This is a genomic window from Selenomonas sputigena ATCC 35185, assembly GCF_000208405.1.
Classification (GTDB): domain Bacteria; phylum Bacillota; class Negativicutes; order Selenomonadales; family Selenomonadaceae; genus Selenomonas; species Selenomonas sputigena.
The window spans coordinates 115343-171035 of record NC_015437.1 but is presented as its reverse complement, the minus strand read 5'-3'; the positions used below and the strand labels follow the sequence as shown (position 1 = coordinate 171035).

General features: G+C 59.2%; 58 protein-coding genes and 1 tRNA gene (2 of these 59 cut by a window edge). 6 read left to right on the top strand and 53 right to left on the bottom strand.

The genetic code is table 11. The annotated features are described in order from the left end of the window. From SELSP_RS00760 to SELSP_RS00695, 14 genes are all read right to left on the bottom strand, one after another. Nucleotides 1-1821: the 5' portion of a hypothetical protein gene (locus SELSP_RS00760; protein ID WP_013740506.1), read on the bottom strand. 1995 nt of this gene lie to the left of the window's left edge; only the first 1821 of its 3816 coding nucleotides appear in the window; the start codon lies at nucleotides 1819-1821; the stop codon falls past the left edge of the window. A gap of 169 nt (nucleotides 1822-1990) precedes the next feature. Beyond that, nucleotides 1991-3412: an NADH-quinone oxidoreductase subunit N gene (locus SELSP_RS00755; protein WP_006192801.1), complete on the bottom strand. Its 1422-nt coding sequence runs from the start codon at nucleotides 3410-3412 to the stop codon at nucleotides 1991-1993. A gap of 2 nt (nucleotides 3413-3414) precedes the next feature. Beyond that, entirely contained in the window at nucleotides 3415-4941 is a 1527-nt protein-coding gene (locus tag SELSP_RS00750; RefSeq protein ID WP_006192800.1) for a complex I subunit 4 family protein, read from the bottom strand. Further along, a complete protein-coding gene (gene nuoL, locus SELSP_RS00745; protein ID WP_006192799.1) occupies nucleotides 4941-6842 on the bottom strand; it encodes an NADH-quinone oxidoreductase subunit L in 1902 nt (633 codons plus the stop codon). Before nuoL ends, SELSP_RS00750 begins: the two co-directional genes overlap by 1 nt. Nucleotides 6843-6853: 11 nt before the next feature. Then, complete coding sequence (gene nuoK, locus SELSP_RS00740; protein ID WP_006192798.1) at nucleotides 6854-7165, bottom strand: NADH-quinone oxidoreductase subunit NuoK; 312 nt, start codon at nucleotides 7163-7165, stop codon at nucleotides 6854-6856. After that, nucleotides 7162-7665, bottom strand: a complete 504-nt coding sequence (locus SELSP_RS00735) for an NADH-quinone oxidoreductase subunit J family protein (RefSeq protein WP_006192797.1) — start codon at nucleotides 7663-7665, stop codon at nucleotides 7162-7164. Before SELSP_RS00735 ends, nuoK begins: the two co-directional genes overlap by 4 nt. Further along, nucleotides 7658-8062, bottom strand: coding sequence for a 4Fe-4S dicluster domain-containing protein (locus SELSP_RS00730; protein WP_006192796.1), 405 nt, complete (start codon nucleotides 8060-8062; stop codon nucleotides 7658-7660). Before SELSP_RS00730 ends, SELSP_RS00735 begins: the two co-directional genes overlap by 8 nt. Nucleotides 8063-8107: 45 nt before the next feature. Next, nucleotides 8108-9145 (bottom strand): NADH-quinone oxidoreductase subunit NuoH, encoded by a 1038-nt coding sequence (nuoH, locus tag SELSP_RS00725; protein WP_006192795.1) that lies wholly within the window; start codon nucleotides 9143-9145, stop codon nucleotides 8108-8110. A gap of 11 nt (nucleotides 9146-9156) precedes the next feature. Next, nucleotides 9157-10254: an NADH-quinone oxidoreductase subunit D gene (locus SELSP_RS00720; RefSeq protein ID WP_006192794.1), complete on the bottom strand. Its 1098-nt coding sequence runs from the start codon at nucleotides 10252-10254 to the stop codon at nucleotides 9157-9159. Beyond that, complete coding sequence (locus SELSP_RS00715; protein ID WP_006192793.1) at nucleotides 10227-10724, bottom strand: NADH-quinone oxidoreductase subunit C; 498 nt, start codon at nucleotides 10722-10724, stop codon at nucleotides 10227-10229. The genes SELSP_RS00720 and SELSP_RS00715 overlap by 28 nt, the downstream gene beginning before the upstream one ends. Then, nucleotides 10721-11230, bottom strand: a complete 510-nt coding sequence (locus tag SELSP_RS00710) for an NADH-quinone oxidoreductase subunit B (RefSeq protein WP_006192792.1) — start codon at nucleotides 11228-11230, stop codon at nucleotides 10721-10723. Before SELSP_RS00710 ends, SELSP_RS00715 begins: the two co-directional genes overlap by 4 nt. Then, on the bottom strand, nucleotides 11221-11574 hold the full coding sequence (locus SELSP_RS00705) for an NADH-quinone oxidoreductase subunit A (protein WP_006192791.1): 354 nt from the start codon (nucleotides 11572-11574) through the stop codon (nucleotides 11221-11223). The genes SELSP_RS00710 and SELSP_RS00705 overlap by 10 nt, the downstream gene beginning before the upstream one ends. Nucleotides 11575-11914: 340 nt before the next feature. Next, entirely contained in the window at nucleotides 11915-12724 is an 810-nt protein-coding gene (locus SELSP_RS00700) for an Rpn family recombination-promoting nuclease/putative transposase (RefSeq protein ID WP_013740504.1), read from the bottom strand. 119 nt (nucleotides 12725-12843) lie between these two features. Next, complete coding sequence (locus SELSP_RS00695; protein WP_013740503.1) at nucleotides 12844-13437, bottom strand: N-acetylmuramoyl-L-alanine amidase family protein; 594 nt, start codon at nucleotides 13435-13437, stop codon at nucleotides 12844-12846. A 348-nt stretch (nucleotides 13438-13785) separates the two neighbouring features. On the opposite strand from SELSP_RS00695, the gene SELSP_RS00690 reads away from it, so the two are divergent. After that, nucleotides 13786-15180, top strand: coding sequence for a methyl-accepting chemotaxis protein (locus SELSP_RS00690; protein WP_006192787.1), 1395 nt, complete (start codon nucleotides 13786-13788; stop codon nucleotides 15178-15180). A 72-nt stretch (nucleotides 15181-15252) separates the two neighbouring features. Here the strand turns inward: SELSP_RS00690 and SELSP_RS00685 are convergent, their stop codons facing one another. Continuing rightward, nucleotides 15253-16602, bottom strand: coding sequence for an MFS transporter (locus SELSP_RS00685; protein ID WP_006192786.1), 1350 nt, complete (start codon nucleotides 16600-16602; stop codon nucleotides 15253-15255). 578 nt (nucleotides 16603-17180) lie between these two features. On the opposite strand from SELSP_RS00685, the gene SELSP_RS00680 reads away from it, so the two are divergent. Continuing rightward, nucleotides 17181-17447 carry a type II toxin-antitoxin system Phd/YefM family antitoxin gene (locus SELSP_RS00680; protein ID WP_006192783.1) on the top strand — a complete coding sequence of 89 codons (267 nt, stop codon included), beginning with the start codon at nucleotides 17181-17183 and terminating at the stop codon, nucleotides 17445-17447. Then, a complete protein-coding gene (locus SELSP_RS00675; protein ID WP_006192782.1) occupies nucleotides 17444-17707 on the top strand; it encodes a Txe/YoeB family addiction module toxin in 264 nt (87 codons plus the stop codon). Before SELSP_RS00680 ends, SELSP_RS00675 begins: the two co-directional genes overlap by 4 nt. 84 nt (nucleotides 17708-17791) lie before the next feature. Here SELSP_RS00675 and SELSP_RS00670 read toward each other — a convergent pair whose 3' ends face one another. After that, complete coding sequence (locus SELSP_RS00670) at nucleotides 17792-19129, bottom strand: MATE family efflux transporter (RefSeq protein ID WP_006192781.1); 1338 nt, start codon at nucleotides 19127-19129, stop codon at nucleotides 17792-17794. Nucleotide 19130: 1 nt separating this feature from the next. After that, nucleotides 19131-19889 carry a YdcF family protein gene (locus tag SELSP_RS00665; protein WP_006192780.1) on the bottom strand — a complete coding sequence of 253 codons (759 nt, stop codon included), beginning with the start codon at nucleotides 19887-19889 and terminating at the stop codon, nucleotides 19131-19133. Nucleotides 19890-19993: 104 nt separating this feature from the next. Here SELSP_RS00665 and SELSP_RS00660 point away from each other — a divergent pair, with 104 nt between their 5' ends. Continuing rightward, the gene (locus SELSP_RS00660; protein ID WP_006192779.1) at nucleotides 19994-20338 is read left to right on the top strand and encodes a cupin domain-containing protein; all 345 of its coding nucleotides are present in this window, start codon (nucleotides 19994-19996) and stop codon (nucleotides 20336-20338) included. 114 nt (nucleotides 20339-20452) lie between these two features. Here SELSP_RS00660 and SELSP_RS00655 read toward each other — a convergent pair whose 3' ends face one another. The 4 genes from SELSP_RS00655 to SELSP_RS00640 form a co-directional block, all read right to left on the bottom strand. Beyond that, a complete protein-coding gene (locus SELSP_RS00655) occupies nucleotides 20453-21385 on the bottom strand; it encodes an NAD-dependent epimerase/dehydratase family protein (RefSeq protein ID WP_013740501.1) in 933 nt (310 codons plus the stop codon). Nucleotides 21386-21462: 77 nt separating this feature from the next. Beyond that, nucleotides 21463-22302 (bottom strand): dTDP-4-dehydrorhamnose reductase, encoded by an 840-nt coding sequence (rfbD, locus tag SELSP_RS00650; protein WP_006192777.1) that lies wholly within the window; start codon nucleotides 22300-22302, stop codon nucleotides 21463-21465. 46 nt (nucleotides 22303-22348) lie between these two features. Then, on the bottom strand, nucleotides 22349-23872 hold the full coding sequence (locus tag SELSP_RS00645) for an aminotransferase class I/II-fold pyridoxal phosphate-dependent enzyme (protein WP_006192776.1): 1524 nt from the start codon (nucleotides 23870-23872) through the stop codon (nucleotides 22349-22351). After that, nucleotides 23869-25146 carry a sensor histidine kinase gene (locus SELSP_RS00640; RefSeq protein ID WP_006192775.1) on the bottom strand — a complete coding sequence of 426 codons (1278 nt, stop codon included), beginning with the start codon at nucleotides 25144-25146 and terminating at the stop codon, nucleotides 23869-23871. Before SELSP_RS00640 ends, SELSP_RS00645 begins: the two co-directional genes overlap by 4 nt. 195 nt (nucleotides 25147-25341) lie before the next feature. Here SELSP_RS00640 and SELSP_RS00635 point away from each other — a divergent pair, with 195 nt between their 5' ends. Next, nucleotides 25342-25800, top strand: a complete 459-nt coding sequence (locus tag SELSP_RS00635) for a nitrous oxide-stimulated promoter family protein (protein WP_006192774.1) — start codon at nucleotides 25342-25344, stop codon at nucleotides 25798-25800. A 10-nt stretch (nucleotides 25801-25810) separates the two neighbouring features. Here SELSP_RS00635 and SELSP_RS11810 read toward each other — a convergent pair whose 3' ends face one another. The 8 genes from SELSP_RS11810 to bioF all read right to left on the bottom strand — a co-directional run bounded on the left by SELSP_RS11810 (nucleotide 25811) and on the right by bioF (nucleotide 34659). Next, nucleotides 25811-25951: a YvrJ family protein gene (locus SELSP_RS11810; RefSeq protein WP_006192773.1), complete on the bottom strand. Its 141-nt coding sequence runs from the start codon at nucleotides 25949-25951 to the stop codon at nucleotides 25811-25813. A 188-nt stretch (nucleotides 25952-26139) separates the two neighbouring features. Next, nucleotides 26140-26988, bottom strand: coding sequence for a fumarylacetoacetate hydrolase family protein (locus tag SELSP_RS00630; protein ID WP_006192772.1), 849 nt, complete (start codon nucleotides 26986-26988; stop codon nucleotides 26140-26142). A 247-nt stretch (nucleotides 26989-27235) separates the two neighbouring features. Beyond that, nucleotides 27236-27565 carry a hypothetical protein gene (locus tag SELSP_RS00625; RefSeq protein ID WP_006192771.1) on the bottom strand — a complete coding sequence of 110 codons (330 nt, stop codon included), beginning with the start codon at nucleotides 27563-27565 and terminating at the stop codon, nucleotides 27236-27238. Nucleotides 27566-28074: 509 nt separating this feature from the next. Then, nucleotides 28075-28737 carry a TatD family nuclease-associated radical SAM protein gene (locus SELSP_RS00620; RefSeq protein ID WP_006192769.1) on the bottom strand — a complete coding sequence of 221 codons (663 nt, stop codon included), beginning with the start codon at nucleotides 28735-28737 and terminating at the stop codon, nucleotides 28075-28077. Between the two features lie 93 nt (nucleotides 28738-28830). Next, nucleotides 28831-30342, bottom strand: a complete 1512-nt coding sequence (locus tag SELSP_RS00615) for a Na+/H+ antiporter NhaC family protein (RefSeq protein WP_006192768.1) — start codon at nucleotides 30340-30342, stop codon at nucleotides 28831-28833. Between the two features lie 734 nt (nucleotides 30343-31076). Continuing rightward, on the bottom strand, nucleotides 31077-31460 hold the full coding sequence (locus tag SELSP_RS00610) for a hypothetical protein (RefSeq protein WP_232362356.1): 384 nt from the start codon (nucleotides 31458-31460) through the stop codon (nucleotides 31077-31079). A gap of 228 nt (nucleotides 31461-31688) precedes the next feature. Continuing rightward, nucleotides 31689-32645 carry a DNA adenine methylase gene (locus SELSP_RS00605; RefSeq protein WP_006192764.1) on the bottom strand — a complete coding sequence of 319 codons (957 nt, stop codon included), beginning with the start codon at nucleotides 32643-32645 and terminating at the stop codon, nucleotides 31689-31691. Between the two features lie 97 nt (nucleotides 32646-32742). Further along, nucleotides 32743-34659 carry an 8-amino-7-oxononanoate synthase gene (gene bioF, locus SELSP_RS00600; RefSeq protein ID WP_006192763.1) on the bottom strand — a complete coding sequence of 639 codons (1917 nt, stop codon included), beginning with the start codon at nucleotides 34657-34659 and terminating at the stop codon, nucleotides 32743-32745. Between the two features lie 186 nt (nucleotides 34660-34845). On the opposite strand from bioF, the gene SELSP_RS00595 reads away from it, so the two are divergent. Then, nucleotides 34846-35343 (top strand): hypothetical protein, encoded by a 498-nt coding sequence (locus tag SELSP_RS00595; protein WP_006192761.1) that lies wholly within the window; start codon nucleotides 34846-34848, stop codon nucleotides 35341-35343. A gap of 12 nt (nucleotides 35344-35355) precedes the next feature. On the opposite strand, the gene hypE is transcribed toward SELSP_RS00595, so the two are convergent. The 24 genes from hypE to SELSP_RS00475 all read right to left on the bottom strand — a co-directional run. Further along, a complete protein-coding gene (gene hypE / locus SELSP_RS00590) occupies nucleotides 35356-36357 on the bottom strand; it encodes a hydrogenase expression/formation protein HypE (protein ID WP_006192760.1) in 1002 nt (333 codons plus the stop codon). Next, on the bottom strand, nucleotides 36347-37453 hold the full coding sequence (hypD, locus tag SELSP_RS00585; protein ID WP_006192759.1) for a hydrogenase formation protein HypD: 1107 nt from the start codon (nucleotides 37451-37453) through the stop codon (nucleotides 36347-36349). The genes hypE and hypD overlap by 11 nt, the downstream gene beginning before the upstream one ends. Nucleotides 37454-37469: 16 nt before the next feature. Next, a complete protein-coding gene (locus SELSP_RS00580) occupies nucleotides 37470-37700 on the bottom strand; it encodes a HypC/HybG/HupF family hydrogenase formation chaperone (RefSeq protein ID WP_006192758.1) in 231 nt (76 codons plus the stop codon). Further along, complete coding sequence (locus SELSP_RS00575; protein ID WP_006192757.1) at nucleotides 37700-38437, bottom strand: HyaD/HybD family hydrogenase maturation endopeptidase; 738 nt, start codon at nucleotides 38435-38437, stop codon at nucleotides 37700-37702. The genes SELSP_RS00580 and SELSP_RS00575 overlap by 1 nt, the downstream gene beginning before the upstream one ends. Then, the gene (gene hypB / locus SELSP_RS00570; protein WP_006192756.1) at nucleotides 38434-39099 is read right to left on the bottom strand and encodes a hydrogenase nickel incorporation protein HypB; all 666 of its coding nucleotides are present in this window, start codon (nucleotides 39097-39099) and stop codon (nucleotides 38434-38436) included. Before hypB ends, SELSP_RS00575 begins: the two co-directional genes overlap by 4 nt. 4 nt (nucleotides 39100-39103) lie before the next feature. Further along, a complete protein-coding gene (hypA, locus tag SELSP_RS00565) occupies nucleotides 39104-39445 on the bottom strand; it encodes a hydrogenase maturation nickel metallochaperone HypA (protein ID WP_013740499.1) in 342 nt (113 codons plus the stop codon). Between the two features lie 101 nt (nucleotides 39446-39546). After that, nucleotides 39547-39789, bottom strand: a complete 243-nt coding sequence (locus SELSP_RS00560) for a hypothetical protein (protein WP_006192754.1) — start codon at nucleotides 39787-39789, stop codon at nucleotides 39547-39549. Nucleotides 39790-39804: 15 nt separating this feature from the next. Beyond that, nucleotides 39805-40521, bottom strand: coding sequence for a Ni/Fe-hydrogenase, b-type cytochrome subunit (cybH, locus tag SELSP_RS00555; RefSeq protein WP_006192753.1), 717 nt, complete (start codon nucleotides 40519-40521; stop codon nucleotides 39805-39807). Between the two features lie 81 nt (nucleotides 40522-40602). Beyond that, a complete protein-coding gene (locus SELSP_RS00550; protein WP_006192752.1) occupies nucleotides 40603-42510 on the bottom strand; it encodes a nickel-dependent hydrogenase large subunit in 1908 nt (635 codons plus the stop codon). Next, nucleotides 42507-43613, bottom strand: a complete 1107-nt coding sequence (locus tag SELSP_RS00545) for a hydrogenase small subunit (RefSeq protein ID WP_013740498.1) — start codon at nucleotides 43611-43613, stop codon at nucleotides 42507-42509. Before SELSP_RS00545 ends, SELSP_RS00550 begins: the two co-directional genes overlap by 4 nt. 362 nt (nucleotides 43614-43975) lie before the next feature. After that, nucleotides 43976-44067 (bottom strand) — tRNA-Ser (locus tag SELSP_RS00540). A 152-nt stretch (nucleotides 44068-44219) separates the two neighbouring features. Then, nucleotides 44220-45077 (bottom strand): hypothetical protein, encoded by an 858-nt coding sequence (locus tag SELSP_RS00535; RefSeq protein ID WP_006192749.1) that lies wholly within the window; start codon nucleotides 45075-45077, stop codon nucleotides 44220-44222. Further along, nucleotides 45067-45453 carry a response regulator gene (locus SELSP_RS00530; RefSeq protein WP_006192748.1) on the bottom strand — a complete coding sequence of 129 codons (387 nt, stop codon included), beginning with the start codon at nucleotides 45451-45453 and terminating at the stop codon, nucleotides 45067-45069. The genes SELSP_RS00535 and SELSP_RS00530 overlap by 11 nt, the downstream gene beginning before the upstream one ends. 228 nt (nucleotides 45454-45681) lie before the next feature. Then, on the bottom strand, nucleotides 45682-46824 hold the full coding sequence (locus SELSP_RS00525) for a hypothetical protein (protein ID WP_006192747.1): 1143 nt from the start codon (nucleotides 46822-46824) through the stop codon (nucleotides 45682-45684). 150 nt (nucleotides 46825-46974) lie between these two features. Next, complete coding sequence (locus SELSP_RS00520; RefSeq protein ID WP_006192745.1) at nucleotides 46975-47187, bottom strand: DUF2922 domain-containing protein; 213 nt, start codon at nucleotides 47185-47187, stop codon at nucleotides 46975-46977. A gap of 69 nt (nucleotides 47188-47256) precedes the next feature. Next, nucleotides 47257-47481, bottom strand: coding sequence for a DUF1659 domain-containing protein (locus SELSP_RS00515; RefSeq protein ID WP_006192744.1), 225 nt, complete (start codon nucleotides 47479-47481; stop codon nucleotides 47257-47259). A 356-nt stretch (nucleotides 47482-47837) separates the two neighbouring features. Further along, nucleotides 47838-49223, bottom strand: a complete 1386-nt coding sequence (locus tag SELSP_RS00510) for an S-layer homology domain-containing protein (RefSeq protein WP_013740497.1) — start codon at nucleotides 49221-49223, stop codon at nucleotides 47838-47840. A gap of 163 nt (nucleotides 49224-49386) precedes the next feature. Then, nucleotides 49387-50580, bottom strand: a complete 1194-nt coding sequence (locus SELSP_RS00505) for a phosphopentomutase (protein WP_006192742.1) — start codon at nucleotides 50578-50580, stop codon at nucleotides 49387-49389. Then, nucleotides 50577-51110, bottom strand: coding sequence for a GNAT family N-acetyltransferase (locus tag SELSP_RS00500; protein WP_006192741.1), 534 nt, complete (start codon nucleotides 51108-51110; stop codon nucleotides 50577-50579). Before SELSP_RS00500 ends, SELSP_RS00505 begins: the two co-directional genes overlap by 4 nt. Nucleotides 51111-51131: 21 nt before the next feature. After that, a complete protein-coding gene (locus SELSP_RS00495) occupies nucleotides 51132-52010 on the bottom strand; it encodes an RpnC/YadD family protein (RefSeq protein WP_013740496.1) in 879 nt (292 codons plus the stop codon). Nucleotides 52011-52079: 69 nt separating this feature from the next. Next, nucleotides 52080-52832 carry a hypothetical protein gene (locus tag SELSP_RS00490; RefSeq protein ID WP_006192739.1) on the bottom strand — a complete coding sequence of 251 codons (753 nt, stop codon included), beginning with the start codon at nucleotides 52830-52832 and terminating at the stop codon, nucleotides 52080-52082. A gap of 1 nt (nucleotide 52833) precedes the next feature. Continuing rightward, a complete protein-coding gene (locus SELSP_RS00485) occupies nucleotides 52834-53907 on the bottom strand; it encodes a cysteine protease StiP family protein (RefSeq protein WP_006192738.1) in 1074 nt (357 codons plus the stop codon). Beyond that, nucleotides 53904-55019: a phosphoribosyltransferase domain-containing protein gene (locus tag SELSP_RS00480; protein WP_233275181.1), complete on the bottom strand. Its 1116-nt coding sequence runs from the start codon at nucleotides 55017-55019 to the stop codon at nucleotides 53904-53906. Before SELSP_RS00480 ends, SELSP_RS00485 begins: the two co-directional genes overlap by 4 nt. 19 nt (nucleotides 55020-55038) lie before the next feature. Next, nucleotides 55039-55693, bottom strand: partial view of an ATP-grasp domain-containing protein gene (locus tag SELSP_RS00475; protein WP_006192736.1) — the 3' portion only. It continues 362 nt past the right edge of the window; only the last 655 of its 1017 coding nucleotides appear in the window; the start codon falls outside the window, past its right edge — the gene reads right to left on this strand; its stop codon occupies nucleotides 55039-55041.

The window sequence follows — 55693 nt, the reverse complement described above, 5'->3', positions numbered from 1 at the left end:
CTCAGGACTCCACGCAAGGCACTCCAAACCCCAAAGCAATCCGCTGATATAGTTTCCACCGCCAAACAAGTCGCCCCCTTCTTGGGCAAACACCTCGCGAAATGGTGTAGTGCACAAATCGGAAAGAGACTCTTCCACTGCGTCCAGGAATGCTTTTGGTGCCGCCTCGGCAAGTAATGGCATAATAGAGTCCAGCCCGGCCCACCGCTCCCAATCAGCATCACAGAATAGGTTATGGACAACCCTTGCTGCGACACTTTCTGCTTTTCCACGAGAGCACTGACTCAGAGCCTGGGGGCGACTTCCCAATAGGGCAAGTGTTTCCGCCATTCCCTTTCTAAGGCGTGTGGAATATGTAAGTTCCTTTCCAAGAACATTAGCAGCATATCGCTCTTCTTTCGGCAGATCGAATTTCGGATCTCGTTCCCCAAGAACCAAAAGCGCGATTTTCTGAAAGCGATCCAAATCCTCATCTGCCAGCCTGTTTCCTAGTGCATTCCATGCCTCGACACGTGGAACAATCCTCCATTTTCCGTCCATCTGAGCTAGGGGCGTATCTGCCTGATACAGCATGCCTCTCAGACGTCTAAGAGCTTCTCCCTCCTCCATCCCCAGTACACTACCCAATACTTGAACATCGGCTACGTTCTTCTCACTCCATCGTCCAAGGAGATTTGCTCTTGCAATATCATCTGCACCCACCCATTTTGCGTAGCGCGGAACGGCTCCGCCTAAAAGATATCGGCGCAGGGCAGACAGTCTTCGATTTCCGATTCTTGCAAGCTCTCTGCTTCGCGCATCGGAAAAGTTCTCCTTCCTAAGAATATCTTCAATTTGATATTGTGTAGGGCTTTGCAGTTTAACGACGTTAGATTGCCCATCTGATAACGATCCGTATAGTGGTATGATGAGCCTGTGCTGTCTGTTTTCGGCAAGCACACGCAAATCCTGTCGTGCCGAATCCAAATCCAGTTCCGAACCAGCAACAAGAATATGCGGCTTTCTCAATTCAGCTATAGACCGCCACGCACTTGTATCACTGATAAAAAGGCACTGATGCGCATATTGTCTTATCTCTTCATGCTTAGTTGAAATTATATATGCAGCAACAAAATCTTCCACATCGCCTTCACTCTCAGGATGAAGGAAAAGACATTGTTCCTTGCCTGTAAAAATATCTTTAATTGCACGACATGCTTTTTCTCGTGTCGCCGTATAAACCAGCGGAGAAATTATGGGATTATCACTTCGTCCGCGAGAAAAGTTTTCCTCCCAATATTCAAGTGGAGTCGTAATCCCGCTTTCGTTTGGAATTATCCCAATTTTTCTTGCCAGCCATCGTGCAATCGCTGGAAACTCGCACAACCAATTAGCAAGTCTAACGCCGTCAATAATGCGAATTTCCTTCCAGCCTTTATCTGCATGTTGTGTAGACCACGCTCGTTGATTTTCTTCTTTCGAATCTCCCGATAAACGCGGCGTAACAAATACAAATGTCGTATTACGCCGCTCAGATTCTTCCACTTGTTCCGTTCGTTTGTTGAGATCTTCATTAGCTTTTTTCCGAAAATCTGCCCCCGTTCCAATTTCCCAATAGGAGCGACCTATAGGAATAAACTGAAGAAAGCCCTGCGCGCAGTCCACGCTGCCATCCAACCCCGATTGATTTATGCCATCACCGTATGGAATCCTACAATCATCGCCATCAGAGATCGACTGACGAATCAAAAGATAAATGAGTTCTGGGATCACGCCCCTACTGATATAAGAATTTGCATAACGCGATAAATCCTCAGCTGTTACGATTTTCGTATACTCCATACTGAAATCACCTCGTATGAAATGTATTGAAATTATAATCGAAATCAACATGAGGCGGTATATTACCATTCATGGCAATATGCCGCCTCATGACATTACTCCTCAGATTCCGCCTCAGCAAAAAGAATCGTCGTCGGCAGACCGAACGAAGAATATTTCCCGTCGTCCGTCAAAAGAACGTCGCCGCCACGAAGTTCGTGAGGTTCGCCAAAGGCTCGGGATAGACGCCGAGGGCGAGCGTCAGGGCGACGCTCACGAGGACGCAGGCGCGAAGTGCGCCCGAGATCTTTACGGGTTCTTTCGGGCCTTCGCCGAGGTACATCGCCTTGACGACGAGCAGGTAGTAGTAGACCGAGATCATCGACATGATGAAGCCGACGAAGGCGAGCCACAGGCCGCCCTGATCGACGACCGCCGTGAAGAGGTAGAGCTTCCCGGCGAAGCCCGCCGTCGGCGGGATGCCCGCCATCGAGAGCAGCGAGATCGTCATGACGGCGGCGAGGACGGGCGCAGTTCTCGCGAGTCCCGTGACGTTCGCCATGTCGGGCTTGCCGCGCTGCGCCTCGACAGCGGTCAGCACGGCGAAAGCGCCGATGTTCGCAAAGGCATAGAGCGCGAGGTAGAAGAGCAGCGCCTTCATGCCCGCCGCATCCGCCGCGACGACGCCGACGAGCATGTAGCCGACCTGCGCGATGGAAGAATATGCGAGCATGCGCTTCACGTCGTCCTGCACGATCGCCATGACATTGCCGCCGACCATTGAGACGGCGGCGAGAATGGCCAAAAGCGAGAGCCACATGCCGCCCAACGGCGGGAATACCGCCAAGACAAGGCGCAGGAGAACGGCGAAAGCCGCCGCCTTCGATCCCATGGCGAGGAGCGCGGCGACAGGCGCGGGCGCTCCCTCGTAGACGTCGGGCGCCCACATGTGGAACGGTATCATCGACAGCTTGAAGAAGATGCCGGCAAAGACGAGCGCCATGCCGACGATGCCGAGCGGCGTGAAGAGCTGCGGGCTGCTCACGACCGCCGCAAAGCGCAGGCTGCCCGCCGCGCCGTAGATGAAGCTGACGCCGAAGAAGAGGATCGCGGACGCCGCCGCGCCCAAGACGAGGTACTTGATCGCCGCCTCGCTCGAAAGCGCATCACGCTGGCGGAGTCCGACGAACACATAGAAGGAGATCGTCATAAGCTCCAGCCCGATGTAAAGCGTGAGGAAGTCGTTCGCCGAAGCCATGACGCACATGCCGAGCACGGCGAAGACGAGGATCGCGTAGAACTCCGCACGAGAGCGCAGAAGCCTTTCGACATAGTCGCTCGAAAAGAGCACGACGAGCGCCGCGCTCAAAATGAAGAGCTGCTTGAAGAAGACGGCGTAATTGTCCACGACGTAAAGCCCCGCGTAGAAGGACGCCGCCTCGCCGCCCCGATAAAAAGAAAAGCCGTAGGCGAAGAGCGCGAGAAGCGCGACGACCGAGATCGCCGCGAGACTCGTGCGCGATTCCTTCTTCGGCAGCAGCACGCCCATCGCCAAGAAGAGCAGGGCGAGCGCAAGAAGACCAAGCTCCATGCCGATTGCTGAAAAATCCATGCTCAGTCCCCCCCTAAAAAGAAGCCGATCCGGCTCAACTGGTCAAGCATTGGCTGCAAAGGCTCCGTCCCCGTCGAAATCAGCCCCAGGAGGAGATGCGGGAACACGCCGAAGCCCACGAGAGCGACGCCCAAGAGCACGAGCGGCACAAGCTCCGCGCCGCGCATGTCGCGGTACGCGTCGAACTTCTTGTCCGCCGGGCCGAAGAGCACCTTGGCGAGAAGCCGCAGCACATAGAGCGCCGTGAAGATGATGCCGGCGATGGCGAGCACCGCGAGAATCGGGAACTCGGCAAATACGCCGACGAAGATCGTGAACTCCGGCACGAAGCCGATGAGTCCCGGCAGTCCCAAGGACGCCATGCCCGCGAGCATGAAGCCCGTAGAGAGGCGCGGCATCTGGTAGGCAAGCCCCTTGAGATCGTCAACCGTGCGAAGATGCGTCTTTTCATAGATGAAGCCGATCATCGCGAAGAAGAGCGCGCTCATCACGCCGTGCGCCACCATGTTGGCAACCGCGCCCGAGACGCTGACGACATTCAGTGCCGCGAAGCCCAAGAGCACATAGCCCATGTGCGACACCGACGAGTAGCCGACGACGTACTTCAAATCCTTCTGCACGAGCGCGATGTAAGCGGCGTAGAGCACGTTGCACATCGCGAGGAACGCGATCAAGGGCGCCCAGAATTTCGCGCCCAAAGGCAGCACGAGAAGCCCGATGCGGATGAGGCCGTAGCCGCCGATCTTCTTCAGAACGCCCGCATGGATCATCGACACCGCCGTCGGTGCGCCCGCGTAGCCGTCGGGCGACCAGCTGTGGAACGGGAACATGGAAAGCAACGAGCCGAAGCCGATGAGGAGCAGGAGAAACGCGCCGATCTGGAAGCCCGGGCTGAAGTGTCCTCCTTGCGCCGCGAGCGCGAGCATCTGCATGTCGAACGTGCGGCTTCCTGCGGGGAACGCCGTGAGGTAGAGCCAGACGACGCCGACGAGCAAGAATGCCGAGCCGAGCAGCAGGTAGATCGTGAGCTTCATGCCCGCGTATTCCTTCGTCACGCGCTTCGTCGAGCCGAAGAGAATGACGAGAATGTAGATCGGAATGACGACGACCTCGTAGCACAAGAGGAAGATGAAGAGATCGTTGGCGACGAAGGTGCCTGTGACGCCTGCGATCAAGATGAGCAGCAGGATGAAGAACTCCTTCGAGCGCTCCTCGACATGCCACGAGGAAAAGACCGCCGACACGCCGATCAGCTCCGTCAAGAGGAGCAGCGGCAAGGAGATGCCGTCGACGCCGAGCGCGTAGGAAACGCCGAGATCGGTGATCCACGGCACGCGCTCCGTATACTGCATGCCGCCCGCCGCGAGGTCATAGCCGAAGTACGCCCAAACGGAAAGCGCGAACGAGAACGCCATGGCGGCAGCTGCCACGATGCGGATGGCGGAGCGCGACTCGCGGTTCAAGAAGCAAAGGAGAAGCGCCGCCGCCAAGGGCGTGAGCAGGATGACCGACAAAACGGGAAAGTCCATCAGAAGCCACCTCCCACGAAAGCTGTGCCGCCCGCACAGTAAACACCCAGAAGCGCGAGCAGGACAGCGCCGACGATGACGACCGTCGCATAGAACTGCGTCTGCCCCGTCTCAAAGAAGGAGAGAACGCCGCTCAAGAGGCGTACAAAGAGAGCGAGAAGGTTCACCAGCCCATCGACGATGTAGATGTCGATCCAGTAGAAGACCCTGCCGCAGCCGTCGACGAAAACCTTGCGAAGTCCCGCATAAATCTCGTCGATATAGTATTTGTGATAGCTGAGCGTGTAGAAAATGCCGAGCCGTTCTGCGATTGCATCGGCAGAAACGACCTTCTTCACATAGACGAGGTAGGCGATGGCGAGCGCGAGGAGCGTCAAAGCGGTCGAAATGCCGGCGACCGTCGGATCGATCGCGCCCTCGTGCGCGTGCCCGAAGTAGACCCACGAGCCGAAGCCCCACGCATGACCCAGAAAGCCGCTGACGACGGCGAGCACCGCGAGGATGAGGAGCGGCAAGCGCATCCACCAACCCGCTTCGTGCGCGTGGTACGCCGTGCCCGTGCGGCAGTCGCCGAGGAAGGCGACGAAAAGCAGCCGCGCCATGTAGAGCGCCGTCATGAAAGCTGTGACGGTCGCGAGGACGTAGAGCGGCGTCGAGACTTCCGCCGCCGCAAAGAGGATCTCATCCTTCGAGAAGAAGCCCGCGAAAGGCGGCAGACCAGAGATCGCGAGAACGCCGATCGTCATCACGGCGAACGTCCACGGCATCTTCTTCCAAAGCCCGCCCATGCGGAAGATGTCCGCCTCGTCGGCGAGCGCGTGCATGACAGCGCCCGCCGAGAGGAACAGGAGCGCCTTGAAGAAGGCGTGCGTCATGAGATGGAACATCGAGGCCGTCAGCGAGCCGACGCCGAGCGCGAGCATCATGTAGCCGAGCTGGCTGACCGTCGAATAGGCGAGGATGCGCTTGATCTCGCGCTGCGTCAAGGCGATGCTCGCGGCGAAGATCGCCGTGAAACCGCCGACCCAGGCGATCAAATCCATGAGGAAGGGCGACGCCGCGAAGATGAAATAGGAACGCGCGACGAGGTAGACGCCCGCGACGACCATCGTCGCCGCATGAATGAGCGCGGAGACGGGCGTCGGGCCTTCCATCGCGTCGGGCAGCCAGACGTGCAGCGGGAATTGGCCCGATTTTCCAATCGGCCCGATGAAGATAAGGAAGCCCGCGACGGTCAAGAATACCGTGCCGAGCGTCAAGACCTCAAGCGGCACGAGCATGCGCAGGTTCAAAAAGTCGAGCGTGCCGAAGTGAATCTGCAAGAGCAGGATGCCGAGGAGCAGACCGAAGTCGCCGACGCGCGTCGTGATGAACGCCTTCTTCGCGGCCTCCCGCGCCGATACGCGCTGATAGTAGAAACCGATCAGAAGGTACGAACAGAGTCCGACGCCCTCCCAGAAGACGTAGAGCTGCAGGAAGTTCGACGCGAGCACGAGCCCGAGCATCGACGCGACAAAGAGCGAGATGAACGAGAAGAAGCGCCCCATGCCGGGATCGTCCTTCATGTAGCCGACGGAATAGATGGCGACGCAAAGCGATACCGTCGTGACGACGAAGAGCATCATCGCCGTGATGGGATCGACGAGGACGCCCATCTCCAGGACGAGGCTGCCGACCGTCATCCAAGCGGTCTTCGCGACATACGGCGCTTCTACCGTGATCGGCGTGGAGAGAACCTCGGCGATGACACCGCCCGAGAGCGCGAAGCTCGCGGCGATTGCGGTGACGACGAGCGCCGCCGCAAGGCGCCCCAAAGCACGCAGAAAGCCCGCGAGGACGAAGGCGATTCCCGGCAGGAGCGGTATGAGCCACGCATGGTGCAGGGCGAAAGAGGAAAACATTGTGCCACCTCCTAGCCTTTCATGCGCTGCAGCGCATCGAGCGAAATCGTATGGCGGTCATGGTAGATGCGGAACGCGAGCGCAAGCCCCACGGCGATCTCCGCCGCACCGACCATCAGAGAGAAGATGGCCAGAAGCTGCCCTTCGAGCGCATCGACCGGCAGAAAGCGGTTGAAGGCGACGAGATTGAGATTCGCCGCGTTCAGCATCAGCTCGATGCTCATGAGCACGACGATGAGGTTTCTCTTTTGGATGAGCCCGAAAAGACCGATGGAAAAGAGGATTGCCGCCAGTATGAGATAATGCAGGAGACCTACGCTCATTGTCCTTCCTCCTTTGCCAAAACAATCGCGCCGACGAGAGCCGCCAGAAGGAGCGCCGCCGCCAGCTCGAACGTCATCACATACTCGCCGAGCATGAGGTCGGCGAGCTTTTCAATCGAATTGCCGGCAGGCGCTTCCATGACCTCCGCGAACGGCGTCACATAGACCGCCGAGAATACGACGGCGAAGAAGAGAGCGGCAGCGACGGGCGCGGCGAACCATCGCGCATTGTCGGGACTCGTCTCCTCGCCCGGCGTATGGCGCGTGAGCATGACGCCCAAGACGATGAGCACGGCGACGCCGCCCGCGTAGATCATGAGCTGTGCCGCGCCGAGAAAGTCCGCGCCGAGCTGGAAGTAAAGGCACGCGATGCCGATGAACGTGACGGTCAGAAGAAGCGCCGCATGGACGAGCTTCTTCGCGAGCACCACGCCGAGCGCGCCTGCGAGCGTGACGGCCGCCAAGAGATAAAAGGCGCCTGTGTTCAGGAAATCACTCATGCGGCTCGCCCCCTTCCTTCTTTTTCTCCCTTTCCTCCGCTACCGCATCGTACCGCATATCTTCCTTGAAGTACGACGCGATTGCAAAATTCTTATCCCAGGAAATCGCCTTTGGCGGGCAGACCTCGACGCATATACCGCAGTAGATGCAGCGCCCGATATCGTGCCAGTACTCCGCCATGTGGCGCTTCTTCGCCTCGTCCGTCACTATATGAAGGTCGAGCGCCTTGTTCGGGCAGTTCGTCGCGCACAGGCGGCACGAAATGCACTTTTCTGCTTCCATCGCCAGATGTCCGCCGCGAAAGCGCTCGGTCATCGGAATCTTCTCCTCGGGATAGGAAACGGTTTCCTTCTTGCCCCAGAGGTGACCCCAGGTCACGCCGAGGCCCTTGGTCAATCCTTTGCCCCACAAAGTTCCTCACTCCTTTCGCCGAAACGCTTCCTAAAACATCTGCCAGAGCATCATGCCGATGCCCGTCAAGAGGACGTTGAGCATCGCCACGGGCAGGAGGAGCTTCCAGCCGAAGGCGATCTGATGGTCGATGCGAAAGCGCGGGAACGTCCAGCCGACCCATTGGAAGATGACGACCATGACGAACGCCTTGAGGAAGAACCAGAAGATGCCCGGCAGAAAAGCCGGCCCCTGCCAGCCGCCCAAGAAGAGCGTCGTCACGAGAATCGCGATGGAAAGGAGGTTCGCGAACTCCGCGAGGAAAAAGAGCGCCCAGCGCATGCCGCTGTACTCCGTGAAGGGGCCGGCGATGATCTCCGACTCGCCCTCCAAGAGATTGAACGGCGGACGATTGCTCTCCGCGATCATGCAGATGAAGACGATGAGGAACGCGAGCGGCTGCTTGAAGATGTACCAGCAATCCGCCTGCGCCTCGACGATGCGGCTCATGTCCAAGGAGCCTGCGAGCATGACGACGCCCATGAGAGCGAAGCCGAGCGGCAGTTCATACGTCAGAAGCTGCGCGACGGCACGCATCGAGCCGATGAGTCCATACTTGCTGTTCGACGCGAAGCCGCCCATGAAGAACGGCAGAACCGCCTGCGCCGAGATGGCGAGCAGGAGGAACAGCCCGATGTTCACATCGGCGAAGACGACGCCCGCATCGAACGGATAGAAAGCGTAAAGGAGAGCCGCCGGCACGAAGACGAGGATCGGCGACAGACTCCAGACGATGCGGTCGGCGCCGTCCGGCATGATATCCTCCTTGCTGAGGAGCTTCATGGCGTCCGCCACGGGCTGCAAAAGCCCGCCCGGCCCCACGCGGTTCGGCCCCAAGCGCACCTGGATGAAGGCGCAGACCTTGCGCTCGCCGAAGGTGAAGACGAGAGCCGCATTCATGACGACCATCAAGAGAACGGCGATGCCGAGAAACGTCATGACGACCTCGGCGAGAAAAGCGTCGCCGAGCGCCCCCGTCAGGAAGATCCGCAGTTCGTTGATATAGGAATAGACGATGCCCGTTTCCATCTTTGCACCCCCTAGCAGTCGACCTCGCCCATCAGCGGGTCGAGCGTCGAATAGACGACAACGGAGTCGGCGACAAGCGTGCCGCGGCACAGGGGATCGAGCGCCTGCAGGTTCACGAAGGACGGCCGGCGGATGTGCACGCGGTAAGGCTTCGCCGTGCCGTCGCTCACGATGTAAAAGCCCAGCTCGCCGCGCGTGTTCTCGACGCGGTGGTAGACCGATCCCTTCGGCGGACGAAGATTCGGCGAGACGACCTTGCGGCACGAGCCTTCGGGCATCTCCTTCAAGGCCTGTCGGATGATCTTCGCGCTCTCGCCGATCTCCTTGAGGCGCACCTCGTAGCGATCCCAGTCGTCGCCGAGCGTGCCGACGGGTACCTCGAAGTCGAGGCGGTCGTAGACGCTGTACGGCTCGACGCGGCGGATATCGTAGGCGACGCCCGTCGCGCGCAGATTCGCACCCGAGAGCGACAAGGCTTTCGCCTCCTCTGCCGTCATGGGCGAGACGCCCTTCATACGCGCATAGAAGATCTCGTTGCCCGTGATGAGATTGTCGTATTCTTCGAGCATTTCGGGCACATAGTCGAGGAAAGCCTGCGTCTTCTCGATGAATTCTTCCGTCGCGTCGAAGGCGACGCCGCCGAGGCGGATGTAACTCGTCGACATGCGCGCGCCGCATATAAGATCAAAGAGGTCGAGCACCTTTTCGCGGTCGCGGAACGCGTAGACGAAGGCCGTCGCCGCGCCGAGATCGTTGAGAAGCGTGCCGATGAAGACGAGGTGGCTCGCGATGCGGTTCAGCTCCGCCGCGATGACGCGCAGATACTCGGCGCGAAGCGGCACGCGGATGCCCGCGAGCTTCTCCACCGCCGTACACCAAGCGAGGTTGTTGTTCATCGAAGAAACGTAATCGAGCTTGTCCGTATAGGGCAGGCACTGCGCGTAAGTGCGCGACTCCATGAGCTTTTCGATGCCGCGGTGAAGGTAGCCGAGGATCGGCTTCGCACGCTCGATGCGCTCGCCCGAAAGCTCCAGCTCGACCTGCAGCACGCCGTGCGTGCTCGGGTGCTGCGGCCCCATGTTCAGGATGTAGGTGCTTTTTTCAGCCATACGAGCTTGCCTCCCTCCATTTTCGGCACGGGCGCGACGAAATCCTTGCGCAGAGGATGCGCGGGATAGTTGTCGGGCATGAGAATCCTTCGAAGATCGGGATGACTCAAGAACTCCACGCCCATGAGGTCGTAGACCTCGCGCTCCTCGAACTCCGCCCCCGGGTACAGCGATGTCGCCGACTCGATGACGGGCGCGGCAGAGTCGAGCGCAGCCTTGACTTCAAGTTTTACATTCTCTTCCATATTATAGAGATGGTAGACCATCTCGATATGATCCTTCCAGTCGACCGCCGTGAGATTGCCGAGGCGGTCGAAGCCCTCCTTCTCCTTGAGAGCGCGCAGCACGGCAGGAAAGTCCGCCGCCGTGACGATGAACGCAGGCTCTTCCGCCTCCGCGTCAAACGTCGCTTTGGGGAAGACCTCGACGAGCTTTGCCAGCCGCTCCTTGGAAAAATACTGCGTCCTCATCGCGCCTCACCTCCCGCCCGCTTCGCAAGCTCGGGATGCTGAATCTTGTTGCGCAGCTTGATCATCGCGTCGATCAGAGCCTCGGGACGCGGCGGGCAGCCTGGCAGATAGAGGTCGACGGGCAGTACCTCGTCGAGGCACTTGACCGTCGCGTAGGAGTCCGTGAAAGGCCCGCCGTGGATATTGCAGTTGCCCATCGCGATGACGTACTTCGGCTCGGGCATCTCCTCGTAGAGACGGATGAGCGGCGGCGTCATCTTCCACGTCAAAGTTCCCGCAACGATCAGGAGATCCGCTTGGCGCGGACATGCGCGGAAAACCTCGTAGCCAAAGCGAGCGAGGTCGAAGCGCGACGCCGCCGTCGCCATCATCTCGATGGAGCAGCACGCAAGCCCCGAGGCCAGCGGCCAGATCGAGCGCGAGCGCGCCCACTTGAACACCGCATCGACCGAGGTCACGATCACATTCTCCCTGAGCGCGGCAGGGACGATGTCCACTACTTCCATGCGAGATCCCCCTTCCTCCATGCGTACCAAAGGCCAAGAGCCAAGATTCCAAGAAAGACAAACATTTCCAAAAATGCGAAAAGTCCGAGTCGGTTGAACGACACTGCCCACGGATAGAGGAATACCGTCTCAACGTCGAAGAGGAGGAACGCGAGCGCGTAGCGGAAGTAACCGACATGGTACTGCACATCGCTCGATCCGACCGTATCGACGCCACACTCATACGGCTTCTGCTTCTCCGGCGTCGGCTGCCGCGGCTGCAATATGCGCGCGGGCGCGAGAACCATGAAGGGAAACGCAATCGCCACGATGAGAAAGAGTCCAAGTCCGCCGAATTCTCCCATAGAAACTCCCCCTTTTATTAATAACTATTAGTTATGATTTAATAAGCTGCGATGATTATTAAGTATAGGATTTATGCGGAATATTGTCAAGGAAACAATGGCAAACTTTCAGGACACAGGACATAGAGAAGCCTAGCCAAGCGGTCTGCGCCTTCGGGTATGATCTCTTAGGGCTTCACGCTAAACTTTCAGGAAGTATATTCAGCCACCACACGAAGCTCTTCGGGACACGCACTCAGGCGTAATATAAATTGGAAAGAAAATAAAAAAAGGCTGTGCATACGGCGAATTCGACTATGCGCAGCCTTTTATATATCCCGAGGTATCGTATAATGTACGCTCAATCTTTGACGAGTGCGGCATACTTCGCACGCTCGTCCATAGGAATCTGCAGTACATCCATCGCCTTTTCCAGTGAAATGCCCATATTTTTCATCATATTGCGAATGGAGGAAGCCAATCCTTCGGCTTTTCCTTCCTTAAAGCCTTCTTTTCGCTCCTCCATCATCTTCATTGCAAAAGTCATGTAGCTCACCCTCTCTTCGTTCTCTTCCTTGATCCTCCGAATCTCCTCGTCGATTGCCCGCACGAGGGGATCATTGCATACGATACCGTTCACATAGTCGAGAAATGCCTTGATGCTCTCATCCACATCGTTCAGCGTACCCTTGGCGTTCAAGAATATCTTCGCTGCGTCGTCGGATAGCTCAAGTGTCTTGTCCTCTGCACAGAAATTGCGGAAAGTGTAGATGTGCCGCCCTTTGCCGAAAGGGTCGAACGGGCAGATGAAAATGATGATGGTCTTGTTCAGGTCGTCATAATCAGCGCCCGTCTCCAGAAGGTCGGCATCGATCATCGCCTGATAGTAGCGCGTGCGCTTGAAGAGGCTCTTGCCTTCCGGCATACGAACCTGCATTTCGATATTGTAGACCGTATTCGCGTCGTCGCGCACGTAAACGTCCATGCGGATGCCCTTGCCTTGATAGCGCACGTCCACAGATTTTTCTGTTTCTAAATAATGGATGTCCGCAATCTCCACGTGCAGGATGCTCTGCAGCAGGCTCAGACATATACGCTTGACGCCCATGATGAGCTTGAACATGTAGTCGTCCTGAATCGTCAGCTCTTCCCACGGCTTGATACGATACATCGGCTTCATCTCCCGATCTATTCTCTATATTTTATATTATACCATGAGACTCGCATACAAAAAAGAGCCGCCGCACAGAATCCTGTGCAGCGGCTCCGCTGCTGCCGTGTGTCCTGTCCTCACTCGGAGATCGCGGATGCCGCGCTCTCCTCTGCCTGCATTTCCGTCTCGTAGTCCGTGACGCCCCGCGCGATGGCGCGTGCGAAGACGTCGGCTTTTTCTATGAGCAGCTTTGCTTCGGGCAGATAGTCGATGAACGCCATCTCGACGAGTACGGCGGGCATCGCGGTCGCGTGGAGCACGATGAGTTCGGGGCGCTCCTTGACGCCGCGATCCGCTGTGCCGAGCGACGTCGTGATCTGCCAGCCGATGGCGCGCGCGAGTCTTTCCGCCCTCGTGCCGCGCTCATAGATGAGCGTCTCCGTGCCGTGCGCCTCGCCGTCCGCCGCGTTGCAGTGCAGGCTGATGAAGATGTCAGCGCACCACTTGTTCGCCTCGTCCGTCACGGCGGCATTCCAGCGCTCAAGATGGCGGCTCTCCCAAGCGAGATTGTCGCTCTGCATGAGGAATACCTCGATGCCGACAAGCTCCAGATAGAGCTTCACGCGCTCGCCGATGTCGGCGGCGACGTCGCATTCTCGAAGCCCCAGCTCCTCATTGACGGCGCCGCTGTCGTACAGAGGGTCGTGCCCCGGATTCAAAAATACACGCATTTTCCCACTCCTTTTCTCATGGCATCTTTCAGCGCTTTTATCCGACGAAAGTTTCTTCTTGCGTCTCGCGGGCATACATGCAGTAGAAAAGAAGGATATATCTCCCTCCTGCGTAAAAAGTTTCTTAGGCCTTTTCTTCGTATATAAGATGTAGGATAGTCCTATATATTCTTCCCTAAAGAACCTTTTCCAAAAATTGTTTTTTAACGATAGAGCAAGAAAGGAGAAGAATTGTGGCACGAGTCTTTGCTTATGGAACGCTGGCAGTTCCAATGCGACGGCTTGCATCCATCAGCGCTTCCCGAAGGAACCCATCCGAGAAAATCGGAAGAGAAAGGTTGGTGTATCATGGGCTTCTTTCAGAAAGAGAAAGCCGCAGCCATGCCCGCCGCTGCACAATCACAAGGAGCGGCGGACGACATTCGGAGATTGGAGCAATATCTGAAGACGCTTGCCTCGGGCAAGCTCGAAACCCCGCCGCCCCAGGTGAGGGACGCCTCCCTGCAGCCCTTGGCGGCAGCTCTGCAGGCTTTCGCCGCACAGCAGGAACAGCAGGCGCACGACATCACGCTGATGCTGAACGACAGCCTCGCAAGCCAGATCCATGCCTCCATCATGCTCAACAAGCTGTTCTTCAACTTGACAGACATCGCGAGCGGCGTGCAGGAAGTCATGAGCGTCATACGCACTCTGGCGGAATCGATCAACGACATCGCCTCCATGTCGACCAACATCGCCGAGCAGACGAATTCGGGACAGACTACGATGAACGCGGCGGGCGCGACGATCATGGAGATGTCTGCCGGCAACAAGGTCGTCGGCGAGAGCATCGGCCTCATGGTGCAGCGCATGGAGACGCTGACAAGTTCGACGGCGAACATCCATACGCTCGTGGCGACGGTCAACGGCATTTCCGAGCAGACAAATCTGCTCGCCCTCAACGCCTCCATCGAGGCGGCGCGCGCAGGCGAGCACGGGCGCGGCTTCGCCGTCGTCGCCGAGGAAGTCCGAAAGCTCGCCGTGCAGTCGAAGGAGTCGGTCGAGGAGATTCGCGCCCAGCTCACGTCCATCCAAAACGAGGTCAAGAACCTCGGCGGGCAATTCGACTCGATGGACGAAACCTTCACGAAGAACTCGGAAAACATCGAGGCGACGGAGCAGCAGGCAGGCGCAATCCGCGACACCTTCACGGACATCAGTACGGCGATGGAAAAACTCGCGCCGTTCGCAGAACAGCAGTCGGCTTCTTTCGAGGAGATGACGGCATCGCTGAGTCAGGCGGTCGACAATATGCACACGGCGAAAAACGAGTCCAAGGAATGCAACACAGGGCTCTTCCATGTGCTCATGGAATCGAGCGCCGTGCGCACGAACTTCCTCAAGAACGGGCTCTCACTCACCTCGAATGAGCTCCTAGACCTCGCCAGGACCGACCATCTGATCTGGTTTGCACGCATCAACCAGATGCTCCTCGGCAACCTGCAGCTCAACTCCGCCGACGTCATCAACCATGAGACCTGCCGCCTCGGTCATTGGTACTCGGGCGAAGGGCGCACGAAGTACGGCGGCACGCCTGTATTTGAAAATCTCGATGCCGCGCACGCGCGATTCCACCAGCTCTGCGCCGAAGCCATCGACGCCTACAACAACCACAACGAATACAAGGTGCGAAGCCTCCTGCCGGAAATCGAGAGCGTTTCCGAAGAAGTCCTAGGCGCCTTGGATCATTTGAAGACCACGTGACCGCATACAGAAAGAGCCGCCCTCTGGAAGCATTCTCGCTTCCAGAGGGCGGCTCTGCTGTTTTCCTGTAGTTTACGCTTCGTCTGGTTTTGCGTTCCAGACGAGGAGCGCGAGGAGCGTCGAGAGAAGCGCTGCACCGACCCAAAATTCCGTGGCGTAGCCGAAATCGTAAATCTTCTCGCCGCCGACGGTCGTGATCGTCATGAGCTTGCCCGTGACGAACTCCTGAATCGCCGCGCCCGCGTAAGACAGGAGACCGATCATGCCCATCGCCGCGCCCGTGACGCGCTTCGGCACGATGTCGACTGCCATGAGTCCGCCCATGTAGCAGACGAGCGCACCCATCGTGAAGCCGTAGAAGGTCATGCAGAAGAGATCCATGTAGAACGACTGCGGTGCCCAGACGAAGCCCGCGATCGAAGCCGTGTAGAGAAGGCCGTAGATGAGCGCCGGCATGTTGCGCTTCGAGTGGAAGAAGCGGTCGGAGATCCAGCCGCAGAGAAGTGCGCCGAAGATGCCCGCGACCTGCATGTACGCCATGACGCCCGCCGCGCCCATGATGTCGTAGCCCTTATGACTCGTCAGATAAACGACGCCCCAGCTCTCGACCGCATAGCGTGCGATGTAAACGCAAAGAGACGAAAGACCGAGAATCCAGACCGCGGGGTTCTTGACGACGGCGTTCCACTGCATCGAGCCGACGGAGCGCGTCTTTTCCTCATCGACCTGCGCCTGCGTCTTCTCGCCGTAGAGAACAGCGCCATTCGGCAGGCCGCGCGTCTCGGGACGGTCGCTCATGCCGAGGTAGATGAAGATGGTGCCGACGAGCGAGATGAGGCCGGCCGCGATGAAGCCCATCGACCAGCTGTAGGCACTGACGATGGCCGCGATCGCAAAGTAGGCGAACGATGAGCCGAGGTTGTGGCTCGTGAACCAGACGCCGTAAAGTGTGCCGCGCATACGGTTACTGAACCATTGGTTCAAGGAGACAATCGACGGCCCTGCGCCGTAGGACTGGAACCAGCCGTTGATGCCCCAGAGCACGGCGAGCGGCACGAACGAGTTCACGAGACCCATCGCCGCCATCGTCACGGACGACATGAAGAGACCGAAAGCGAAGAACCGCTTGTTGTTCATGCGGTCGGCGAGGAAGCTGTTCGTGAACTTGCCAAGACCGTACGTTACGAAGAAGATCGAACCGATGATGCCGACCTGCGTGGGATCGACCGCGCCCGACGCCAGGAGCGGCTTCTTGATGACGGAATAGCTCTGACGGATGATGTAGTAGAAGGCGTAGCCGATCGTGATGGAAGCGAAGACGCGCCAACGCAGGCTGTAGAAGATGCTCTTCGCCTTCTCCGCATCCTGCATGGGCGGCGCATCCGGCGCCGTGAGGAAAAGTTTGTTGATAAAAGCAAGCATGGGATATTCTCCTTTCCCAGAATCGAAATACTCTTGCTTATTATTATTTCATATAGAGAAAAGGAAAAGTAGCGGAAAAAGTCTGATTTTCTTGTAGGAATTCTGCCGACATACTTTTGAGGCAATCCTGTCGCGCTGCACGCGGAAAAGGGAGCGATGCAGATCTTATAGCTCCTATGCGTAATACGATTACGAAATTTGACAAAAAGACTAAATCTTGTTATCCTATATGTACAAAATAACGAACAGTTTTTTACCATGAAAATCCAAGAAGTCAAGCCTGAAGGGCGCAGACTGATTGGCTCTTTCATGTAAGGGCGGCGCACAATGTCCACGAAGTGGACGTTTGTGCGTGTAGTTTACCATGAAAATCCAAGAAGTCAAGCCCGAAGGGCACAGACCGATTGGCTAGGCTTCTGTAAGGCATGAGGACATGTATACAGCGTGCCGCTTTGATAATCCATCGCAGGAAACGGACACAAAAGCGCCTATGCCGCTTCGCGTGACGGCTGAACATCTGTCCTGAAAGTGTATATATAATTACGTACATAAATTACCTATCAGAAAGGCGAATCATCATGAACATCACAATCGCAAAGCAGGCAGACATCCGCGCGAACATGAAAAAATACTTCGATCTTGCTTACGATGGAGAAACCATCATTGTACCGCGAAAGGAAAACCGCAATATCGTCATCGTGTCCGAGCAAGAGTACAAACGCATGGAAAAGGCGCGGCGCAACGCCGAATACCTCGCCATGCTTGAGCAAAGCGACCGACAGCTGCGCGAAGGCAGAGTCGTCGTAAAGACGATGGAGGAGTTGGAGGCTATGGCCAATTCATGAGTCGCATTACGTTCACAGAAAAGGGCTTTCAGCAATACATCGCCTGGCAAACCATGGACAAAAAAATGCTCAAGCGAATCAATGAACTTCTAAAAAGCATCGACCGAGACGGTGCCATGAACGGCATTGGCAAACCCGAAAAGCTGAAGCATCGAGACGGCGAATACAGCCGCAGAATCGACGATGCCAATCGCCTTGTCTATGAAATCGACGAAAGCGGCATCATTGTGAAGGCTTGCAAAGGACACTATGAAGAATAAAACGAGGGAAGGCGGCATAGCAAATGCGATGCCGCCTTCCCTTGTTTATCTACTATGAAACCTCTGCAGGCGCAGCCGCTCGGCTCACCTGACTTCCTTCGGCAAACGTCGAACCGTCATGAAATACGCGATGGCGAGCGGTACGCATGAGCCGAGCCATGCCATGGGATTGCCTAGGCAGGCGCCGAGGAAGCCGAGGGCGTCGACGAGCACGATGCCCGCCGTCGCGCGCATGATGAGCTCCATGACGCCGGCGACGGTCGGCACGATGGACTGTCCGAGTCCCTGCAGCGTATAGCGGAAGATGAAGAGCAGCGACAAGCTCCAGTACGTCAGGCCGTTGACGAGAAAATACGTCTGCCCGAGCCGGATCGCTTCCGCTTCGCCTGCGCCGACGAAAAGCTCCATCAGATACGGCCCTGCCGCAATGACGAATGCACCCGCCGCGAGGCTGAAGCCGACGGACATTCGACAGCACGCCTGCACGCCCGTGCGGATGCGGCTGAACTTGCCCGCGCCGTAATTCTGCGCCGTATACGCCGCCATCGCCGCGCCGAACGACATCATCGGCATCATGGCGATCGTATCGACCTTCTGCGCCGCCGCATAGGCGGCGACAGCGACGGGACCCAGCCCGTTCAAAGCGACCTGCAGGATCACAGCTCCAAAAGCGATGATCGTCGCCTGAAAGCCCATGGGCAGGCCGATGGCGAGATGCGTGCGCAAAAAGCTCCACGAGAGCCGCCAATCTTCGCGCCGCACATGAAGCTCAGGCACGCGCCTCGCGATGTAGACGAAAAAGATCCCCGTTGCAAGAGCCCACGAAACTACGGTCGCGTATGCCGCGCCCGGAATGCCCCAGCCGAATGCGAGCAGAAAAAGCACTTCAAGTGCAATGTTGATGGCGATGCCGACACCGAGGATGACGGTCGGCATCTTGCTGTCGCCTAGGGCGCGCAGGATATTCGCCGCCATCAATGCGGCGGTGGCGAAGACCGCTCCGCCGCAGATAATCGAAAAAAACGCCGTCGCATTGTCCAATAACTCGGACGGCGTGTTCATGAATTCAAGCAGCGGGCGGCAGAAGAAGAATCCGACGATGCTCAAGAGGACGGCGATTGAGAAGGAAAGTACAGCGCACGCCGCCGCGCTTTTTCTGACGCCTGCGGCGTCCTTCGCGCCGTAGCGCTGCCCCGTACAGATGGCCAGCCCCGAGGTCAGACCGATGACGAAGCCGAGCATCAGAAACATCAGGCTGCCCGTGCAGCCGACGGCAGCCAGCGCTTCGATCCCGAGGAAGCGCCCGACGAGCAGCGTGTCGATGAAGGCGTAGAGCTGCTGCATGATATTGCCCGCGATGAGCGGCAATGTGAAGAAGAGGAGAAGCTTCGCGGGGCTTCCCTCGGTCATATCTTTTGCCATCTCATTTCCCCAAGCAGTATGTAACGGCGGTGCGCAGACATTCCTGCAGCACGACGGCATTCGTATGCAGCGCGTCCGCCGAAGGCGCGAGCTTCACAACATGAAAGATCGGATGATGGCTGACCATGTAATCCGTCGGGTACGGCACGACCTCGATGCCGAGTTTCTCGTAGTTCAGGACGGAACGCTTCATGTGGAAGGCGCTCGTGACGAGGATCGGGCGCACGAGGCCGTGCTCCTTGAGAATCTTCGCCGTATAGGCCGCATTCTGCACCGTGTTCTGGCTCGCGCCCTCGACGAGGATGCGGCTCTCGGGGATGCCGAGGGAAACGAGCGTGCGCTTGGCGAGCAGCGCTTCCTTGCCGCTCTCCTGGAACACCTGCCCGCCCGATACGAGGATCGGCAGGTCGAGCTTCTGCGCGAGCCGCACGGCGGTCAGAAGGCGCGTCGACGGACTTGCCGTCAGCGCACCCTCGCCGTCGACGTCGGGCGCATCGGAGAAAGCGCCGCCGCCGAGCATGATGACGACGTCGCCCTCAGGCTTCGCGGGCGGCATGTAGGCATCTTCGAGCGCACCCATGAGCACGTCGGCGACGAGATATGTCGACAGGAGGTAGAATACTGCGGTAATGAGCACGATCGCCTTCGCCGCGAAGCGCTCGCCCCTCTTCCATGCGAAAAAAGCAAGGAAGAGAAAGGCGAGAAAAAAGATACCGGGCGGCAGAAAGAAACTCGCCCCGAATTTCAGAAACTGGATCATCGAACAATTTCCCTTTCCTGGAAAAGAGGATTCCGCGAAGAATCCGCGAATAAAAGCAATAGGTATAAAGAAGTAGAATAAAACAGTGAAAAGGAGCGAACCACATGGCAATTCTGCAAGGAAACATCGAAGTGCGCAAGAACGCCGCAGGCGGCAAGGGAGAGGTCAGCCTCGAGCACCTCTTGAGCAAGGAGCAGATGGGCGACAAGTGCTCGACCTTCGCGCGCGTCACGATCAAGCCCGGCTCGTCGCTCGGCTACCATCAGCACAAGGGAAACAGCGAGACGTACTTCATCCTGCAGGGCAAGGGCGTCTACAACGACAACGGCACGGAGGTCGAAGTCGGCCCCGGCACGACGACCTTCTGTCCCGATGGCGAGTATCACGGCCTGTCGAACGAAAACGGCACGGAAGACCTCGTGTTCATGGCGCTGATCATCAACAGCTGAATATACTTCCAGGGAAGCGCTGATATATTCAGCCGCCCAGCTTCACATGTCTGCGCGACTTCATTTCATCCGCGCTCTCGAAAAAAAGAACCTGCCAAGGCAGGTTCTTTTTTTCTAGCCCTCGCACTTGCCGCAGAAGTACTCGTATGTGCGCCGAAGCCCCTCGGCGAGCGTAGTGGCAGGCTGCCAGTCGAGGCCGCGGCGGGCGCGGCTGTTCGAGAGCATGGACTTGTAGATGTCTCCCTCGCGCTCCGCGCCGTACTTCGGGACGATCTCGCGCCCGCAGATCTCAGCGAGGAGCGACACGAGCTCGCGAAGGCTCGTCTCCGTCTGCGTCGAAAGGTTGTAGGCGGCATTCACTTCCTCGGTACGAAGCGCCGCCAAGATGCCCTCGGCGATGTCGCCCGCATAGACGAAGTCGCGCGTCTGCTCGCCGTCGCCGTAAATCGTGATGTCACGCCCCTCGGCCACCGCCTTGGCGAAGATGCTGATGACGCCGCCCTCGCCGCCGTCGCCCTGACGCTCGCCGTAGACGTTCGCAAAGCGCAGGACGACATACTCCATGCCGTAAATCTTACGATACATCTCAAGGTACTTCTCCACCGAGAGCTTCGACAGGCCGTAGAACGACATCGGCTCCGTCGGCTGCGCTTCGCGCACGGGCAGGTCGTCCTCCTTCACGTCGCCATAGGCGGCGGCAGTCGAAGCGAAGATGACGCGCTTGACGTTCGCCGCGCGCGCCGCTTCCAGAACCTGCACCGTTCCCATGAGGTTTTCGCGCGTATCAAGAAGCGGATTTTTGATCGACGTGTCGACCATCGTCTGCGCGGCAAGATGGACGATGGCGTCGAAAGCCCCCGCCGCCACGACCTTCGGCAGATCCTCATCCAAGATGTCCATCTCGACGAGCTTCGCTTCGGGCGGCAAATTCTCGGCAAGCCCCGTCGACAAATTGTCGAGCGCCGTCACTTTCTCGCCCTTCGCGAGAAGATGACGCACGAGATGCGAGCCGATGAAGCCCGCGCCGCCAGTCACCAGTATATTCAAATGCAGCACCTCCTAAACAAAATGCAGCCATGCCGCATGACTCAGCGAACCCATTATAGCCCACTCATGCGGATGCGTCAAATCAGCTCGACATACCGCGCGACGGCGTCGCGCCAATCGGGCAGGCGCGAGAAGCCCGCATCATCGAGACATTTCTTCGACAGGCGCGAATTCTTGGGTCGCTTCGCCTTCGTCGGATACTCCTCCGTCTTGATCGCCTTCACGCGCGTCTTCTTTCCCGCACAGCGAAGAGCCTCCGCCGCAAGTTCCGCCCACGAACATGTGCCCTCGTTCGTCGCATGGTAGACGCCGTACTTCTCCGTCACAATCATATCGGCGAGCAGGCGCGCGAGGTCGCGCGTATATGTCGGCGAGCCGATCTGGTCGCCGACGACGGAAAGCTCCTCGTGCGTTTCGGTAAGGCGCAGCATCGTCTTGATGAAGTTCTTGCCGTTTTCGCCGAAGACCCACGAGATGCGCACGATGAAGAGTTCTTCGAGCGCTTCTCGCGCCGCCTCTTCGCCGAGAAGTTTCGACTCGCCGTAGACGTTGCACGGCGCCTTCTCATCCTCCGGCTCGTAGAAGTCCTCGCCCGTGCCCGGAAATACATAGTCCGTGCTGATGTAGAGGAACTTCGCGCCAATCTCCTTCGCAAGATGCGCGAGTTCCCCCGTCGCCGCCGCATTCACCTCGCGGCAAAGCTCCGGCTCGTCCTCTGCCTTGTCCACTGCCGTATACGCCGCGCAGTGGATGATCGCCGTCGGCCGATGCGCCTCGACGAAGCGGCGCATGGCCGCGAAGTCCGTCAAGGAGAAGTCACTCCTCGATGCGCCCTTCGCCTCGATGCCGCGCGCGAGAAGCTCGCGCATGACGTCGAAGCCCAGCTGTCCGCTCACGCCCGTGACAAGCACCTTCATAGAAATCCCCTTTCCTTATAGCGAGCACGCCTAGCTCGCGGCACACTCATTCCTCCTGCTCCGCATCGTCCGCGACCACGCGCAGCGTCCGAAGCGATGCGTCCGCCGCGCCCGTAACTTTGAGCCCCGCCGCCGCCATCGCCTCGATGTAGCGGCAGACCTCCGCCGTAAAGACCTCGCCCGTGCAGATCACAGGGATGCCCGGCGGATAGAAGGCGATGGTTTCCGCCGCGATGCGCCCCGCCGCCTCGCGCAGGCGGCAAGGGACAGAGCGGCGATAGAACGCCTCGCGCGGTGGGATTGCCACGGGAGGCGCGGCGGGAAGGCGCACGGCGACCTGCGCTTTCCCGCCATCGGGCACCGCGATCGCTGCCGCAGCGGCAGTCGCCGCTTGCGCCGTCCGGCGCTGCGCCAAAGAGCGCAATGCCGCTAAAAGCCTTCCCGCGCTTTCTTCCGTATCGGCATAGGTGAGGAGGAAGAGCACGTTTTGTGCGTCAAAGAGCTCCGCCTCGATCTTGTGCTCATGGCGCAGGATATGCGCGGCCTCTGCACCCGTCAGGCCGAGTCCCGTAACCGTCACCGTGAGCTTCAGCGGGTCGAGCGCGAATGCTCCCGCGCCTCCCATGCGCTCTTCGCCAAAAGAGAAGAGTCCGGGCGTCGCATTCACCTCGCGCCTAAGTTTCCGTGCGAGCCCCACGGCGCGAGCGAGATGTGCCGCGCCCACTTCTGCCATCTGCAGGCGGGCGATGTCGAGGGACGCCAGCAGCAGGTAGTTCGGGCTCGTCGATGTCAGTAGGCTCATCGCCCGCTGCACGCGCTCTTTTTCGATGCGCCCTTCGCGAAGCAGCAGAAGCGACGCCTGCGTCATCGCGCCGAGGAGCTTGTGCGTGCTCTGCGCGACGAGATCGGCGCCCGCCGCGATCGCCGACTCCGGCAAATCGTCAGAGAACGCGAGATGCGCGCCGTGCGCCTCGTCGACGAGGAGCGCCATGCCCGCCTCGTGCACGATCTCGGCGATGGCACGCACGTCGGAGGCGACGCCGTAATACGTCGGCGAAACGAGCAGCAGCGCCTTCGCCTCAGGATGCAGGCGGCACGCCTCGCGCACAGCCTCCGTACTAAGCCCGTGCGCTATGCCAAGCGCCTCGTCAACGACCGGCTCGATGTAGACGGGACGCGCGTCGGCAAGCACGAGGCCGCCGAAAACAGAGCGATGCACGTTGCGCGGCACAAGCACGGTATCGCCCGGCGAGAGCGCGGCCACGAACATCGCATGGATCGCGCCCGTCGTGCCGTTGACGGCGAAAAAGGCCGCATCCGCTCCATAGAGCGCGGCGGCGAGATCCTGCGCCTCCTCGATGCAGCCCGTCGGCTCGTGCAGATCGTCAAGCTCCTCCATCAGAGAAACCTCTTCTCGAAGGCCTGCTTCCGTCACAAGTTCGCGCAAGAGCGCATGCGCCCCCAGTCCCTGCTTGTGTCCGGGCGTATGAAAGGCGAGAGCGCCCTCTTCCCCGTACGCGCACATGGCGGCGGCGAGCGGCGCGCGTCTTTGTCTTTCGTCCGCCGTCACTTCTTCGCAGCCTTTTCGGGCGCAAGCACGTTCGGGCGGAACGGCATGCGCAGATGGATGCACGTTCCTTTGCCGATCTCCGAGATGATGTTGAGTTCCGCGCCGATGATGGCGGCGCGCTCCCTCATGCCGAGGAGTCCGTACTGGCCGTAAGCGTTCCTCAATATGGGATCGTTGACGTCGCGATCGTCGTCAAACTGCTCTTCCCCGCTCGGCACGGCGTCCTCTTCTGCATCGGGATCGAAGCCCCTGCCCTCGTCCTTGACCGTGATGGCGAGCGCCGAAGCCGTGTAGAGAATGCGCACCTCCGCCTTCTTGACGCCCGCATGGCGGCTGACGTTGTTCAAAGATTCCTGCACGATGCGGAAGATGCTGACCTCGGCATACTTCGCGAGCTTCTGCTCCTCGCCCTCCACGGCGATGGAAGCATCAAGCATGCCGCGCTCGCGCATCTTGCTGATCAGCTGGCGCAGCGCCGGCTCAAGGCCGAGATCGTCGAGCGACATCGGGCGCATGTCGAAGATGATCTGGCGCATGTCCGTCAGACAGCCGCGAATATGCTGGCGAAGCTCCTGCAGACCACGCTTCGCCTCTTCCGGATCGCGGTCGACCATGCGCTCGATAATCGACGCCTGAAAGATGAGATTCGCGATGTCCTGCGCCGGGCCGTCGTGCAGCTCACGCGAAACGCGCAAGCGCTCCTCCTCCTGCGCCTTGATGATCTGCGCGCCGATGAACTTGCTCTTCTGCGCCTCCTCGATCTGCCAGACGACGCCGTTGATCTGATCGCTCAGATAGCTCAAGACCGAGCCGATGCAGATCGCCAGATGCTCCGCCGTCTTCAAGATCTCCTTCAAACCGTGCAGGCGAAGCTCCAAGGCGTCGCGCTGCGCACGAAGCTGGCTCTCCTTTTCCCGCGCCACGCTCAGCTCGATCTGAATGTCCTTGACCGACTCGTAATGCTCGCGTATGCGCTCCTCGGAATAATTGTTGAAATCGCTGCTCGTCTCAGCGAGCTTCTTCTTCTCCCGCTGCTCGATTGCCGAAAGCTCATCGACCTTCTCGATCGTCTGGCGCGTGAGTTCGCGCAGATCCTCAAGCGTGCGCCGGCTCGACTCGACCTCGCCGCGCGCCGCCTCATAGATGCCAAAGATCTGCGTCTTATTCGTCTCGATCGTGCTGACCGTACTCTTCAGAATATTATCCAGCGACTTGGCGCTGAGCTTGTCGATCTGAGTGCGAGGAAACTCCGATCCGCTCTTCTCCTGCTCCATAAAAATCGCCGCCCCCTTTTCCCACTAAAGATATTCATTTCATTATATACCAGACGCGGCCTCATATTCAAGGAGTTTGATGCAAACATCAGCGCATAGAGCACAAATCGCTTGATTTTCCACCCTGTTGCCGTTAAACTAAGAAGAAGCGCTTTTCTATTCACCTACTATACAAAATCGCGAGGGAGATCAGATATGAGCATTTTTTCCAGATTCCTGCCCAAGAAGAAGCAGCCGGAAATCAAGAACAATATTCCAAAGGAAAAGGCGAACATCAAGAAGACGTTCGGCGTTTACTGTCACAAGGAGCACGGCACGGAGGGCGACAAGCTGTGCCCCAAGTGCACGGCGCTCCTTGCCACCGTGCTGATGAAGATGAACCGCTGTCCCTACGGCATCACGAAGCCGATCTGCGACCGCTGCGAAAGCCCGTGCTTCTCGAAGAGTCAGAACATCGAATTCCGCAAGATCATGACGGCGAACCAGAAGAGCATGCTGCTACGCCACCCGATCATGACGATCAAGCACAAGCTCGCGAGCATGGGCGTCGACTACGCGCTCAAGGAACGCGCGAAAAAGGAGCAGCAAAAAGTCGAGGCGAAGGAGAAGGCGGCGAAGCGCCGCGAGGAAGCGCGCAGCAAAAAAAAGAAGTGAGGATCTCCCCTCACTTCTTCGCGATGATGCCCGAAAGCTCCCGCACGCTGTCGTTCAATGCTCCGAGCTTCCCCTCGATGCGCACGAGCAAAAAAGCCGTGACCGCCATCGGGAAGCCGTAGCTGCCGAACGCCGCCAGAAGATCGTTCATCTCATCACCCCCTCGCACGCATACATGCGGCGAGGGGGCTTTTTCATATCACTGCAGATGCGCGAATCCGCATCATTGACAAGCGATTGCAGATTGCGAAGTTCACTGACACGCCCGCGTTCCCAAGCGAGCGCATGCCGCCTCTCGCCTCTCGCTTGGGAGGACGCAAGGATAAAACGGCGCTCCTTCTAAGCGATTCGATTCCGAAGCTCGCCGATGCCCTCGATCTTCACGACGACCTCGTCGCCCGCCTTGAGCCAGCGCCGCTCCTTCTCGGGCAGACCGAAGATCACGCCGTGCGGCGTGCCCGTGAAGATGACATCGCCGGGATCGAGCGTCATGCACTTCGAGATATAGCGGACGATGGCAGCGGGCGAGAAGATCATGTCCGATGTCCGCCCGTCCTGGCGCATCTCGCCGTTGACGAACGTCCGAACGGCGAGATGCGAGACATCGATCTCAGCGGCGGGCACGATATAGGGGCCGAGCGGCGCGAAGCCGTCGGGCGTCTTGCCGAGCAGCCACTGCGAGGTGCGGCGCTGCAAGTCCCGCGCCGTGAAGTCGTTGCCCGCCGTATAGCCGAAGATGGCGGCAGCTGCCTCTTCCTCGGATGCATCCTTGACCTTTTTCCCAACGATGACGACAAGCTCCGCCTCGTAGTCAAGCTCCTTCGCGCCCGTGGGCAGGAGCACCTCGCCGCCTGAAGCGTTGAGCGCGTTATTGAACTTGCTGAAGAGCGCCGGATATTTGGGCGCCCCGAAGGGAACCTCCGCACGGTGGCTCGCGTAGTTCAGCCCGACGCAGAGAATCTTGCCCGGCGCCGTCACGGCGGGTGCAAAGCGCAGACCGTGCGCCAAAGGCTTCGCGTGCTGCAGGACGCTTTCGATCTGCGGCCGGATCTTCTCCCAATCGGCAAAGATTTCCTGCCAACCCCAGCTATAGCCGACGGCGCTGACATCGACAGTCTTCTCTCCGTCGCTCGCACCGATATGCACGGCGCCGTCCTCGGCATAGAAATTCAAGAGTTTCACGATCATTTCCCCTTTCCTGCTTCCTATATACGACAGACTTCTTCCCGTTCCTGCAAAAAATATTTTAGAAAATTCAAAACCGATATTGTATTTTGTCTCCTCGCATGATATAATGAAGCCGTAAAGAGGAGAAAGGACGGGCAACGCCAGCGACGAGGACAAGCCTGCATGCAGGTCGGACTCCGCGGGCAGGGCAAGTGCCGGTCAGCCGAAACAGGCTCTTCTCAATATGGTTACACGAAAGGTGTGAGGTTTATTGAGGAATAAGCTTTTCCTTCTCCACCTGAAGGTTTCCGGCTAGGAAGTGCACACTTTGCATACGAATCCCGCAGCGGCGGACTGACGAACGGGCAGCGGCCCGGCAGTTCCGAAGGCATTGCGGAAAAAGGCACAACGTCGGAAACAGCGCGGAGAAGACCGTGGCAACTTTCACCTTGTCGATGCGTACGCGAGGGTCATTCAGTAGATTGCGCAGTCCCCAGATCGGAACCGAGATACCTGCCGAGCCCGGGATTTTGAACGATGACAAGTGATGCATCAAGCTGTGATATTCCATCACAACCGTTCGATCGAACCGCTTCATACAGCATGGAGGCTTCATCGCGGAGCGCCATGCAAGACAATTGAATACGAAGGAAAAAGGGTATATGACGATCAAAAGATAAACCCGCCGAGAGAAGTCCCGTGAGACTCCTGCGGCGGGTTTATTGCTGTTTCAATAAGCCCCATGGAAGAAAACGAAAAATTTATGTGATGGAAAACGCCGTAACCTTGCTTATTGTGCTATAATATATATGGTGTTGCTCAAGCGGTAGGCGGTCGATTCTCAGCCCCCGAATGGGGGTGTTGCCCATGGAACTGTACGATTTTTTGTCGTTGGTTTTCCTCGTGACGATTTGCGTCGTTGCGTTAAAGGCATAAGAATAGCCGCCCGCAGTTCCCTAAGCTAAAGGCGGCTAATCTTATTTAGTAGTTTTATTGCGGGGCTGACCGTTTACCAGCAGCACCTTTTCTATATTTATTATACGACACCATGCGAAATTCGTCAAATCGTCTGCACCGGAAAACATATACCGCACCACCCGGCCTTCGTCAGCTTCCCTCATACGTGCGCACGCGCAAATCAAGCCCCCGCGCCTCACACAGTGCGCGGCACTTTGCGATTTCTTCCGCGCCCTCGACCTTCTCGACGATCGTCAGGACGACATGCCCCGCATAAGCCTTCATCTTCTCAGCGAAAGCGAGCATCGCTTCGAAGGATTCGATGCCGAACTCGCTTCTCGTCAGCGCCAGATAGCGCTCGGCATTCGACGCGTTGAGGCTGATGGAAACGGTATCAAGGATGCCGCCCGCGAAGTCCGCCGCCGTGTCACGGCCGTAAACGAGATCCGAGAGGCCGTTCGTATTGACGCGCGTCGGCAAGGCGGGATGCTGCTCCTTGACGAAGCGCAGCAGTTCGATGAGGTCGGCAAGGCGCATCGTCGGCTCGCCGAAGCCGCAGAAGACGACTTCCTTCACATAGTCCCAAGGCGCAGCGAGGAGAGCCGCTTTGAGCTCTTCGACCGTCGGCTCTTTGCCGCCGAGCCACAGGCTCATGTCCTCGGGCATATCCTTCATCGTGCGCAGGCAGAAGGTGCACGCGCACGGACATTCGTTCGTGATATTGACGTAAAGGCCGCGCTTCTCTTCGGGGCGGCGCTTGAGACTTTCTTCGGGCAAGAGGTACTTGCCGTGATCGACCATGTAGACAAGCATAGATATTTTCCTTTCCAAAAGTGTGGATGAATTCCACTCCGTAAAGCAAACAGCTGCCGCAAACGTACGGCAGCTGTTTGCTTTGCAGCTTTCTCAGTCCGCGCTGCGGTCTTTGAGCGGCACGGGGACTTTCCAGTAGACAACGGCCATGACGACGGCGAGGATCGCCAACGCGACAGCGAGTCCCAGCCAGCCGTTCATCGTGAGGCCGTCGACGATGTAGCCAACGACACAGACACTGACGACGACGAGCACATAGGGAATCTGCGTCGATACATGGTCGATATGGTGGCACTGTGCGCCCGCAGATGCGAGAATCGTCGTATCGGAAATCGGCGACGCATGATCGCCTGCGACAGCGCCCGAGAGGATCGCCGCGACGCAAAGCGCGAGCACGGGGCTGTCCGTGCCAACGATGGCGATGGCGATCGGAATCAAGATGCCGAACGTGCCCCACGACGTTCCCGTAGCGAAGGCGAGGCCTGCGCCGACGAGGAAGAAGATGACGGGCAGGAACGTGATGACGCCCGCATTGGCGCTGACGAGCTGGCCGACGTAGCCGCCGAGATCGAGGTACTTGTCGCTGCAGATGCCCGAGAGCGTCCACGCGAGGCACAGGATGAAGAGCGCGGGCGACATCGCCTTGAAGCCGAGGATGAAGCTCGTGCAGAAATCATTGAAGGAAACGACACGGCGCGGCAGGTAGAGGAGTCCCGTGAAGACGAAGGCGATGAAGGAGCCGAGCACGAGCGACTTCGACGAATCGCAGTTCGCGAAAGCCTCGGCGACGCTCAGCCCGTCGTGGATGCCGCCCGTGTAGAGCATGCCGTAGATGCACGCGGCGATGAGCACTGCTAAGGGAAGCAGGAGATCGTAGATCTTGCCCCTGCCCTCGATCTTCTCCTCCTTGACATCGGCGTACTCGGGCGGAACATAGAACTCTCGCTCATTCTTGCGGATCGAGGCGCCCATCTCGGAAAAATCTTTCTCCGACCACACGAGGAAGCACATGAAAATGAGCGTCAGCCATGCGTAGAGATTGATCGGAATCGTCTGCAGGAAGAGGCCGAACCCGTCGATGCTGCTGCCTTCAGGCAGCGACGAGCCGACGGCTGCCGCCCAGCTCGATATGGGCGCGAGGATGCACACGGGCGCCGCCGTCGCATCGATGATGTAGGCGAGCTTCGTGCGCGCGATCTTGAACTTGTCCGTCACGGGGCGCATGACCGTGCCGACCGTCAGGCAGTTGAAGTAGTCGTCGATGAAGATGACGATGCCGAGGAGCGCCGTGATCGCGAGCGCACTGCGCCTGCCCTGAATCGTGCGCACCGCCCAGTCGCCGTAAGCCTTCGTCGCGCCCGAGCGCGTGATGGCGGCGACGAGGATGCCGAGGATGACAAGAAAGACGAGGATGTTGACATTTGCCCCGACCTTCGCCTCCATGACTGCGAACATCGTGAGGATCGCTTCGAGGACATTGAAATTCGCGTAGAGCATAGCTCCTGAGAAAATGCCGATGATCAGCGACATATAGACTTCCTTCGTCGCGAGCGCCAGCACGATGGTGATGACGGGCGGAAGAACAGCCCATGCCGTTTCTGCCATAAAATCCCTTCCCTTCCATTGGCAATTATGTCCTTCATTATAATACAGATTATTTTCCGTGGCAACGAAAAAAGACGGTGGTCACCCACCGTCCCATTCTCCTTCATGCAGCCACGGGGCGAATAGGCGACCCGCCCCGACAGAACTCTCTCTGATCCCAACTGCACCCTATCAGCCTCGCCGCAAGGCGGCTGCAGCAGCCCGCGCACGATGCACGAACAACCTCCTCGCGAAAGGCGACACGGATTCATACGGCAATGTCCGCGGGAGCGCGAATTGCTTCGCATCCCCCTCGCAACAGTTTCGACATCACCGAAATGAACGTAGGAAATCTGCCCGAGAGCTTCAAATGCATCGCTCTTCAAAGACCCTTGTGAGGACTGACCTCCGGGCACGACGACGAAAAATCGCTGCCGCCTACAGCCGAAATTTCCCATGTTCGCGGAAAGAGTCCTGAAAGCGGTGGGACTTCCCGACCTCAACCGCCAACTCTTCCGCAACGCTCGTCGGGACGAGCATGGATTCCGGGTGCTTAATGGGTTCTATTTCCTAGCAACATAAGGATAACATATCTAAAAAGACTTTGCAACCCCTTTTTCAATAAAAATGAACAAATATTTATTATTTCTTATGTCGCTTAATTGAAAATTTTCACCTGCGCTGAATGGAATGCGCTCGGATGAAACATCTTTCGTTCGCCGCAGAAAAGAGGCAGGCGTTTTTGGACGCACCGCTCATTTTTCAAAACCTCGCTGCCATGCGTAGAGATAGTCGACGATGGCTGCAATCGGCGAGCCAGGCACATAGGGCGCCGCCGGCAGGGGCGTCTTCACGCTCTGGGACACCTCGCGCGTATCGTACGTCATCGTCGCAGAACGAAGAATCTGGTAGGTGCGCGCAGCGAAGTCGAAGTGCATGCGATAGGAAAAGAGGCGGTTCTCCTTTGCCTTGATGATGGCGACATCCGCCGTATACTCATGATTGCTGTCGATGGAAATCGTCGTGACGTCCACGAAATATCCCGTATCGCCGCGAGCATCCACAAAACGTCGCCCCTCGTCCTCAGCAAAGCAAACGGTGCTCGCGAGGAAAAGGAGAAGCGCTGTCATGCTCAACATCCAGGCAAATTTCCGCATCAAATCGTCTCTTTTCTAAGTCTGCCAATAGCCAAATACCTTCCCATTATAGAAAAAAGGCGGAGATTCGTCAATGGGAAACTATACGCACAAACGTCCACTTTTTGGACAAAAGTGCGCCGCCCTTACAGAAGCCCGGCCAATCGGTCTGCGCCTTCGGGCTTGGCTTCTTGGACTTTCACGCTAAAACTTTCAGGACATATACCTTCCTTAAAAGTTTGATATAAGAAGTTCCTGTATCTTGCCGCGTGCATCGGCGTTGCTGTTGATCATGCGAACGGCATTCACTCGATGAATCTTGTGTGCGCGATAGATGTCTTCAAAAAAGTTATCTTCGCTGTTTACATTCTTGGGATCGGAGTTGCTGGCGACAATTTTTGCGCCTTTCGTGCTCATGTCATCCACAAACTTTGCCAAAGCAATCTGCGCCGCATCGTCGAAGGAGTCTTTTGTATAAGCTGTAAACCGTGCGGTTTCCGTGAGCGGTCGATAAGGAGGATCAAAATAAACGAAGGTATGCTTGTCGATAAAATCGGCAGATCCTCGATAGTCCGCGCATACAATCGTCACGTTTCTTAATTTTTCCGCCACGGCTCGAAGATTAGCTTCATCGCAGATGGTTGGATTTTTGTAAGCGCCCATGGGGACGTTGAAGAATCCTTTTTTGTTGACACGGAACAAGCCATTGAAACAGGTTCGGTTGAGGAAAATCATCAAGGCAGCACGTTCCTTGCTGTCTGCTTTGTTCTCGTGCATTTTCAGATCGTTGAAACGTGCGCGTTTCTCGGTATAGCAGATCTTCCGCTCCTCTGCGGAGAGTGCCGTAAATTCGTTTTGCATAAGAAGGAGCAAGTGAATCAATTCGTCCGCATGATCTCGAATCGTACAGTAGGTATTGATGAGTTCGCTGTTTACATCACTGATATAAACAGCTTCCAGATCATACTTGCTCAATATATCGAAGAGGATCGCGCCGCCTCCAACGAAAGGTTCGGCGTATTTTTTTATGCGGCTGTCTTCAAAGGGATAGTATCGGGCGATTTCATGGATGAGCTGCCCCTTGCCTCCGGCCCACTTCAAAAAAGGTTTGAGATTCATTGCTGCTGCACTGCCATCATCGTCTGTAGCCCCTTTCATCATGAAAGTATTATATGCCAAATCGTACATCGTGGCAACAACAAGCGCGACGTTGTGCGGCAAGCAGGCTCAATGTCTCTTCATGCTAAATGCTACGCTTACTGAAAGGCGGACATTCGCCCGTCTTTCAGCAAGCTCCCCTCATGCACGATGCAATTCGCGCCGCCGCGCTTTTCAGCTCCTCCTCCGTATGCGTCGCAGCCAAGGCGACGCGCAGGCGAGCCGCCCCCTTCGCCACCGTCGGGTGGCGGATGGCGGATACGAGGATGCCCTGCCGCTCCAAATCCTTCGCTATTTTCACCGCCAGGGACTCTTCGCCGACGATCAGCGGCACGATCGCCGTCTCGCTCCGGGCTTCAACGCCATGCTCGGCAAGCGCCGCGCAGAACACGCGGACATTTTCCTGCAGGCGGGCGACGCGCTCCGGCTCTTCCTGCAGGAGCTGCAGCGCCGCGGACGCGGCGGCGAGATTGGCGGGCGATTGGCTTGTCGAGAAGATGAAACTGCGAGACGTATTCTTCAAATAGTCGATCAAGAGCCGGCTGCCACAGACGTAGCCGCCCTCGCTCGCCAAAGCCTTCGACAGCGTCCCCATCAGGACGTCGGGCTTCTCCCTTAAGTAAAAATGCTCGCATATACCGCGCCCCGTCGCGCCGATCACGCCGGTCGAGTGCGCTTCGTCCACCATGCTCCAGACATGGTACTTTCGCGCAAGCTCCAAGATGCGCGGCAGATTGGCAATGTCGCCGTCCATGCTGAACACCGCATCGGAGACGATGACGCCCGGACACTGAGCATGGGCGGCGAGCTTCTCTTCCAAATCCTGCATATCGCTGTGGCGATAGACGACGGTCTTGGCGCGGCTCAAGCGACAGCCGTCGATGATGCTCGCATGGTTGAGTTCGTCGCTGAAAAAAACTGCGCCTTTCTGACCAAGCGCGGAAAGGATGCCGACATTCGCCATGTAGCCCGTATCGAAGAGGAGCGCCGCCTCCGTCCCCTTGAATGCCGCCAGCTCCTCTTCCAGCTTCGTGTGCAGAGGAAGCGTGCCCGTCGTCAGCCGCGAGCCGCCGGAGCCGCAGCCGTAGCGCTCGACGGCCTCCTGCGCCGCCCGCTTGAGGCGCGGATGATCGACGAGTCCAAGGTAGTTGTTCGACGCCAGAAGCAGCTTTTCCGCACCGCCGACCGTGACGTGTGCGGCCTGCGCCGAGTCGATCTCGTGCATCTCGCGGCAAAGATGGCGCGCCTTTTTCGCCGCCAGCTCTTCGGCGAGCATTTCCTCCATGCCCTGCGGACGCACATTCCCCGCCGGACTGTCCGGCACGCCGCGCACGAGCACGCATTGCTTTTCCAGATAGCGAATCGTGTCGGCGACGCCGTCGCGCGAACCGCGATAGAGGAAGATGCGTCCGCCGTCGGGCGATCCCGCCTCCTTGAGCTTCGTGATGCGGCGATAGCCGAAAGACTGCGCCGCCACATAGCCCGTCACATAGTCGGGATCGTCGGACACGCAGATCTCCGCGACGATGTGCGGCGCATGGACGACCTTCGTCGCGAGGACGACGGCTTCGGCGAAGTGGTTCTTGCAGTCGGACGCCCCTTTTGCAGCACGTTCGGCGTCCATGTACGTCGCACGCAGGCCGCGTTCGGCGTCCGGCTCCAAGCGTTCGAGCGTGTCCGCATCGAGCAGCATTGCGCCGCGCATCCCATACGTCTCGGAAAACTTCGCCAAGATGGCTTCGCCGTTCTTCAAACCAAGGTTTTCCAAGGCGTCGATAATCACGCGCCGCCCCTCGGCAGGCGTCTCAACCTCGACCGTCGAGACGGGAAGCGCGGGCAGATGCTCCACCGCCTCGGGCGCGATCGCCTCCACCTTGAAGTTCACGAAATCCGCCTTGCCCTTGGCGTGGTGCAGGGCGCGCGAAAGAAGCGCCGCCAAATGTTCCGGCAGTTCCTCCTCCGACAAGATTTTCTCCGCGCCCGACACGTGCTCGCGCTTCCCCGCGTTCTTTTCCGCCCGCATTTTCAGACTGTAAAGCGCCATGCAGAAACACTCCTTCCATCAAAAATCTTTCTATAGAATAGACCTTGTTTATTTTATTGTCAACTTTATTTATTTTACAGTTGACAATACTGCGCAAAACATGTACGCTGAAACAATAAAAAGGAATCACAGGTGCGATAAAGCCGTTCGACTCACCCGTGATTCCGTAAAAAAGGAGCGTTTCCCATGAAAAAACTTGCCGTTTCCACCTCCGACGTGACCGAAATCGCCTTGCTCGCCGCCCTGATCACCGTCACGGGAGCCATCAAGTTGCCGAGCCTGGCGCCAGGGCTGGAGTTTCAACTCTCCGCCCCTCTGGCCGTCGCGATCTGCGCCGTCTTCGGCTTCAAGCGCTACATTCTGGCGGGCGTCCTGTCGAGTCTCGTCGGCCTCCTGCTCGGCACGCAGAACCTCTTCAATGTCGCCATCGCCATGCAGTTCCGCCTCGTCGTCGGGCTCGTCTTCGTACTTTTCGGCCGCCATTATTGGACGGTAGCGCTCGCAGGGCCGCTCGGCACCTTCACCGCCCGCATCACGCTGAGTTTCGTCGTCGGCAAGGGCGCATGGGCGCTCGTCGCGGCGGCTCTTCCCGGCATGGTCTTCACGCTCTTGGCTGCGCCGCTTCTCGTAAAAATCCTCGACCGCATCGCGCGGCTCCGCCGCACAGCGGGCGCGCGGGTCTGAGCCGCAGCCGCCCTAGCAGATGCGCGGCACGAGATTGCCGAGCGGCATGTCGACGATGCGCAGGCCGCCGAGCGCCGTTCGGAGTGCGACGATGCCCGGCTCCTCCGCCGTCGTGCGGCCGATGCAGCAGGCATTCCTGCCGTAAGGATGCTCGCGCATGGCGGCGAGAAGCGCCGCCGTTTCTTCGGGCGCGCAGAAGGCGATCGCCTTGCCTTCGTTCGCCAATTCCAGCGGATCGAAGCCGAGAAATGCGGCGATGCCCTCGACCTCTTCGCGCACGGGAAGCGCCTCCTCGTCCAGGATGACGCCGACTTGTGCCGCACATGCGATCTCGTTCAAGACCGCCGCCGCGCCGCCTCTCGTCGGATCTCTCATGCAGGCGATCGAGGGCGCGGTGCGGCGCATGAGGGCGGCGAGGTCGCCTAAGGGCGCACAGTCGCTATGAAGCGTCGCGGGGATCTCGATGCCGTGGCGCTCCGCCATGACGGTCGCTGCATGGTCACCGAGCGTTCCCGAGAGAATGACGTCCATATCCGCCCTGACATTCTGCGGCTCCATCGCGCGTTCGATCTCGCCGATTCCCGCCGTATTGATGTAGATGCCATCCGCCGCGCCCTTGCCGACGACCTTCGTGTCGCCCGTGACGATGGCGACCTTCGCTTCTGCCGCAGCCTCCTTCATCGAGTGCAAAATACGCCTGAGCTCCTCGATGGGCAGGCCCTCTTCCAAAATCAAGGCGCACGAGATGTAGCGCGGCACGGCGCCCGTCATCGCGAGGTCGTTGACCGTGCCGCAGACGGCGAGCTTGCCGATGTCGCCGCCAGGGAAGAAGCGCGGCGCGACGACGAAGGAATCCGTCGTGAAAGCGGTCTTGCCGCCGAGGTCGAGCGCCGCGCCATCGTGCATTTTCTGCAGGAACTCATTGCCGAAGGCAGGCAGGATGACGCTCTCCATCAGCGCCTGGCTCAGGCTGCCGCCCGCGCCGTGCGCGAGCGTGATCTTCTCATTTTCCAAAGTGAAACCTCCCTCGGCCGTACTTGTACCAGGCAGCGCACACGCCCTCGACCGACACCATGCACGGCCCTACGGCATGCGTCGGCACGCATGCCTTCGCGAAGAGCGTGCAGTCCGTCGGGCGCACCGCGCCGCGCAGAACCTCGCCGCAGCGGCACGCCGTCTTCTTCTCCACGCGCTCGACTTCGACGGGCAGGCGGCGCTCGGCATCGAACGCGGCGAACTCCTCGCGCATACGAAGCCCCGAGCGCTCGATGACGCCGAGGCCGCGCCACTCGTCCGCCGTCTCCTCGTAGACGCGCGCGAGGACGGCGAGCGCGGCGGGGTTGCCCTCTTCGCGCACGACGGAGCCGTACTCGTTCTCGATGCGGGCTTCATTCGCCGCCGTCTGCCGCACGAGCCGCCAGACGGCGCGCAGGATCGCGAGCGGCGTGAAGCCCGCGACGACGCCGGGCTTATGTGCCTCATCGGCGAGAAAGGCGTAGGGGCGCGTGCCCGTGACGACGCACGCGTGCCCGGGCAGCAGGAAGCCGTCGACATGCACATCGGGATCAGCCAAGAGGAGCTTCACGGCAGGCGGCACGAGTTTCTGCGCCGACAGAACGCAGAAGTTCTTCAGTCCCTCCTCCTTTGCCGAGAGCACCGCCGCCGCCTCGGTCGGCGCTGTCGTCTCAAAGCCGACGCCGAGGAAGACGACCGTCCTTTCGGGATTCTCCCGCGCGGCGGCAAGCGCGTCGAGCGGCGAGTAGACAACGCGTAAACATGCGCCCGCCGCACGCGCATCTGCAAGGCTTTCGCGGCTGCCCGGCACCTTGAGCATGTCGCCGAACGTCGCGACGGTGACCGCCTCCATCTTCGCGCAGGCGATCGCCTTGTCCATGTAGGCGTCGCTCGTCACGCACACGGGACAGCCGGGACCGGAGACAAGCTCGATATTCTCGGGCAGAATCTGCCGAAGTCCCGCGCGGAAGATGGCGACCGTGTGCGTGCCGCAGACCTCCATATAGCGAAGATGCCTGCCCGCGGCAAGGCGCTCGATGTCAGCAAGGAGCGCCCTTGCCGCTTCCTTTTCTTCTTGCGGCGTGAGTTTCTTCAAGGCATTTCCCCGCTTCCTACATCACCGTGCGCGGCGCACCCTTCATCTCGGCGAGCAGCGCGTACGTTTCTTCGGCGTCTTTTTCCTCAACGATCTGCATGGCAAAGCCCGCATGTACGAGCACGTAGTCGCCGAGCTTCGCCTCAGGCAGCAGCATGAGGCTCGCCTCGCGCTCCACGCCGTTGACGGAGACGCGCGCGACGCTGCCCGCAATATCGAGCACCTTCGCCGGTACAGCAAGGCACATCAGCCTTCGCCTCCCTTCGTCAGAAGTTCGTGCGGCAAAGTCTGCCGCGCCGTGCGCATCGCCTCGCCCGCCTGCTTCATCGGCACATCGAGCGGCGCATCGGCCTCGTCCTCTGCGACGAAGCCGCGCGAAGCGCCCGCCTTCTCATGCTTCGCCTCGGCGACGCGCGTGAAGGCGACCTCGCGAGAGGCGTCCTTCGCCCGCACCTCGACGCCCCAGCGCGAGAGCACGTCGATGGCTCGGCGCTCGATCTCGGGCAGAAGCGCTTCCATCTGCGGGCTGAGCGCGACGCCCGCGCCGACGGCGTAGGGCTGTGCGCCGAGCACGACGACGTCGGGAATCGCGCGCCCCGTCACGGAAAGCGTCGCGAGCACGTCCTGGATGCCGACCTCGTGCACCGACAGCTTGTCCTGGAAGTGCGCCGAGATTCCCTCATTCTCAAAGTGAAAGAGCGTGCCCGCCTCCTTGCCGCCGTTGACGGAATCGAGCACGAGCAGATGCTCCGTGCCCGTGATGACGCCCAGAAGCTCCGCACCGAGCGTGCCGCCGTCGATGATCTGCACGGCAGGCGGGAAGTCGTACTTCTCGCGCAGGAGTTCGGCGGCGCGCACGCCGAAGCCCTCGTCCTGCAGGATGACGTTGCCGATGCCGAGAACCGTCACGGCGGGCGTCGCCTCCAGCTCTTTTCTCGCACGCTCGATCTCTTCGGGCGATACGCCCAAGAACGCTTCACTCATCGAACCGCCTCCTTCTTCTCGCGCACATTCTTCCGAAGCCACGAGAGCCATGCGGGAAGCCCCTCGCCCGTGCGGCACGCGATCGCCATGACCTCGATGCCCGGATGAAGCGTCCGGATGTCGTCCGTCGCGCTCTCCAGATCGAAGTCCGTGTAAGGCAGGAGGTCGACTTTGTTGAGGAGAGCCGCGTCGGCCTCCTTGAACATCAGCGGATACTTCAATGGCTTGTCGTCCCCCTCCGTGATCGACAGCACGACCGCCTTCTTGTCCTGCCCCAGCTCGAATTCCGCTGGGCAGACGAGGTTGCCGACATTCTCGATGATGAGCATGTCGAGCGAATCGAGGTCGATGGACGAGAGCGCACTCTTGACCATCGGCGCGTCGAGATGACAGCCGCCGCTCGTGTTGATCTGCACGACGGGCACGCCGAGGCGGTCGATGCGCTCGGCGTCCTTCGATGTGAAGAGATCGCCCTCGATGACGGAGAGACGCATCTCATCCTTCAATGCTTCCAACGTGCGCTCCAGGAGCGTCGTCTTGCCCGCGCCCGGCGATCCCATGAGATTGAGCACGAAGATCCCCTTTCGCTGAAAAAGCGCCGCATTTTCTGCTGCTGCTTCATCATTCATCGCCAGAACGTTCTTCATGACCTTGACTTCCATTTTCTTAGTCCACCTCCAAAGATTCCACCTTGAGTTCGCGTCCCGAGATGATTTCAAGTGCGCCGTTCCTGCACGAAGGGCACAAGAAGCTGTATCGCTCGACATGCTGCTCCTTGCCGCAAGATCCGCAGCGCCCGACGAGCGGCACGCGCTCGATGTCGAGAGCCGCACCGTCTGCCGCCGTGCCTTTTGTCAGAGCCTCGAAGCAAAAGAGCAGCGACTCGCATTCCACGCCCGCCATTTCACCGACGAGCAGCTTCACGCGTGCGACGCGCTTCGCCTCGTTTTCCTCCATCGTCTTGAGCGCGATGTCCAAAATGCCCTCGGCGATCGCCATTTCATGCACCGAACTTCCTCCTATGCGAAAAGCGCCCCCTCCGGCGGCTTGCCGAAAGGGGGCGCCATCTTTCCCTGTTGAAACGATGCGGCAAAAGCGCACCGCCCGACTCAGAGCGCAGCCGAAAGGCCTCGCTCCTCGAAAATGCCAAGAATCTCCGTGAGTTTTGTCTTCGCCGGATCGTAGTCGACCGTCGTCTCGCCGTCGTGCGCGTGGATATGCACGTAGAGCACGCCCGCAAGACCCAAAAGCGCCTTTTCCGCGCCCTTCGCCGACTCCTCCGTATAGCCTTTGACGTTGAACTGCAGGCGCGTATTGCCGTTTGACGCGCCGCAGCCGCATTCTTTACACATAGACCTCTTCCTTCCTCAGCTCGCCCTGCCCTTGTGCTCTTCCTCGGGGTGGCTGAGCTGGTAAGCATCGAGCGGCTCATGCGTCAGGATCTTCCTGCCGGAGAACATGCTCGACACTTCGCTCTCGCCCTCCATGAACTCCGCGCGGATGACCATGTAGAGATGGCCGATGGCGAAGAGGATGATGAACCAGGCGACGTAGTGGTGCACGAGGTGCACCATGAACTCGTTTCCCAAGAGCGTGATGACCCAGCCGAAGAGCATGAAGGACACGCTTTCCGGCTCGTTCGCGCCATACATCCCGAGACCCGTCACGACCTCGATGGCGACGAGCACATAGAGTAGCGTGTACGACATGCGCGCGATCGGGTTCCTCAAGTACGACTTGTGCTCGTAGCGCACAAAGATGTAATGCAGGATGACGTCGCCGATCGCCCGCCAGAAAAGCCCCTCCCAGAAGCGCGGGAAGAGACGGTCGCCGCGGTTCACATAGAAGCCGTAAATCCTCAGGAGGAAGGCCGCCATGAAGGTGAACGCCGCGATGAAATGGATGTTTCGGATGTTGTCCGTCGTCATGCCGCTGAACGTCGGCTCGACGGAGTAAATGAGCCAAGGCTCGGTGATCATCAATCCCGTCGCAAAGAGGACCGAGATGCAGACGACCATGATCCAGTGAAAGATCCTGAGCCAAGGACTAAAAACGTAGTAAATCCTGCGTTTGACTTCTCTCATATCACATGTCCCTGCTGCCGCGAAACGCGCGATGAACGCCCCGCTCGCGGCAGTTTCTCCTTTCCACGATGCGTGATCGTTCTATTCTTCCACCTGCAGTCCTGCATAGGGATCGGTCGTCATGATCTTGAGCGTGTCGCCGTTCGCGTTGTAGACGTGCGTGGAGCAGGCCATGCACGGATCGAACGAGCGGATGACGCGCACGATCTCCAAAGGCTTGTCGGGCACGGCGACGCGCGTGTCCATCATCGCCATCTCGTAGGCGCCGTGTCCTGCCGCATCGTCGCGCGGGCAGGCGTTCCACGTCGTCGGCACGACGCACTGATAGTTCGCGATCTTGCCGTTCTTGATGACGACCCAGTGCGAGAGCGCGCCGCGCGGCGCGTCGTAAAGGCCGACGCCCTTCGCTTCCTTCGGCCACGTCACGGGATCCCACTTGTCCGATGTTGCGACGGCGAGGTCGCCGCCCTTGATGTTCGCGATGAGCTTGTCGAAGTAGTACTTCTCGATCTCGGCGTTGAGCTGCGCGTCGAGCGCGCGCGCCGCCGTACGGCCGACCATCGTCGGCAGCCAGACCTCGGGGGCGAGGCCGATCGCCTTCGACACCGCATCCATCTGGTTGAGCATGAGCTGCTCCGCCCACGTCGGATCGGGCAGGAGGCCCTTCTTCGCCTTGACGTAGATGATGATGTAGCGCGCCAGAGGACCGACCTCGGCGAGCTTGCCGCGCCATTTCGGTGTCTTGAGCCACGAGTACTTGCCCTTTTCGTTGAGCTCCTGCCAGTTCGTCTGCGTGCCGACCTTCGGTGCCGTGTACTTCGGCTTCGTCTGTCCTGCCCACGGATGGAGATCGCTCTCCGCGCCCTCATACTCGTACCACGAGTGCTCGACGCCCTCGGTGAAGGCGACGGGATCGGACAGATCCTCCGCCTTGACCTCCGTGAAGGTCGCCGCCGCAAGACCCGCGCCGAAGTTCTCGACGACGCCGTTCGAGCGGATCAATAGCTGGCGCATGAAGTCGCCGTTTCGCGTGCCCGTGTAGCTCTGATCGGGGAACTGGCCGAACGCCATGACGCAATGCTTGGCGAGGCCGCCGCCGTCCACCTTGCCCGCCTTGACGTAGAGCGAGCCGATGGCGAGCACGTCGGGCAGATAGTATTCGTTGACAATCGTGCGCGTGAGGTTCACGGCGCGGTCAACGATGGCGAGACGCGCCGTGTTGATCGGCGCATTGCCGTCGTCGAGGGAGATCGCGCACGGCATGCCGCCGACGACATAGTGCGCGTGCGGGTTCTTGCCGCCGAAGACGACGTGCGGCGTCATGAGCTCTCTGTGCTTGTCGAGCATCTCAAGGTAGTGAACGACCGCGATGAGGTGAACCTCGGGCGGCAGAATCTTGTAGTCGGGATGATCCCACCAGTTCGCCGCAAAGATGCCGAGCTGCCCGCTCTTGACGATCTGCTCGATCTTCTGCTTGAATGCCGCGAAGTATTCGGGCGTCGCATTCGGGAAGTCCTTCGGATACGCTTCCGTATTGAGCCCTGCAGGACCTGCGAGCGGCAGGCGCAGCTTGAGAATCTCACGCTGCAGGTTCGCTGCCGCGACCGGGTCGGCCGCCAGAGCCTCGACGGGGCTGACCCAGTCGAGCGCATGCAGATGATAGAAATGCACGAGATGATCCTGCACCGTCAGGCAGCCCGCCATGATATTGCGGATATAGTTTGCATTCGTCGGGATGCGGATGCCGAGCGCATCCTCAACGGCGCGCACGGAACACAGCGCGTGTGCCGTCGTGCAGACGCCGCATATACGCTGGATGTACGCCCACGCGTCGCGCGGATCGCGCCCGTTCATGACGAGTTCGAGGCCGCGCCACGCCGTGCCGCTCGAAAGAGCATCCGTGACCTTGCCCGTCGCCTCGTCCACCTGCACCTCGACGCGCAGATGCCCTTCGATTCTCGTTACCGGATCGACCGTTACATGTTTCATTTATGCACCTGCTCTCTCTTCGCCTTCTCCTCTTCCTTCTCGATCGCCGCATCCGCCTTTGCGCGCTGCGCGAGGCTCAGAGCGCCGTGTACGGCGACGCCCGCCGCCGTGCCGACCGCGAGTCCGACGCCGATCTTGTCGATGCTGCCCAGAGGCCCGTACTTCGGCAGACGGTCGGAGAACGGCGCATCGTCCCAGAAGTTCGCGTTCGTGCAGCCGATGCACGGCGCGCCCGACTGAATCGGATAGCTCATGCCTTGGAACCAGCGCAGATTGCCGCACGAAGCGTACGTCTCGGGGCCTCTGCAGCCGAGCTTGTAAAGACACCAGCCCGCCTTCGAGCCCGCGTCGTCGAAGCGCTCAGCGAACATGCCCGCATCGAAGAAGGGGCGGCGGTAGCACGTATCGTGAATGCGGTTGCCGTAGAACTGCTTGGGACGGCTCTCCATATCGAGGTCGGGAACCGAGCCGAAGAGAGCGACGTGCATGACGACGCCCGTCATGACCTCGGGGATAGGAGGACAGCCCGGGACATTGATGACCGGCTTGTTGCCCACATAGTGGCTGACGCCCGCCGATCCTGTCGGATTCGGCGCAGCCGCCTGGATGCCGCCCGACGTCGCGCACGTGCCGTAGGCGATGATCGCCGCCGCATCCTTGGCCACGCGCTGGAACGTATTGATGAACGGATGACCGCCCGACATGCAGTAGACGCCGTTGTCCTTCGTCGCAATCGCACCCTCGACGGCGAGGATGTACTGTCCCTTGTACTTTTCAATCGTCTGCTCGAGATGCGCCTCGAACGGCTCGCCCGAAGCCGCGCTCAGGACGTGGCTGTATTCGAGCGCAATCATGTTCAGCACCAGATCGGATGCCATCGGCGCCGCCGAGCGGATGAACGACTCGTCGCAGCCCGTGCACTCATGACCGTGCATCCAGATCACGACCGGCAGAGGCTTCGACTCCGCCGCCTCGACGACCTTCGAGACCATGCCTGTATCAAGCCCCATCAGAGATGTCAGCGCGACGCACCCTTTCAGGAAGTCGCGGCGGCTCAGGCCGTTGCGGAGATAACGCTCCCACATGCTTTCCCGCTTGTCCACATTACTGCCTCCTCTTTCGCCCCACCACGGGGGTATGCAGGAATACTTCTTCAAAGAGAGCGCCGGGCGCTCTCCAAGGATTGCTGATTGATTCAGTCTCCCTTAATTAAAACATAATTATCCTTAGTTTTCAAGTTCTCCTTTTTCCTCAAAATTCCTGCTTGCATTCTGCATTTTTTCAAACTTTCTTCTCATATTGAGACATCAAGCCCAAAGGGCGCAGACGGATTGGGAAAATTTCATCAAGAGCGGCGCACGTTTGTCCATGAAATGGACGTTTACGCGTGTAATTGCCCGTATGCCGCCCCCAAGACGCAAAAAAGGCGTCATCCCCGAAACGGGACAACGCCTGCCTTCATCACTGGCGGAGAGTGAGAGATTCGAACTCTCGATACAGGTTTCCCCGTATACACGCTTTCCAGGCGTGCTCCTTCAACCACTCGGACAACTCTCCAATGCTTGAATCTGCCTGCGGCAAGCCGCAGCCGATATGAAATTTTCGGCAGCCCGCACACGAGGCCGCGCAACAAGCATGAGTATACCATCTCCCACGCGGCTTGTCAATCGCAAGTTGCGGGGAATTTACGGCGAAGCCACACCCGCGCCTCAGAGGAACTCGTCTGTCGCCAGAAGAAGACCGAAAGCGCCCACGGGGCTTTCGAGATGCAGCCGCAGGAACTTGCTCGGGCTTGCCTTCGCATTCAAGGCGTGCGCCGTCCGCGGGATCTCCAGATCAAGCTCCAAATCGCGCTCGCCGAGGCGCACGGCGAAGAAGCCGTCCAAGACGTTCAGGAACTCCGCGAGACTATCCACCGCGAGATCGTCAAGCTCCGAAAAATCCTCGTGACTGTAGCGGCGAGCGAGCGCCAGAAACACCGCATCGGGCGCTTCAAGTCCCGCGACGAGCGAGACGCCGCCCGTGATGGCCTGCGAGACGAGGCGGCACGGCACGCCCTCGGCAAAAGACTCCGCCTGCGGCACGACGACGCAGGCAATCTTCATAAAGCGCTTGAAGGCGAGCATAGCGACGCCAACGTACTCCGTGTAGAGCGGCAGCTCCTCGGCGAGCCTGCCGTCCGCCGCACGCTGGATCGCCTCGGACAAAGGATGCTCGCCCGCACGCTTGAAGTCGCCCAAGAGCCTCTCCAACTCCTTGTAGTCGAGTCTTCCGGCGTCCAACAAAGCCTGCGCGAAACGACAGCCCTCGCCTGCGATCGCCTCGCCGAGGTTGTAAAGCTGCGATGCCGTGAGGACGCCCTCCCTCTCCGCAGACGCGCGAAACTCCGCGCCCGAAAGCGCACCGAGCGAAGCCAGGTCGGCCGCCGTCGCCACGCCGTGGAAGAGCGCCTGCACAGGCACGTCGACCTTCGCCGCGAGCATCCTTTCGAGGAAGATGCGAACCTCAGTCACATCTAAGACGCCGCGATTCAGGAGAAATTGTGGGAAAAGCAGATCATTGCTCATCCAGCCCTGCTTTCTTTCGAATGCGCGTGATGGCATTCTTGATCTGCTCGGGCGTATAGGGCTTCTGGATGAAGTCCAGCGCCCCGAGCTTCAGCGTCTCCATAAGCTTCTCGGGCGTGCCCGCCGATGACAGCATGACGACGGGAATCGTGTCGTCGATTTCCTTGATGACGCGCAGCACCTCGACGCCGTTGACCTCGGGCATGACGATGTCCAAGATCACGCCGTCGGGACGGTCGCCAAGACTCTCGGCGATCGCCTCCTTGCCGTTCTCCGTCTCTATGACCTCACAATCGAGCGCCTCAAGCTCCTCGCGCAGCTGCTTGCGCAGAAGCTTGGAATCATCGGAAATGAGGATCTTGCACTTTCTTGCCAATCAAAACGCCTCCCATCAGTCCGCCCGCCGCACCCGAAAGGGCAGGAAGGCGCTTCCCATGAAACCACTTTTCTATCATTATAGCATATTTTTCTCTTATATGAGAATATTCTACGGCAAAGTTTGCAAGAAGTTTCTCTTCATCATTGAAACAATCTCACAAAGAAAAAGGCGCTGTCCGCTGTTACAGCAGGCAGCACCTTGCAAGCGCAGATGTACGCCCTTCACTCAACCCATGCCGTTGTCAGCAAAAATGGCGGCAAGTTCTGGATTTTCATGCAAATACTTCTCTGAAATGCGCTGCCAATCGTAGCCTGTGACGCTCGGAATCAGGCTTTTTTTCTCTTCCGCCCTCTCCCGCTCCGATAGTTTGCCGTCTTCGCCCTCGCCTGCGTCGCCATCGGCACGGTGCAGTTTGCGCAGACTCTCCTTATACACGGTCATGCCATCCTCAAGGCCGCTCTTCCTCTCGGCGATCAGCTGCGAAAGGTCTGAAGAACGTTCCCTCTCCTCCACTTTCTCTCCCGCACGATCTCCAAGCATGGCTTCAAGCAGCTCTTCCGTACACTTCGCCTTGCGGCTCATTTCCTGAAAGAAGGCGTATATCGCCGTCTTATCGTTGAAATAATCGCCCGCCTTGTCCTTGACCTTCATTGCATCGCCCATATGGATGCCAAGGTAGGCGCAATATCGCCGGACGAGATCGCTGTGTCCATCTTTTTCAAAAAGCTCGATGTTCTTGCCGCTCATCGTCGTGCTGACGAGAGAACGGATCTCGCTTACCAGGGGATTTTCGCCTTTAGGGTCAAGTGCGTCCAAGCGCTCAAGAACGCTGCTCAGATATGGATCGCCTGCCAAGCTGTGCCCCAAGGCCTTCTGATGATGACCATAGGCGTTGAGCTGACGAACGAGATACATCTGGATGTCGGCGCCGACGGCGAGGGGATTTTCAGCCGCGCCACGCAAGACGGCGCCGATGCCGCTCTCGACTCCTCTCATGGTTTCTGCCAGCGAAGCCCGTTCATATTCGGTCGCCCAGTCAAGATCCTCCGCTCGAAGCGGCTTCAGATGGGCATTGCCGGACATGTCCAGCTGCTCCACACTCTGCTTCGCCGCAGCATCCTGCATAGCAGCCTCGCTGCCGTTTTGCGCCGCTGCTCCATGCAAGGCGGCAAGCCCCTTGCCCTCCTTGCTGACCGATACATGATAGGCTGGCGATACGGCGGATTTTCCCGGCTCGCCCACATATTCCTTTTGCTTCTGCGATGCGGCAATCGTTGACTCATGCCCTTTATTTCCAACAAGCCGCTCACCCTGCAGCAAGCCTTTCTTCATCCCGATGGAGCCATCGCCGTTTCCCTGGATCTTCATGCAGCTTCCCTCCTTGGAATTGAAATTCTAGTCGAAACCCTTCGGTTCTTATATCGAATCATCGTCTTTTTTCTTAAATGCGCGTATTGGTCAGACACAAACACAAAGAAAGGACGCAGAGCCGTGTCGCTCCGCGTCCTTTCGCCCTCCTCAGGCAAGCTCCTGATCCTCGCTCGAACGGATGTAGACCGCCTTGATCGCCTTGGGATTGACGCCCTTGACGACGAGCGCGTTCTTCGCGATCATGTCCGTCATGACCGCTTCGGCCTCTGCCTTCGTCAGCCCCGCCTTGGGATCGGCGAGGCTCACGGTCGCCGTCTGCGTGTCCGAAAGCTTGAAGACCATCTTCAGCGCCTTTGCCATTTCCTTCACCTCCTCCCTGCAAGCGATGGTTTCGGAGCGACCGCAAGGCCGCCCGCGAAACCGCCGCCTTTACTCTTCCGTCAGCGCGGCTGCGTCCTGGCGCATGACGTCCTTCAGCGTGTGCGACTGCAGGCCGCCGAGGCTCTTGCCAATGGCGAGGAAGTCCTCGTCGCCGAGCGCCGGGTTCACGTTCTGCACCATGCGCTGTCCGTAGGTCGGCAGACCCTTTTTGTCCGTGCCCATCTGAACCTTGAGAATCAGCTTCGTCGCCGCTCCCGTTTTCTTGACTGCCATATCTCTCACCCCCTTTCGCCCCTATACATGCGGCGAGGAGGCGCGATATATCATGCATCTTTATTCTGCTATTCACTACTAAGAAATGAATTTTAATCTCGATACAGAACCATATCGTAAACATACGGCTTGCATACCAACAGATGATTATGATATACTGGCCTTGGCAAACGAGGTAATCGTCATAACCGATACACGAAAAGCCCCCAAGGTGTCAGCTTGGGGGCTTTTCTGTTCCCATGATGCAGGCAGGGCTTAACACCTAGGCTCGTTGCCGTTGTCTCTCTCATCGAACCATTTGCTGATATAGTTGGCAACTACACCAGCCAAGACGGAGAGGATGTTTTCCTCACCCGTCAGAAGTGATAGTCGAGCTGGGTGCGCAGGAGCGAGCGGTTGTACTCCGCGCTCGTGCCGTAGTCGCGCTTCTGCCTGGAAAAGAGCGTCTCCCATTCAACGTTCTTCCAAGGCACATACTTGAAGCCGACGATCCAGCCCTTCGTGCCGTTCCACGTCGAACCCCATTCGTCGTCGCCCGCGAGCCAGCCGTTCGCGCCGTAGCGCACATAGCGTGCGTATACGCCGAAGCTGCCGACGTCGTCGAGCTTTGTGCCCTTGTAGTTGAGACGCAGCGCGACGCTCTTGTTCTGCTCGTCGGCATCGGTCTGGACGTAGTCGCCGATGACGCGCACGTTCTTCGCTACGTTCGTCGCCGCGCTGACGACGTAGCCGTAGCTCCTGGGATTCGTCCTGTCGTTGTCCCTGTAGACAGGGAAGACGCGGTGCGTCACCGGATCTGCCTCGTAGTGGTCGATAAGGCCCGAGGTATAGCTCTCGTTTTTACCGAGGCTGCTCCTCGCATAGGCGACGTTGATGTCGAAGTTGTGTCCGACCGCGCCCCAAAGGCCGACGCCGTAAAGACTCTCCTTATTTCCCGCACCCGTCGACGCCATCCAGAAGCCGCTCGCCGTGAGATTCGTTCCCTTGATGGGAATGCCGAACTGGAAACCGTCCGACTCATTGCCGAAGAGCACGTTCTGAAAGCCGAGACCGCGCCACGCGCGTCCGAGGTTCAGCCACCTGCCGTCCTGCTGCGCTTCGACCCAGATGCGCTGGAAGTTGCCGTCGTGCCCCGACCATGTCTGCTGCCAAGTGTCCGTGCCCAGGGCATTTTCACTGCGCAGATGGCCGTTGTTGTAGTGGCGGTTCGTCTCGCTCTGCGCTTTGACCGTCCAGATGTCGTTGACCTTCATGTCGAGGCGCAGATCCATGTAGAAACGGTTCGCGCTGCGGTCGAGCGTATCGGCGTCGGTGTTCTTGTCGTAGTCGTACTGCGTGCGCACGAAGCCGTGCACCTTGAAGCGTTCGATCGCCTCACGGTTCTTGCGGATGTCCTCCGTGTTCTGCTCGACTTGGGCGCGCAGCGCGGCAAGCTCCGAGCCGTACTCCTTTTCCAGCTTTTCGAGCACCGACCTCGCGCCGATGTCGAGGTTCGACGCCTGCATGGCGCGTGCGGTGATCGCCGCCATCTCGTAGCGGCTCATCGTGCGGTTTCCCTGGAACGTGCCGTCTGTGTAGCCCTCGATGACGCCGTTTTTCGCGAGGTAGTCGAGCGCTTCGTAGCTCCAATGATCTTTGGGCACATCGCTGAAGCTGTCCGCGCCGTCGGCGGCGAACGCAGTCGCGCTCAGCGCGGCGAACGCCAAGGCGAGGAGCGCCGTCCTCTTCTTGTAGAATCTCATCCCTGTCCCTTCCTTTCCGTATGATGCATCCTCCTCTTTCATCATACGAAAAAAACGCCTCGAATGCAACGATTTCGAGGCGTTCAGGCTCTATGTACATAAGTCGTAAAGGGGTACATGCGATGAAACTTGTTGCAGGGACGCGAGCCTTCGCGTGCGGCGTTCAGCCTGCGGCAATCTCGCGCCAGAAGCTGCGCCCTCGCGTCACAAGCTCCACGCCGAAGATCTCGGCAATGGTCGCGCCGACGTCGGCGAATGCGGGGCGCGTGCCGAGATCGCAGCCCGCGCGTACCGCCACCCCATAGGCTAGGAGAGGCACGTATTCGCGCGTGTGGTCGGTGCCGGGCGCACCGGGATCGCAGCCGTGATCGGCCGTGATCATGAGCACGTCCGCCTCCTTCATCGCCGTGAGGAAATCGCCGAGCCATGCGTCGAACTCCATGACGGCGCGTGCATATCCTCTCGTATCGCGGCGATGGCCGAAGACCATATCGAAGTCGACGAGATTGACAAAGGCGAGACCCGTGAAGTCCTCGCCGAGGAGCGATCTCGTCTTTTTCATGCCGTCAGCATTGTCCTCGTTCGTGCCAAGGCTCTTCGTGAGCCCTTTTCCTGCAAAGATGTCGGAGATCTTGCCGACGCCGATGGAGGCGAATCCCGCATCCTTCAAGGCGTCGAGCACGGTCGCCGGCGGCTCAAGCGAGAAATCGTGCCTGCCTGCCGTGCGCTCGTAGTTTGGATACTCGCCGATGAAGGGACGCGCGATGACCCTGCCGACGCCGTGCTTGCCGCACATGATGACACGCGCCTTGCGGCACGCCTCGTAAAGCTCTTCGCGCGGCACGACATTCTCGTGCGCCGCGAGCTGCAGCACGCTGTCCGCCGACGTGTAGACGATGAGCGCGCCCGTCTCGATGTGCTCGCGCCCGTAGTCATGAATGACCTGCGTGCCCGAATACGGCTTGTTGCAGATCAGCTTCCTGCCGATGCTCGCCTCAAGCGCGGCGATGATCTCGGGCGGGAAGCCCGCAGGGTACGTCGGCATCGGGTGCTCGCCGACGACGCCCGCCAGCTCCCAATGCCCCGTCGTCGTGTCCTTGCCGCGCGAGCTTTCCCGCAGGCGTGCAAACGCGCCGCGCGGCGCAGGCACGCGAAGCGCGACTGCCTCCGCCGCGTCCTTGATGCCATCGACGGAGAAGAGTCCGAGCGAGGCGAGGTGCGGCGCAGAAAATCCTTCCGACCGCACGAGGCTCAGCAGCGTATTGCACGCGCCGTCGCCGAAGTCCGCCGCATCGGGCGCCGCACCGACGCCGAGGCTGTCGAGCACGATGAGGAATACGCGCTTGATCTTTTTCAAAGCTCTTCGCCCCTTTCCTTGCGTGCGAAGTACTCGCGGTCGAGGATGCCGAGGATCACGAGATTTTCGTAGACGCCGTCCGTCAGAATCGTCTCGCGGATCAGCCCCTCGCGCACGAGGCCTTCCGACTCGTAGACGTGCAGCGCGCGCGCGTTGTAGTCCTTGCAGTCGAGCCAAGCGCGGTGGAACTTGAGGTCGTCGAACGCCCACGACTTCAAGAGCTTGAGCGTTTCATGCCCGTAGCCCTCGCCCTTCTTGTCGAGGATGATGCGCGTCCACTCGATCTCCTTCGACGGATTATTGAGCCCTGCAATCATCAGAAAGCCGACCGGCTCCAAGGTGTCTATGCGCTCGATGACGAGATGAATCGCACCCTCGGTGTTGAGTGTCTGGCTATGCACCTCGCGCTCCCACGGAATGACGAATTTTCCGTTCTCGGGGCGAAATTCCACTTCGAGGATGTAGTCGAGATCCTTTTCCTCCGCCTGTCGAAATTGCAGGCGCGGCCCTTTCTTTACAATGCCCTGCATACGATGCTCCTTTCTATCGCGTCAAAGCAGACTGTGCATGCGGCCAAGCTCCTGAATGCGCTCCACCGACATTTTCGACACCCGCGCGATCGTTTCCAGCGGCAGCTTCTCTTTCAGCATGCCGAGAATGAAGGCCGATTTTTCTTCCTCGCGACCTTCCTCGCGACCTTGAGCAGCACCTTGTTCCCAACCTTCCTCGCGAACAGCCTCTTCAAAATCTTTTTGATTCCACTCGAAATTGACCATGTCGATGACCTCGCTTTCGTGCTCTTGCAAAAACTCCTTCATGACGTCATGCTCCATGCAATATCGCATGGCTTCGCGAATCGCCCGCACGCGCTCCATGCCTCCTGCGATATTGGTTTTGATGCAATTTAGGAAAAAGCTGTAATCGTGAAGCGGCCGGCTCATACGCAGCAACATCTTTTCACTTCCATAGGCAATGTTGTGAAAAGTGACCTTGAGTTCCAAATGGATGTCTCCTTCACCTTCCATATAGGCATCAGACAATCTCATTTGCTCCATTTCCAACGTATCCTTGCTGCCTGTGTAGAACACATGGAACTCCGGCCTTGGTAAGGGAATCTGCTTGTTTTGGTACAAACTTTTGGCCGGAATATACTGGCGAAGCTGTTCGCAGAGGTAGTAGAGGCAACGCAACGGCATATTCTGATTCAGCGTGCTCTGATGCTCCATAAATACCAAATGACGGCCTGCTAGCAGAAAGGATATGTCGTTTTTCATTTGTGACAGAAATGTTCCGTCGAGCGTCACAATTCTCACGCGCTCGACAGAAGCATATGTCCTTCCATGCAGCGCCCCTGCGACATCTCTCAGACGGTCGACGTCATTCATATACGCGCGGAACACCGTGTCTTGATATTGGCGGCCTTGTGCCATGGGCATGCTCCCTTCGCCTGTTATTTCTATTATACCATATGCAGGCTGCTTCGTTCAGCCAAGTTTCTTTCAGTCAATCTCCTGCAAAAGCTCTGCGAGCAGCCATTCGGCGAATACTCCTTCGCCCGTGTGCCGTCGGATGTGCGCGGCATCTTCCATCGCGAGTGTCTTGGCGGCGAAGGCTCGGTCAGCTGCGGCGAGAAGCGGCGCGTCAATCGCCGTGTCACCGGCGGCGTAGACCTTGCGCGGCGAGAAGCGGCGGCGAAGCTCACGGAGCGCCGCGCCCTTCGTGAGCTTAGGCGGAAAGAAGTAGATCTTCCTGCCCGACGGCTCGACGCGAAGGCTCGTCTCTCTTTGGCACTTTTCCGCCTGCGCCTGCGCGTCCACGCCGTCGGCGCAGTAGACGAAGAGGTACGCGTCGTCGACGATGCGGCAGCGGATGAACGCGCGATCGCCCAGATAAAGCGCGTGACAGCGCGCGATCTCTTCCCGTGCAGGAGCGATCAAAGCGTCATGCGCCTCGCGCCACGCGGCATCGGCCTCGCCGTTCTTCAAAAGCACCGCGCCGTTCGTCGTCACGGCGTATTCGGGCGCTGTGCCCTCGGGCCACTCGATGCGCCGATACTGCTCGACGGAGCGCGTCGTGACGGGAATCAGCTGCACTTTTTGCGAGACTTCGCGCAGACGCTCGACGGCGAGCCGCGTCATGAAGCCGTGCGCCTCGCCCTTGATATGCTCGACGCAAACATCGCCCTCACGCTTGTGACTGCGCGAGTATAGCAGCGTGTTGTCGAGATCGGAAGCGAATACGATGTCTTTCATTTCAGTTGTCGGCGAGCGAGCGTATGAGTCCGCATGCGAGATAATTTTCCAGCGGATACTCTACGATTTCGACGCCTTTCTCCTTTGCCAGTTGATAGAGATGACCGAGCCGCGCTTCGTCCGTGCGGCTCTTGACGAGAAGTTTCCACGGCAGGCGGCGCAGCAGGACGCGCGTCGCCTCACCGATGCCGGGCTTCACGAGGTTGATGTCGCGAATGCCGAAATCGCCCGCGATGCGCTCGACCTCGGCAAGCCCCGACCGATGCGCCGCGCCCTCCTCCCGCACGGGCGGCGCTTCCTCGGGGAAGCGCCTTTCCACCGCCTCGATGAAGTCATACGTCAGATCCTTCTCGCGCAGTTCTTCGTAAAAGGCCGCGCCGTGAAAGTCCGCCTCGCCGATCAAATCATCACGCAGCACCGTGCGGCTCAGAAGCCCCGACACCGTCGAATTCAGGCACGAACTCGCGATGAGGAAGTCCTCGTGCGTGCCGCATTTCTCCGCCACATAGGCGGGATCGGAGAGGACGGCAAGCCCCGCGCTCACACCGCGAAACTCTGCCGCGTCGTTTGCGAGCTCGCGCGCGATCGCGCCCTTGCCCGTCCAGCCGTCGACAAACTGCAGAGCCTCGGGCGCGTGACGCGCGAGGATGTACGCCATGGCGTTCTTGTCGATGCCCCTGCCGCGAATGATGGAAATCGTGTAGTGCGCGACATCCGCGCCAAAGCGCCTCTTGATATAGCGCTTGAGCAAGATGCCGATGGGCGTGCCCGCGCGGGCGAGCGAGACGAGCGCGGCGGATGCGCCCTTCTCCTCATAAATCTTCTCGGCGAGACTCGCCGCCGCATGAGCTGTGATCTCGGCGTAGCGCGAGAGCGCGTCGAAGTACGCCTTCAAATACTTTTCCGACGGCTCGTATTCCAAGGGCAGCATCTCCGAGTAATGCCTGCCCGACTGAATGAGCTTTTCCCTCTCTGCCGTCGGCAGAGGGTCGAGCTTTCCCGTGATGTCTTTCAAAAGGATCGTCACGTCGTCCTTCTTGTATGTACTGAACATCGCCCGCTCCTTCCTCATCATTCGTCGCGGCTCATCAGATAGACGATGTCCGTGCAGCCGCTCTCGCGCAGGGCGCGGGCGATACTCTCGACCGCCTCATGCGCCTCGTGCGCCGTGTCCGAGACGATGACGGCATGGTGATAGGGCCGCAAGTTGTAGATGTACGTCGCGCGCTCATCGCCGTAGAAGCTCTTGACCTGCCAGCCCGCTTCGATGGGATAGCCCGCTTCCTCCGAGATGCCGATGGGGCTTCGCGTCGTCGCATGGAAGAAGACGCTCTGCCAGCCCTTCTGCTCCAAGACCCTGCCGACCATAAGGCCCGGCAGCATACATTCCTCCGTGCCGAGCACGAGGATCGACTCGTGCTTCGCCCAAGCGATGCGCTCGGCGAGGACGAGCCCGGCACCCTGCCAGAGGATCGTATAGTCGCCGATCGCGACGCCCGTGCGCGGCGTCGCGTGCTCGCCGAGCGCAAGCGTGCGATAGGGATAATGTCGCGACGGCACGCGGCAGTCCGCCGCCCCGCGCGTTTGAAACGCCGCCGCGCGCGCCTCGTAGTCTTCGGGCGCAAGCTCTACGAGCGCGACGCACTCGACGCCGCACGCCAAGAGCCGCTCGCGATCGGACGCAGTCAGGCGGTTCAGGACGGACGCCGCGACGAGCCTCTTCTCGCAGAGCGCGGGCAGCTCCTCCTTCATCTGCTCGACGATGTTGCAGAGCGTCCTGCCCGTCGAGATCTCGTCGTCGACGAAGACGACCGTATCCGTTTCAGCGAGCTGCGCTTCGAGCGCATCGACGGCGAGTCGCTGCTCGGGCGCATGGCTGTGCTCCTCCAAAAACTCGATCGTGCGCACGCCGGACGGCAATTCCTCGCGCGTCGTCTGCACGTAGAGGCACGCGTCCGCGAGCGACTTCGCGACGACGGCGCCGATGGCGGTCGCCGTTTCGGCGAAGCCGATGACGAGCCTTGTCGCGGGCGCGGCTGCCTTGACCTTCGCGCCTAGCGCTTCCATGAGGTCGAGCGCTTCATGCGGCGCGACGGGTATGTGCTTTCCCTGCAGCGGGTTGACGAGCAGATAGCCGCGCTTTTCATTTCTGTGCCGCCTCGCCACGCGCAGCACTGCGTCTGCCATGTACTTCATCGCGCCCGCCTCACGCCTTGAGCCGCTTCGGCGTCTCAAGATTCGCCACGCGATAGACCTTTTGGCGATCGGGGTACTGCCACGGCTTTTCCTCGCCGAGAAGCTGATGGACGGCGATATCGGGCACGTTGATGCCCGTCGCGAGGCACGAGAGCTGCAAGCCGCCCGACATGCGCGGGTTGATTTCCAACAGGCAGTACTTCTCCCCGTCGCCCTTGAACTGGATGTTGATCGGCACATCGATCTGCAGGAGGTTCATCATCGTGCGGCATTTCTCGACGATCTCCTCATCGAAGCGGACTTCCGAATAGCGGTGGTTCGTCTTGAAGCGCGGGATGATGATCTCCTCGCCGGGCGTCCGCAGGCAGTCGACGCTGATTTCCTGCCCTTCGAGGTATGGCATGAGCATGAAGGGCACGGAAAAGTCGTAGCCCCGGACGACCGTGCGCGCCATGTCCCACGTGAGCTTCATGCCGGGCTTGCGGCGCACGTCGCCCGAGCGCAGAAGCGTATCGTCGATGACGCGGAAGGTCTCAGCTCCCTCGTCCTTCGTGAGCTTGTAGCAGACGCGCGCGCAGTGGGGGCGCAAGCTCTCGTAGGCGGCGCAGAATTCCTCGTACGTGCCGGCGATGAGATGCGCGGGCACGAGGGAAGCGTCACGCGCC

Excerpts from the sequence above, each read along its gene's own strand:
- SELSP_RS00750 (WP_006192800.1), bottom strand. The coding sequence starts at position 4,941 with ATGGACTTTCCCGTTTTGTCGGTCATCCTGCTCACGCCCTTGGCGGCG.
- SELSP_RS00660 (WP_006192779.1), top strand. The coding sequence starts at position 19,994 with ATGGCAATTCTGCAAGGAAACATCGAAGTGCGCAAGAACGCCGCAGGC.
- SELSP_RS00510 (WP_013740497.1), bottom strand. The coding sequence starts at position 49,223 with ATGAGATTCTACAAGAAGAGGACGGCGCTCCTCGCCTTGGCGTTCGCC.
- SELSP_RS00560 (WP_006192754.1), bottom strand. The coding sequence starts at position 39,789 with ATGTGTAAAGAATGCGGCTGCGGCGCGTCAAACGGCAATACGCGCCTG.
- SELSP_RS00575 (WP_006192757.1), bottom strand. The coding sequence starts at position 38,437 with ATGAGTGAAGCGTTCTTGGGCGTATCGCCCGAAGAGATCGAGCGTGCG.
- SELSP_RS00610 (WP_232362356.1), bottom strand. The coding sequence starts at position 31,460 with ATGTTGAGCATGACAGCGCTTCTCCTTTTCCTCGCGAGCACCGTTTGC.
- SELSP_RS00605 (WP_006192764.1), bottom strand. The coding sequence starts at position 32,645 with ATGTACGATTTGGCATATAATACTTTCATGATGAAAGGGGCTACAGAC.
- SELSP_RS00705 (WP_006192791.1), bottom strand. The coding sequence starts at position 11,574 with ATGGGAGAATTCGGCGGACTTGGACTCTTTCTCATCGTGGCGATTGCG.
- SELSP_RS00680 (WP_006192783.1), top strand. The coding sequence starts at position 17,181 with ATGAACATCACAATCGCAAAGCAGGCAGACATCCGCGCGAACATGAAA.
- SELSP_RS00490 (WP_006192739.1), bottom strand. The coding sequence starts at position 52,832 with ATGAAAGACATCGTATTCGCTTCCGATCTCGACAACACGCTGCTATAC.
- SELSP_RS00735 (WP_006192797.1), bottom strand. The coding sequence starts at position 7,665 with ATGAGTGATTTCCTGAACACAGGCGCCTTTTATCTCTTGGCGGCCGTC.
- SELSP_RS00715 (WP_006192793.1), bottom strand. The coding sequence starts at position 10,724 with ATGAGGACGCAGTATTTTTCCAAGGAGCGGCTGGCAAAGCTCGTCGAG.
- SELSP_RS00635 (WP_006192774.1), top strand. The coding sequence starts at position 25,342 with ATGAGCATTTTTTCCAGATTCCTGCCCAAGAAGAAGCAGCCGGAAATC.
- SELSP_RS00710 (WP_006192792.1), bottom strand. The coding sequence starts at position 11,230 with ATGGAAGTAGTGGACATCGTCCCTGCCGCGCTCAGGGAGAATGTGATC.
- bioF (WP_006192763.1), bottom strand. The coding sequence starts at position 34,659 with ATGGCGCTTTACAGTCTGAAAATGCGGGCGGAAAAGAACGCGGGGAAG.
- SELSP_RS00485 (WP_006192738.1), bottom strand. The coding sequence starts at position 53,907 with ATGATGAGGAAGGAGCGGGCGATGTTCAGTACATACAAGAAGGACGAC.
- SELSP_RS00665 (WP_006192780.1), bottom strand. The coding sequence starts at position 19,889 with ATGATCCAGTTTCTGAAATTCGGGGCGAGTTTCTTTCTGCCGCCCGGT.
- rfbD (WP_006192777.1), bottom strand. The coding sequence starts at position 22,302 with ATGAAGGTGCTTGTCACGGGCGTGAGCGGACAGCTGGGCTTCGACGTC.
- SELSP_RS00700 (WP_013740504.1), bottom strand. The coding sequence starts at position 12,724 with ATGTATCGTATCAAGCCGTGGGAAGAGCTGACGATTCAGGACGACTAC.
- hypB (WP_006192756.1), bottom strand. The coding sequence starts at position 39,099 with ATGGAAGTCAAGGTCATGAAGAACGTTCTGGCGATGAATGATGAAGCA.
- SELSP_RS00535 (WP_006192749.1), bottom strand. The coding sequence starts at position 45,077 with ATGAGCAATGATCTGCTTTTCCCACAATTTCTCCTGAATCGCGGCGTC.
- SELSP_RS00525 (WP_006192747.1), bottom strand. The coding sequence starts at position 46,824 with ATGAAGATCCAGGGAAACGGCGATGGCTCCATCGGGATGAAGAAAGGC.
- SELSP_RS00495 (WP_013740496.1), bottom strand. The coding sequence starts at position 52,010 with ATGGCACAAGGCCGCCAATATCAAGACACGGTGTTCCGCGCGTATATG.
- SELSP_RS00580 (WP_006192758.1), bottom strand. The coding sequence starts at position 37,700 with ATGTGCCTTGCTGTACCGGCGAAGGTGCTCGATATTGCGGGCAGCGTC.
- cybH (WP_006192753.1), bottom strand. The coding sequence starts at position 40,521 with ATGAGAGAAGTCAAACGCAGGATTTACTACGTTTTTAGTCCTTGGCTC.
- SELSP_RS00625 (WP_006192771.1), bottom strand. The coding sequence starts at position 27,565 with ATGAAGCGGTTCGATCGAACGGTTGTGATGGAATATCACAGCTTGATG.
- SELSP_RS00720 (WP_006192794.1), bottom strand. The coding sequence starts at position 10,254 with ATGGCTGAAAAAAGCACCTACATCCTGAACATGGGGCCGCAGCACCCG.
- SELSP_RS00630 (WP_006192772.1), bottom strand. The coding sequence starts at position 26,988 with ATGATCGTGAAACTCTTGAATTTCTATGCCGAGGACGGCGCCGTGCAT.
- SELSP_RS11810 (WP_006192773.1), bottom strand. The coding sequence starts at position 25,951 with ATGAACGATCTTCTGGCGGCGTTCGGCAGCTACGGCTTCCCGATGGCG.
- SELSP_RS00520 (WP_006192745.1), bottom strand. The coding sequence starts at position 47,187 with ATGGCAAAGGCGCTGAAGATGGTCTTCAAGCTTTCGGACACGCAGACG.
- SELSP_RS00640 (WP_006192775.1), bottom strand. The coding sequence starts at position 25,146 with ATGGAGCAGGAGAAGAGCGGATCGGAGTTTCCTCGCACTCAGATCGAC.
- SELSP_RS00480 (WP_233275181.1), bottom strand. The coding sequence starts at position 55,019 with ATGGCAGACGCAGTGCTGCGCGTGGCGAGGCGGCACAGAAATGAAAAG.
- nuoK (WP_006192798.1), bottom strand. The coding sequence starts at position 7,165 with ATGAGCGTAGGTCTCCTGCATTATCTCATACTGGCGGCAATCCTCTTT.
- SELSP_RS00755 (WP_006192801.1), bottom strand. The coding sequence starts at position 3,412 with ATGGATTTTTCAGCAATCGGCATGGAGCTTGGTCTTCTTGCGCTCGCC.
- SELSP_RS00695 (WP_013740503.1), bottom strand. The coding sequence starts at position 13,437 with ATGCGTGTATTTTTGAATCCGGGGCACGACCCTCTGTACGACAGCGGC.
- nuoL (WP_006192799.1), bottom strand. The coding sequence starts at position 6,842 with ATGTTTTCCTCTTTCGCCCTGCACCATGCGTGGCTCATACCGCTCCTG.
- SELSP_RS00615 (WP_006192768.1), bottom strand. The coding sequence starts at position 30,342 with ATGGCAGAAACGGCATGGGCTGTTCTTCCGCCCGTCATCACCATCGTG.
- SELSP_RS00620 (WP_006192769.1), bottom strand. The coding sequence starts at position 28,737 with ATGCTTGTCTACATGGTCGATCACGGCAAGTACCTCTTGCCCGAAGAA.
- SELSP_RS00595 (WP_006192761.1), top strand. The coding sequence starts at position 34,846 with ATGAAAAAACTTGCCGTTTCCACCTCCGACGTGACCGAAATCGCCTTG.
- SELSP_RS00515 (WP_006192744.1), bottom strand. The coding sequence starts at position 47,481 with ATGGCAGTCAAGAAAACGGGAGCGGCGACGAAGCTGATTCTCAAGGTT.
- nuoH (WP_006192795.1), bottom strand. The coding sequence starts at position 9,145 with ATGGAAACGGGCATCGTCTATTCCTATATCAACGAACTGCGGATCTTC.
- SELSP_RS00690 (WP_006192787.1), top strand. The coding sequence starts at position 13,786 with ATGGGCTTCTTTCAGAAAGAGAAAGCCGCAGCCATGCCCGCCGCTGCA.
- SELSP_RS00500 (WP_006192741.1), bottom strand. The coding sequence starts at position 51,110 with ATGCAGGGCATTGTAAAGAAAGGGCCGCGCCTGCAATTTCGACAGGCG.
- SELSP_RS00685 (WP_006192786.1), bottom strand. The coding sequence starts at position 16,602 with ATGCTTGCTTTTATCAACAAACTTTTCCTCACGGCGCCGGATGCGCCG.
- SELSP_RS00550 (WP_006192752.1), bottom strand. The coding sequence starts at position 42,510 with ATGAAACATGTAACGGTCGATCCGGTAACGAGAATCGAAGGGCATCTG.
- SELSP_RS00670 (WP_006192781.1), bottom strand. The coding sequence starts at position 19,129 with ATGGCAAAAGATATGACCGAGGGAAGCCCCGCGAAGCTTCTCCTCTTC.
- SELSP_RS00675 (WP_006192782.1), top strand. The coding sequence starts at position 17,444 with ATGAGTCGCATTACGTTCACAGAAAAGGGCTTTCAGCAATACATCGCC.